This window comes from Caballeronia sp. LZ019, from assembly GCF_031450825.1.
Classification (GTDB): Bacteria; Pseudomonadota; Gammaproteobacteria; order Burkholderiales; family Burkholderiaceae; genus Caballeronia.
In genome coordinates, this window is the sequence record NZ_JARTVZ010000004.1 from 172,855 (window position 1) to 230,525 (window position 57,671).

Genomic DNA, 57,671 nt, shown 5'->3' on the forward strand with positions numbered 1-57,671 from the left:
AGATAAACGCAGAGCACGATCGCGAGGGTGATAAAGATAGCCCGCGGTAAGTTTTTGTCCGGTTCGGCAATCTCTTCGCCCGCAGCCGCGACCATATCGAAGCCGCCGAACGCGAGGAACGCGGTCAGGGCGCCCGTTAATATTCCCTGTAGACCATTCGGCGCCCATGGGGTTAGCCGTGCGAGCTGGATCGCATGAGTTCCTGCTTCGGCAAAACCGAGCAAGCCGGCGATCGCGAGACAAATGACCAACACCTGGACCCTGCCGGCGACTTCGACGCCGCGCACGTTGACCGCTACGCATACCAGTACGAGCGCGACCGCGCCGACTACAGGCGGAACGCCCGTCAACTCATGCAGGTATCCGCCGAACCCTAGCGTCACATAGCCGCTTACGAAGACGTAGGAGCCCCAGAACACCCATCCCATGAGGAAGCCCCATCTTCGTCCCAACACCTCGCGCACGAAGGCGTAACCGCCGCCCGCTTGCGGATACCGGCAAGCGAGCTCGGCGTACGGTAGAGCGATTACAAGTGAGGCGACGAAGGCAAGGGCAAACGACAGTAGTGCGGCAGGCCCTGCCTGCGCAGCCGTCTGGCCGACTAGCACGAAAATTCCGCCCCCGATCGTTCCGCCGACTCCGACGGCGACTGCTCCGTGCAAACCCAATGAGCGCCGCAATCGCGTCTGCGCGCTTCTACCGGTACCCGCACTCATGATTGCACCCCGGCGGCGGTCACGTAATGCGCAAGTTCTGGGATGCCGTCGTCACTATCTTGTGCAATGCGCACGAGTTGGTTCGGTGATAGGCGGCAGTGAGCTATGAGGCGAGCATGAGAGCGGCGAACGACACGATATTCGCGAGTGGGCACGGCCATGGTGACTTCCGATAATGATTCGAAAGCCCCATTGTTCGACTTGAAGCAATCCGCGTATTGGCGAAAATTGCAGCGCTGGACTGTTTAGTGATCGTGCCGGCGGACTGCGGCGGCCGCAAACTGCAACGGGGTAATGCCATAAGACCGCTTGAAGTGCCTGGTCAACGCGCTTTGGTCGTAAAACCCGGTCATGGCAGCCACATGCGCTATCGGCAGTCCCCTGGCAAGATGCTTTCGCGCATTCAAAAGCCGCACCTGCGTGAGATACATGTGAGGAGTCAAGCCAAGGCCCCGTTTGAACAACCCGATGAGCTGAAACGCTGTCAGGCCAACAGTGGCGCTTAGATCTTCGAGTAACAGCTCGTCGGCATACCGATCATGTACCAGGTCGGTTACGACGCGCAGCAGCGCACGGTCGTGAGGCGCTGGCTCGATGCGTCCGCCGCCGCAGCCATGCCGTTCGGAAAGCCGGCCAAAGGTGGCCAGAAGCAGCTCTCGCTCATGAAAGACGTCATTGCCCTCTTCAAGCGAAACATGCAATTCCAGAAAGCGAGCGATGAGATCCGAGTCATCGAAGACATTGCGCATGAAATAAGGCGGCGCTTCAATCCCAAGTCCATCGGCCACCGCGGCGATCGCGGATTCCCCGAAATAGAGCGACCGATACGTCCATCGTTCGCTCCGCCCCATCGATCCCGAGTGCGCTTCGGCCGGGTTGAAGACGAGTAGTGTCGAAGTTCTTGCCTCATCGGTCACGCCACGGCTTTTTATGACAGAACCACCCAATTCCGTGACCGCAATGACGAATCCTTCATGCGTGTGGGGAGCGTACTGTTGCGTGGTGAAGTCGGCCCGCATCATGCTGAGGCCGGGCGTATGCCGGTGCCACCAGAAAGAGGCGTGGTTTTTGGGATCAGTGCGAGCCATAGTGGAAAAACCGATGGGTCGGGCGCAAGGCGTCCATCAAGCCGACATTGTAACCGTCGCCAAGCAGTGCTTCCCCGCGCTGCCGTAGAACTCGATAAGTCGTGGGCCGCTTGTGGCCGGATTGAGGCTGTGCCCTCGGCTATTTGCTCGCCGCAAAGCAGCCATTGAGCGAGGCGAGACGAGAGCTTGGCTGATCAAACTGGATGTTGAGCTCGACCGGCGGCTCCTGGCCGGTTGCGGAAGCGCAGCGGTCGTGAAAGAGTTTGAACGATTTATGATTCAGCCGCCGGAATTTCGCTGGCGTCGAGAGTCTGACGCAGGCGGGTAGCGGTGCGATGGCTGGACAGACCCATAAGGTTGCTGACCTGCTCATTTGCTTTGCCGCCGACGATATGCCGACGCCCAAACGTATTTCTGAGCAGTCGGGGACTTTCGTCGGCCGCAGACAATCGCGCGCGTCGAAGCGCTGCTCGCACACATTTGAGCATGGTGTCCGGCTGCATCGGTTTGCCCCCTGCGGTGGCGATAAACCACCATTGCGTCGCGCATTGCATGCTTCGTCGCGCCCTGTGGTACTTACGCAAAACATCGACCGCGAACGCATCAATCGGCAACACGCCGCGCGATACGAGGCCTGTGCTTCTCAACGAAGACGGTAGGGCGCTCCCCATCCACATCGAGGTCGTCAACTCGCAACTGCCGGAGTTCGGCTGCCGTGACGCCCGACGCGAGGAACAGCGCCACGATCGCCGTGTTCCGCAGTTCCTTGAACGCGACGCCCTCGGTTGGAACACACACGGCTTGGAGCCGTGCGTCGTCATCTGACGACAGATAGATCGGTGTAGGTTCGTCTCCCGGCCAGGTCTCATTGGCAAGCATCTGCGCGGCCGGATTGTCGGCGCGCAAATCGAGGTCCACGAGGTGACGCGTGAATCGGTCAATCAGCTTGAGATAGCGCAGGCGCGTCGTTGTGCCGGGGGCGCAGTCTTGCGCGAGATCAGTGAAGAAGCCGTCGAGGTGGTCTGCTCCGTAGCTGGTCACGGTCGCACGGTGACCGACGAGATAGTCGTTGAAGCGCGAGAACACCGAGCGGTGCTGGACGATTGACTGGTCGGCGAACGCACGGCGATCAGCGCCGGTGGCCTCCTCGCGTTGCCATGCTGCGTAGGCGTCTTCTGGTGCAATAAGCCAAGGGTCGTCACGCATTGCATCGATATATTGAAGTTCGCTATACCCGAACCGTACAGCGAAGCTACCGCTTCGCCAACTCGAGCCACCAACGACGGGGGGGCTCCCGGCGATCTCTCTCTGGATAGATGGTGTGAACGCCGCCCTCTCTTCACGGAGATTTGAGGCTGCAGCAGGAGTGACATCGGAGATGTGGATTACTCACGCTGCGCAGTCGCTCGCCGTTGCCCAGCCTGCGCTCAGTACGCACATTGCCGCTCTCGAGAGCGAACTCGGCGTTCGACTTTTCGAACGACACTCCAAGGGAGTGGAACTCTCGGAAGCGGGGCATCGCCTGTATTCTCGAGCTGTCGAACTAATTTCAGGTTTCGACAATCTCAAGTGAGACGTCAATCAGGCCGAGGACTCGCCGGTCGGAAGGGTTCGTCTATGCATAGGAGGCGCTTGCTGGGATCGTCGCGCCGCCTTTGATTCGGACAATTGCGGACTCCCAGCCCGATTTGTGTCGCCGCACGCGCAGCCTTCGCCACGGGCAAGCGGGTCCATGACATTCGTCATTGCGACAACGCGATGCCCTAATTCGGTGCTGAGCGCGGTTGGGGTCACGTACTGCAAGACCATGGTGTCCGGGTCGAGAGCATCGGCAAGCTCCATTACCGTGCCGAAGAAGACCCGGCGGGATTCGACAAAGAACACCTGCCAATGCACGTGGTCGGCGGGTATGGAAGGGTCTGGGGCTCCATCCGCGCGCCGTTCAAGCCACGTCCGAACGGCCCGCGCATGCTCGTTGAACGCATTGGTCCCGGCGAGTCGTCCTACACACAATATGACCGGGATGTAACAGCACGCGCGGTCGAATGGCGTGCATCCCAACTCGCGCAATGTGATTCCGGGGCGCGTGAAGCTCACCGTCGATCTGCGCGCCGCCGACGATGCTACCTTACTCGCGATGGACCGCGCATTGCGCGCGGCATGCGCGCAAGCGGGCCTGCCCGTGACGGTAGACGAGGTGGTCTACTTCGCGCCGCAACCCTTCGCAGACACGCTGGTGACGTCGGTGCGGGACAGCGCGGATGCGCTCGGTTATACGTCGATAGATGTCGTCAGCGGCGCAGGACATAACGTCGTGTACCCCGCACGCGTCGCGCCGGCCGCGATGATCTTCGTGCCGTGCAAGGACGGCATCAGCAATAACGAAATCGAGGATGCACGCGCCGATCATCTCGAAGCGGGCTGCAACGTGTTTCTGAGCGTGATGCTGCGCGCGGCGAATGCTTCCAGTTGAGACGTCGCATGAAGATTCTCATCGCGCACATGAATCACGAGACCAACACGTTCTCGCCGGTAGCGACGCCGCTCGAAGCGTTCGGACGCGACGGTCCATGTCACGGCGACGATGCGTATTGCGAGAACGCGGGCATGCGCACCGCGATGTCCGCGTTCATCGATGCGGCGAAACGCGAAGGGGCCGAGATCGTCACGCCGATATCGGCATCGGCCAATCCGAGCGGGCGTGTCGCCGGCGCTGCTTATGACGCGATCTGCCAGGCGATCGTCGATGCAGCCGAAGTTTGCGACGCGGTGATGCTAGATCTGCATGGCGCGATGGTCGCGGAGATTCGGCCGATGGCGAAGGCGATCTGCTCGAACGCGTGCGGGGTGTGCTGCCGCACGCGCCCATCGCGGTACGCTCGATCTGCACGCGAACGTCACGCAGGAATCATCGACAACGCAGATATAGTCACGAGTTTCAAGACGCATCCGCACGTCGATATGTACGAGAGCGGCGATCACGCGGCGCGGCTATTGCTCGATCTCGTTCATGGAAAAACGAAACCGGTCATCGCATGAGCGCAACCGCCGTTGTTGACGCACACGCTCAGAAGCTCCACGTCCGATGGTGCGATGAAGCGCGCCGTCGATGCGGCGCGCCGCCGAGGGCGAGGACGGCGTGCTGGCCGTATCGGTACTATCGGGGTTCTCACTCCCCGATATTGCCGCGCCTTGCATCAGCGTCGTCCGTTGCGGATGGCGCGCGCGCGAAGGCACAGGACGTTGCGAACCGCATCGCGCGGCAGATCTGGAACGAGTGCGACGATTTCGTGTATCGCAGCGCGCCGCTCGCGCGCTCGATAGCCGAAGGCGCCGCACTCGCCCGCGAAACCGACAAGCCTGTGCTGTTGCTCGATCACGGCGACAATTGCATGTCGGGCGGAACTTGCGACACGACCGATGCGTTCGAAGAAGCGCTGAAACAAGACCTCGACAAGATCGTCGTCGGCCCGTTGTGCGATCCGGAAGCGGTGGCGACGCTTATTGAAGCAGGCGAGGGTGCGACGGTCACGCTCGGGATCGGCAACAAGCTGGCAAGCGTCGCATCGCGCGGCAAGCCGCCGCTGAAAGTGACGGGTACCGTGCGCGCGTTGACCGAAGGCGAGTACATCATCAGCGGGCCGACCTACACGGGACAACGTGCATACATGGGTCGATCCGCCGTGCTCGGAACGCCGGCGGCGCGCATCCTCGTTACGGAGCGCACGCACGAACCGTGGGATCTGGGCGTGTTCGAGAGCGTCGGCATCGATCCGCGTGACGCGAGGTTCCTGATACTCAAGTCGCGCATGTATTGCCGCCCCGTCTTCGTGCCGATTGCGGGCGGCCTCGTCGAATGCGATAGCCGCGGCGTCACGAGTTCCGACTATGCACTCTTTCCGTTCGAGAACCTCAGGCGGCCGGTGTATCCGCTGGACTGGGGAATCGAGCATTTAACCCGACTCCCGACGAGTGCATCGGGCCAGGCATCCGCCGAAGCTTCATTGCGCAAGTTCGGTGGCGTAGTCGCGATAAGCGTGCAAGGGACGGCCGAGAATGCCCACGAGACGCTCGACATCGCCGGCTTCGGGCACCATCCCGTCGCTGACATATCGCTCGGCCATCAGGCGCATCTCGTAAGCCATCCATTTCGGCATGAAGCCCACCAGGTTCTGCTCGAAACCGGTCGGATCGTCACCACCATAGGCAACCGGACGACCGAGGATATCGCCCCAGACGGCGGCCACTTCCGGACCGGTCAGCGTGTCCGGCCCGACCAGGTTGATGACCTCGACGGAGAGGTCGCCGGCACCCTCGTTGCGGCGGATCAGTTCAATAGCCGCGACCTCCGCAATGTCGCGGGTATCCACCATGGCGACGCCACTGGTTCCGATGGGCATCGGGTAGACGCCATGATCGACGATGACGTCCCTGATCATCGCTTCATTGTCCATGAAATACGCGGGACGCAGGATAGTGGCGCTGAAGCCCATCCCTTCGATCATCCGCTCGGCGCCGGACTTCACTGCGAAATGCGGCACGTTGACGAAGCGATCCGCATGCATGACGGACAGGTATACCACGCGCTCGACGCCGGCCTCGCGGGCGACGTTCAACGCGATCAGCGCCTGTGTGAATTCATCGCCTGAGACCGCATTGAGCAGAAACAGCGTGCGCACCCGGTCGAACGCGCGGCGCAGCGAGTCGATATCGAGCATCTCCCCCTGTACGACGCTCACTGCGGCAGGAAAATTGGCCTTCGATGGATCACGTATGAGCACGCGCACGTCGGCTCCGCGACGAACGAGTTGATCGACGACTTGACGGCCGACACGACCAGTGGCGCCGGTAACGAGGATAGTCATGGTGTCACTCCTTGAACGGGTTGGGATGGCTCAAAGGTACGTGATCCACGTCTGGTCCGGAAGATGATATAAAGAGACGAGGCGTCTCATAAATGGAACGACAGGCCGATGCAAATGGATCTTCTCGCGCTCGCTGATTTCAATCTCGTCGCTCGTCACGGGAGCTTCGGCGAAGCCGCCCGGGCGGCGGAGCGTCCGAAGGCGACACTGTCGCGAAGGGTAAGCGAACTCGAGAACGGCCTTCGCATCAGGCTTTTCGAGCGAGGTCCGCGCGGCGTCCGGCTGACTCAGGAAGGACATGCGCTTTACGAGCGCACAGGTGCGCTCCTCGCTGAACTGAGTGCAAGTGCCGCAGCGATCGCATCGGATAGCGAGCAGCCCCGCGGCCGTTTGCGCATCAGCGCGCCCGCGCTCTTCTCCCAAATCGCTATGGGGAAGCTGGTGGCGTCGTTCGCGCTCAAGTGGCCGCAGATTCGTATGGAGGTCACGACAGAGGATCGCCCCGTCGACATAATCGAGGAAGGATATGACCTCGTTATCCGGGTCAATCCGGCTCCCGACGAAAGTCTGATCGGACGGATTTTCCTTCGGGACCGGCTCGTCGTCGTGGCTAAGCCCGGCTTGCAGCGGCCCGCGGGCAGAACGCCGGTGGCGGCGGTCATTCGAGGAGCGTCCGATCAGGCGTCGTTCTGGGATGTTGCCGGCCCCAGGGGAAAAACGCGCATTTTCGTCAACCCGGTCGCTCGACTGTCGTCGCTGCTCATGGTGCGGGACACGGTCCGGCTAGGCGTGGGCGCGGCCTGTCTGCCGCTGTCGCTCGTGAGCCGCGACATTTCCAGTGGCACACTCGAACAGTGGGGCGAGGTGGACGGGCCCGAGATCGCGCTATGGGCGCTCTATCCTTCACGGCGCTATTTGAGCGCCCGTGTTTCCGCGTTTCTCGACCACCTCAAAACAGCGTTTCCCTCAGGCGTCTCCGAGGAACTGGCGGCTTTCATCGGAACGTAGACTCGCATGCTGTCGTGTTCGTTCGAACTACGCATATATGCGTACACAGCGATTCCGCGCCGTCGCGCAAGCACCTAAGCCCCTTCCAGCACCGCCATCTCGCGCACCACGACGAGCAGCATCGAAAGACTCGCGCCGCCGCTCGCCGCAGTTCCGCAAGCAGGCGCGTATAGCGGTCGAGCGCATCCTGCCGCTTCGCGCGCCAGCTTTCGACAATCGCTTCCGCCGCGTCGATGCCGCGCGATTCATCGAGCGCGCTCACCGTCAACGCGCGCTTGAGACGCGCGAATTCTTCGAGCGCCGCCGCACGCGCCAGCAGATCCCAGTGCGTCGAGATCGGCAGCGCCATCGCGCGTTCGGCGATGCCCCGATAGTCCAGCAGCGTGCCGATGCCGAAGTACACGCTCGCGACAAGTTCGAGACTGCGCTCGGAGCACGCCGCGACTTCCGCACTGTCGAGCACCGCCGTTGCGATCTCGCCGCTTGCAACGCGCGCCGCGATGCTGCTTTCGACGCCCGCATCCTCCAGTTCACGCCGAAGCCCGTACCAGGCGTCCAGTTGCGCGGCAGGCAGCAGCGCCGGCAGTTGCGGCATGAGCCGCTGCGCCGCCTCGCGGCAACGCGCGAGCAGGCCCCTCACTTCGTCCGCACTGGCGCCGTTGCGCTTGACTTGCCGCAGAAACCACAGCGACGTTTGATCGAGCAGGCGCACGACATCGACGAACATGCGGGCCTGCACTTCGTCCGCGACGATATTGTCCAGCGCGTCGATAGAGCGCCACAGGTCGTCGAGATCGAAGACATCGCGCGACAGCAGCGCGGCGCGCACGATATCGCTCGGGCGCGCATCGGTTTCCTCCATCAGCCGATGCACGAACGTGCAGCCCACGCGATTCACCAGCGCATTGGTCAAATGCGTCGCGAGAATCTCGCGCCTGAGCGGATGCCGCTGCATCGCTTCGCCGTAGCGCTGCTGCAGGGGCTTCGGGAAGTAATCGGGCAGCATGCCGGCGACGAGCGCATCTTCCGGCACATCGGATTCCAGCAGTTCGTCGTAGAGCCACATCTTTCCGTAGGCGAGCAGCACCGCGCGTTCCGGCGATGTCAGCCCGGACTTCGCCGCCGCGCGCTCAGCGATGTCATCGTCGTTCGGCAAGAACTCGATGCGCCGCTTGAGCCGCCCCGCGCGTTCCAGATAGCGCATCATGCGCGCTTCCGCATCGAGCGTTTCGGCGACATGGCGCTTCGCAATGGAAAGCGCCTGCGTCTGCGCGTAGTTGTCCTTCAGCACCAACAGTCCGACTTCATCGGTCATCTCGGCGAGCAATGCATTGCGTTGCTTCCCGGTCATCTCGCCGTCCGCGACCACGAGGCCGAGCAGAATCTTGATGTTGACCTCGTGATCCGAACAGTCGACGCCCGCCGAGTTATCGATCGCATCCGTGTTGATGCGCCCGCCGTGCTGCGCGAACTCGATGCGCCCCAGTTGAGTCAGGCCGAGATTGCCGCCTTCCGCGACGACCTTCACGCGCAGTTCCGCGCCGTTCACGCGCACGCCGTCATTCGTGCGGTCGCCGACCTGCTGATGCGTCTCCGCGCTCGACTTCACATAGGTGCCGACGCCGCCGTTATAAAGCAGGTCCGCTTGCGCGAGCAGGATCGCGCGGATCAACTCGTTCGGCGCGAGCACGGATGCGCTGATCCCGAGCGCCGTCTGTACCTGAATGAACGATTCGAGTTCGGAATTGCCATCGCCCGCTTCGGCATGGCCCTGGCCGATGCGCTCGATCTCGCCCTCGATCTCGCCCTCGTGCGCGCCCTTGCTCGAACGCCAGACACGAAACACCGGATGAATGGCCGAATACAGCGCGAGGCCGAGCCGGTTCAGTTCCATCGTCACCGGATCGACGAGAAAGGACATGTCGTCGTTGACGATCTCCACAACCGTGTGATCCGAATGCCAGCCGTGCTGTTCCAGATTCGGGTTATAGACGCGCAGCACTTCGCGCCCGCGCACGAATTTTCGCGCCGTCTGCCAGTGCGCCATCGCGGCGCCGTACAGATCGGCGACATCGACATGTTCGTAGCAGTAGCGCAGCAGCGGCTCGACGACTCGCAAGGCAGGCTCCCGCAACCGCCCGCGTGCAAATCAGGAGTTCGTTGATGAGGTGTTCGACTCGCGCTTCGTTTCTGACGAGCATGGTGTCCTCCCGAGGCGTGACGCTTCTTTGGACCTGCTTGCTTCGGGTGCATGCCGTTTATGCGCCGCGTGGCGCGTTCCGCGTTGCTGCGGCGATGTGCGCCTGAACAACGGAGAAGGGCGCGAAGCAGTCACCGACGTTTGCGCGGCATGCATCTGGCGTCCTTCAATCGACGAGTGGGTTCTCTCTGGATTGCTAGTCCGCCCCCATCCGCTGCCGCGCGCACATGAACGGACCGGTCGGCTGCCGTGCGGGTGCAAAGCGATCGAAGCCCACGGGGCCGGGCATGTCGATATACACCGCTTCCATTCCCTGCCGGCTATACCGTTTCGTGCCAGAAGCCCGCGCCGCCGCTGTCGCGCAGAAAATCGCGCCACCAGCGCGAATGCGGCTCGCTGCGAGTGAATGCTTCGAGGCTGTCGAGGTCGCGCCAGTATTGACGAATGCCGATGTGGTTCAGCGCAAAGAACGATTGCTGACTGGAGAGCAAGCCATCGGGCGGATTCGATTCGATCTGCCGCAGGCCTTTCCCGATGCCGAGCATCGCGCCGATTCTCCGCAGCCGGCGCACGCGAAAACCCAATAGCACGACGACGAGATTCGGGTGAGCACTGAGATCGACGGACGTTCGGATGACGCGCGTCTGCATGGCGGCTCCCTTGCTGTTGGCTATAAGCATAGTAGGAAAGAGTCGTGTCGCCGGTAAGTACGTCCGGAGGCACCGACTGTCGCATCGGTGGCGGAGCGCTCGCGTGTGTATCAGTTGAGGGCCGGCGACGTGGTATGCACGCGCTTGTTAAGTAATACGCGGAGGCAGCCGCTTAGGACGGGCAAGTACGCGTTAGGGATAGATATCGACGCAGGCGCGTCGTTCCCGAAGGGCTTTGAGCAGACCGGCCCCTGTCTGCCGGTGCGCGCAGGGGCCCGTTCGGCGCCATGGGACACGCCATCGACCATCTCTGTCTTCAAGGCTTCACCACGCGACTCCGTGCGGTCTTGACTTTTCTACTCGGCGACAGTGCCCTGGCTTTTCCAGACCAACGGGGCCGGCGAGCGTTTCCTCTCCACGCTCCCGGCCCGCATGTCGGCTTCCTGACAGTTACAACGCCTGGACCTGCACCGGCTTGCCCGGCTTGCCATCGACCTGAGGCGCAATGACGAGGTAGCGGCGCGTGCCTTTCGCCTCCGGGTCATTCACCGAGACGACCTGGCGAATTTGCCCGATCGCATTCACGATTGCCGATCCCGCCGGGTTCGTCATGAAACTGGCAAGGCCCTCGATTGCACCGCTGCCGTCGGGCTTTCCGGCGAGTCCGAGCACATAGGGCTGCTTGGGATTCAGACCGGTCACCGACGCTTGCAAGACCTGCAGCAGGCCCTGATCGAATAGCGACACGCTCGTCGGCGGATTGTGGTCGCCCTGCTTCCTGCCTACGGCGGACAGGGTCAGGTGCGTGGTGTTGCCGGCCACGCCCAGCGGTTGCAGATTGCTCATGCCGTCACCGTCGGGCACCGCATTCGGCACATACGTCACAGCCTGCGGCGCCTGCCCGATAGGCACCTGGCCGATGACTTTGTTCGTGATGGTGTCGATCGCTGCCATTGCATCGGCGTTCTCGAGGCCCACGTACACGCGGCTTCCGTCTCCGGATGGCCAGAGGCCGTGCGGCAACTTGCCGACGGGTATCGTCGCGACCTGCTCGTACGTGTCGGTCCGGAAGACCTTCACTTCGTTCAACCCGCCCACGGTGACATACGCAAACATCCCGTTTGCATTCCTGACGAGGTTCACGTGATTGGTGATCGGTCCCGTGTCGAGGGTCTTGAGCAAGGAGAAGGGCGGCTTTGCATCGAAGACCTGCGTCTTGCCGACATCCTTGAGCGTGAACCATACCTGCTTGCCGTCCGGGGTAGCCGCAATGTTCGGGCAGAACGGACTGTCCTGCTTCACCTTGCCCACGATCGTGTGATCTGCTACGGAGATAACATCGGTTTCCGGATTGAAGGACGAACAGACATATCCGTACTTTCCGTCAGGCGAGAAGATCTGCATGCCCGGCCCAGCGGGCACCGTGATCCGCGTCTTCTCCTCGTAGGTCGTGCCATCCAGCACGGACACGTAATTTTCGCCGCGCACGGTGACCCATACCTCTTTGCCGTCCGGCGTGAAGAAGGCTTCATGCGGCGAGCGCCCGACATAGGTGACGTGCTTGACTGCGTTGGTCGCCGTGTCGATGAAAGAGACGGAGTTCGATCCGATCGACACCACCGCGATCGTCTTGTGATCCGGCGAGAAGCCCATTCCGTGGACGAGCACCTGCCCTCGGTAGAGCGGGCTGAAGTTCATCGGTGACGGGTCGCCCAGACGAATGACGCCCAGCAGGCGATTGTCCGCCGGATCGGTCACGGAGACCGTATTCGAGAACTGTTCGGCCGCGTAGACCCGGTCATGGTGACTGACCGGGATATCCGGTGCGCTATCCGCATCGGGCGCCTGGCCCGCAACCGCGATGGACGCGGCAGCCAACGCAACCAGTCCCGTCATGAGTCTTCTCCGGAACATGAGTGGCTTCATTGAATTTCCTCGTGGGTGGGTGAATGCGTGCCCATATGGGTGTGCCCGGGCATCGGGTCCTGCTTCGCGGCGGGGGCGATCTGATCGGGCGACGCAGCGGACGGCGGCAAGGTCGTGCCGAGCGCAAGGTGCATCGCCGCGATCTCCTGCTGCTGCTCGACAATGATTTCCTGCGCTATCCGCCGCAACTGCTCGTTCTTGCCGTAGCGAAGCTCCGCCTGAGCCATGTCGATGGCCCCTTGGTGGTGCGGAATCATCATGCCGACGAAGTCCTCGTCGACGTCTCCCGATGCCGCGATATCCATGTTTGTCATCATCCTCGTCATCGCAGCGTTGTTCTGTTCGAGGAACTCGCTCTCTGCTGCCGGCGCAGTGGCATGCCCCGGTTCAGCGGAGTGCGAGACGCCTGCCCCGGCGCCGAGAAGCAGCGCGCACGCGAACGACAACAGGCCGCGAACGGTTCTTCGTGAACTCATCATCGGTTTCTCCGTGATTGCCTCTGGAATGGGAGAACAGCGCCTTGTGCGGTTTATTCCGGATGCCGTCGAATAAAGGCGTCGCGGTAGTCGCGCGGTGAGCGGTCGCAGACGAGCAGGACGCATCGCAACGCGTCACGGACGCTTCATGTTCCGACGTGAGTTCCCGCGGGAACGGGTGCGGACAGTAGCTCGATCATCAGAATCGAGGTATCGCCGATGGAAGTCACCGTAAGGCTGACTTCGTTCTCGATGGCTGCGCCGTCGCGCGGGGCCAGCTCCACATCGTTTGCACGGATGCGGCCCGTGGTTGTGACGAGATACGCCATCGCTGCGTCGGACATCGGTTGAACGAGCGATTGCCCTGCACGCAGCGTCGCGCCGATGAAGCGCGCCCGTGCATCGATGCTCAGTGCGCCGGCGGCGACTTCGTTCTCGTGGCCGCTTGCAAGCACGATGAAGCTGCCCTCGACGCCGTGCAGATTGACCCGCCGCGTCGCCCAGCGCGGCGGGGTGTTGCGCGAACGCGGCGTCAGCCAGATCTGGTAGAGCCGCGCCGGTTCGTTCTCTTCGTTGCGCTCCGAGTGCAGCACGCCTTCGCCGGCGCTCATCACCTGGACATCGCCCGCGGCGATGCGAGCCTTATTGCCGAAGCTGTCTTCGTGAGTGATGGCGCCCGAGCGGACGAACGTGATGATCTCGACGTTCTCGTGTGCATGCATGCCGAATCCGGCATGCGGGGCGAAGGTGTCGTCGTTCCAGATGTGCAGCGCGCCGAGGCGCGCGCGCTCGTCCGGGCCGATCTTTCCGTGACAAAAGTGGAGCTTTGCCTCGAGCCAGTTGCGGTCGATGCGGCCAAGCGTGCCGAACGGCCGTTGTCGAATCACGATGCACCTCCCGTTGAGAGAAAAGACAGCGCGTGAACGCTGCCTTCCCTGTTTGCCTCGTTCAGACCTGTGCCTGACCGCCGTCGACGAACAACTCCGCGCCGTTCACGAAGCTCGCGTCGTCCGATGCCAGGAACAGTGCAGCCGATGCGATCTCGTTGGGATCACCGACGCGGCCCATAGGGATGCGCGATGCAAGGAAGTCGAGCAAGCCTTGTTGCTGCGCGGCGTCCGGGCCCGCGAGATCGACGAGGCCGGGCGTCTTCGTCGCGCCGGGGCTGATCGTGTTGACGCGGATGCCGCGGTCTTTCAGATCGAGGATCCAGCTACGGGCAAAGTTGCGGATCGCCGCCTTCGATGCCGAATAGACGCTGAACGCCGCCGTGCCTTCGATGGTGGCGGTCGAACCGGCCAGGATCACCGATGCGCCTCGCGACAGCAGCGGGAGCGCCTTCTGAACCGTGAACAGCGTGCCCTTCACGTTACGGTCGAAGGTGTCGTGGTAGTGATCCTCCGTGATGTCGCCGAGCGGCACCATCGAACCGCCGCCTGCATTGGAGAACAGCACGTCGAGCCGGCCCTTTTCGCCGCGAATCTGCTCGTAGAGTGCGTCCAGTTGATCGAGCTTCGACGAGTCGACGCGAAGGCCGGTCGCGGTGCCGATCTCGCCGATGGCCGCGACGGCTGCATCCAGTTCCGGCTGACGGCGGCCGGTGATGTAGACGTGCGCGCCTTCCGCGGCGAACCGCTTTGCGGTGGCGAGGCCGATGCCGCTGGTGGCGCCGGTGACGAGTGCGATCTTGCTTTCGAGCTTGCGTGCCATGGTGTTTCTCCTTGTGGATTCGTTTCGATAAGTGGTGAAGCGATGTGGGGAGAATATCGACGCACGCGGCTTTTCGAAATAGAATCGCCTGCAAACCATCATTGCAAAAACGAAATGAGCAAGCTGCCCGATTTCGAGGGACTCGCGATGTTCGCCAAGGTCGCGTAAGAGGGGTCGTTTGCAGCGGCCGCGAGGGCGATGGGCGTCTCGGTGGCGACGGTCTCGCGCGGCGTCGCACGCCTGGAGGAACGGCTGGGCGCGCGGCTCCTCAACCGGACGTCTCGTCAACTGGCGCTCACCGAGTTCGGCGGGACGATCGCCGAGAAGGCGGGCGATCTCTATCGTCAGGCGGAGGAAGCGGAGAGCGCCGCACGCGAGATGTCCGTGCAGCCGCGTGGTCTCGTCCGGCTGGCGGTTTCGATGGCGTTCGGGCTGCGCTGGGTGGCGCCGCTGCTGCCGGGCTTTTTCCAGGCGTATCCGGAAGTATCCGTGGACCTTCATTTGTCGGACGCGACGGTAGATATCGTCGCGCAGGGCTTCGATGCAGCGTTGCGAATGGCCGCATTGCCCGATTCCTCGCTCGTCGCGAAGCGCCTGTGCCCGATCGCGCAACTGGTCGTGGCGTCGCCGGACTATCTGGCGCGGTGCGGCCGCCCGACGCATCCGCGCGAGCTGGCGGGCCGGCCGTGCCTCTCGTATGCCTATCGGGCGCGCAACGAGGTATGGCGGTTCGTCAACGATGCCGGCGAAGAGGAGCCCGTCACGCCGGTGGGTCCGCTGCGTGTAACCAACTCGGATGCGCTGCTGCCGATGCTGCTGCAGGGACTGGCCATCGCCGAGCTGCCGGAGTTCATTGCGGGCGAGTATCTTGCAAACGGCCGCCTCGAATCGATCCTGACGGATTGGCATCTCACGCGAGGCGGCTTGTATTTCGTGACGCCGTCGGCGCGGGCTCGGCCGGCAAAGGTCACGGCCCTGGCCGATTACTTCGCCGATCATCTTTCGGAGCCTGTCTGGCTTTGCCGCGCGTAATGCGCTTCGCGCGCCGGACTCAAGTCGCTGCGGTCGCAAGCGAAGACCTGTGCCGATTCGCGCCGTGCTATCGGCGACAAGGCCGCCCGCGTGACGTCGGGGCAAGAAGGTCTGTCGTCGGGAGCAGCAGAATCAGCGCGACTGCAGCTTGAACCCTTCGCCCCCGATACCCGCGCGATCCACCGCCGCAATACGGTTGCGCCCCTGCTCCTTGGCCTGATAAAGCTGCGCATCGGTCAGATTGATGAACGCGGTGATGTCGATGTTTGCGTTCGGCACGACGGTGCCGACGCCGAAGCTCGCGGTGACGCGCTGACCGTGCGGCGAGCGAAGGTGCGCGATGGCTTCATCGCCGATCAGCGTACGGCAACGCTCCGCGACGCGCACGGCGGCATCCGCCTCGGTTTCGGGAAGCACGAGCACGAACTCCTCGCCGCCGAAGCGGCCGAGGAACGCGTCCGGACCGGCGGCTTCGCCGAGCACGCGTGCGATGCGCTTCAGACATTCATCGCCCTGCAGATGACCGTAATAGTCGTTGTAGGACTTGAAGAAGTCGATGTCGATCATCACGAGGGAGAGCGCCTTGCCCGCTACCGCCGCGCTTGCCCACTCGCGGGCGATGACGGCATCGAACATGCGACGGTTACCGACGCCCGTCAGGCTGTCGGACAGCGACAGGCGTTCCAGTTCGCGCTGCATGTGAGCAAGCCGCTCCTCCATGCGCTTGCGTTCGCTGATGTCGAACATGAAACCGATCAGCGCCTCGACATCGCCATTCTGTTTGCGCGCGACATGGACCACATCGCGAATCCACACATAACCGCCATCGGCGGTCAGTGCGCGGTAGTCCGCTTCGTGGTCGGCGCCGGCCCGGGATTGCTCGACGCAGAAATTCACCACGGCCTCGCGGTCGTCCGGATGCATGCGCGCGGCCCAGTCCTCGACCGTCTTCCAGGTCGACGGCGCGTAGCCGAGCAGCGCTTCGATCTGCGGGCCGATGTAGGCGAACTGCATCGTCTCCCAGTCGATCTTCCAGGGGATCGCGCGGGTGGATTCCAGCAGCGTGCGATAAACAGGGTGATCGTCGTCGCCGGGCGAGCGGCCCGGGGGCGCAAGGCTGGCCTCGTGGCGGAGGAATTCGGCTTGGAGCGCGCTGCCGGCTGGGTCGTGTTCGTTGTGAGTCATCGTGATCGGTTGAATAACGCGTGAAAGCGTTATCGGCCGATCGGGGCGGCGTCTTGAACATGGCGCAGGCATGCTGCGGGCCCGCGCGAAGCGGGCCTCGGCCCATGGCGCCGTCTTCGCTTGCGCATCAGACGAGGCGAGCGCCGCCATCGACGTTGAGCGTCGCTCCGTTCATGAAGCCGTTTACCATGAGAAACACGACGCCCGCGCCCGCTTCGCTCGGGGTGCCAGGACGATGCAGCGGCAGCGTTTTCTCGAGATGCGCCACGACCGGATCGCGCGCATCGCCGAGAGCCTTGCGCAGAATCGGCGTGTCGATGGGACCGGGCGAGAGCGTGTTGACGCGCACCGGCGCAAGTTCGAGCGCGAGGCCGCGCGCGAGCGCTTCCATGGCGGCCGATGCCGCCGCCAGCACCGCTGTCCCGTAAGCGTTCGGGCGGTCGGCGAGACTTCCGGAGATAAAGGTAATCGACCCATCGGCGCTCAGGCGGTCTCCGAGCGCGCGAATGATATGCACGGCCGCCCAGATGCGTTCCTCGAAGGCCACACGCAGGTGTGACACCTCTGCCTCGCGAACCGTTCCCGAGACGAACGTGCCCGCCAGCAGGACCAGATGATCGACGCGCGGGATGTCGCGTATCGCCTGTTGCAATGCCTGCGCGTCGGTCACATCGGCCGCTCGCCAGCCTGCCAGCCGATGCTCGGTGGCGACTCGACGAGCCGTATCCGCTGATCGGCCGACGACGATCACGTCCGCGCCCGCCCGACGCGCCTGAATCGCGGCGTCCAGACCGATTCCGGAAGTGCCGCCGAAGATGAGCACCGTCTTTCCTGACAGCGCGGTGTGGGCGGTGTGTGCGTCCTGCATGTTCCCGGTCATTTCCTTCTCCTTTGACGACGCCGGCCTGGCGTCTCGATGAAAAGAAGGTTAATTCGCGAGTCCACGCTTGATAATCGGGCCATCGTTCGCTTTAATGATTCCACCATGGAACAAATCGCCATCGAAAGGCTGACCGGCCTGATCGCATTCGCACGCGCTGCGTCGCTCGGCAGCTACACGGCCGCTGCACGCTCGCTTTCCGTTTCGCCATCGGCCGTGAGCAAGAGTATTCAGCGGCTCGAGCAGAATTTCGGACTCCGGCTGTTCAGCCGGACCACGCGCTCGCTGACGCTCACTCCTGAAGGGCGGGATCTTCTGGAGCGTACGCAAAGGTTGCTGCGCGAGGCCGAAGGCATCGAGCAAGGCGTGGCCGCTGCACGCGCGGAACCGGCCGGTATGCTGAAGGTAACGGCGCCGTTGCCGGTCGGCGTGAACATCCTCGCGCCCGCTTTGCCCGCGTTTCGCCAACGCCATCCGAAAGTGAGCGTCGATGTCCGTCTGAGCGATCGCTACGTCGACCTGATCGAAGAGGGTGTGGATGTCGCGATTCGGGTCGGCGATCCCGGCGACACCCGGTTGATCGCACGCCGGCTTGCGCCGCATCGAATCTGCGCGTTCGCATCGCCTAACTATCTACGCGAGCGGGGCGTGCCGCAGCATCCGAACGATCTGCTGCAGCACGATTGCGTCAACTTCCGATATCAGTCGACGGGGCAGGAGGCCGTGTGGCCCTTCAACCTGGGCTCGAAGCTCATCGAGTCCACACCGCCGTCGGCCCTGATCATCGATACCAGCGACGCCGTCGTCGCCGCGCTGGCCGCGGGCGCCGGCATCGGAATCTCGGCGACCTATATCGCGGCGGCCTGCGTTGAACGGCGCGAACTCGTGCCCGTGCTGCACGAATTCGCCTATGACCGGTTTCATCTGCATGCCGTGTGGCCCGAGAGTCGCCGCGGCAATCCGGCGGTGAAAGCCTTTGTCGCGTTTCTTCAGGACGTTTTTCCCTCTCCCGCTCCATGGGACGTCCTGGTACAGACTCGTGCTCGCGAAGGCTGAAGGTCGCACCCGCCGCATCGTTCGGGCTGCGATCCCATGTTCGACATGCGGCTTTGCGTCGGACAGGTCTCCAGTCGAGTCACACGCGACATACCATTTGCAGAAGCCCGGCCTGTGGACTCGCAGGCCTGTCTTCGCGTCCCGCAGGCCGGCCCTGCTTTCCCCCAACACGTCACTACCGGGCGGACGCTCTCGGCGGCAAGCCGCCTCATATATCCGTATCTCAGAAAGAGACGTTGCTCTAGTATCGCTAAACCACTTAAGCTGGGAATGCATCTGATCACGCCGTTGGACTGAGTGGCACAGCACGACTTCTTCGTCACTTCGCTTCGTCAGGACAGCAATGATCGGGGGGCTGCGTGTCATCGACGGTCACCATCCCTCTGATCGAACTTCGAAAGCATGCTTTGCCGCGCTCGCGGCCCGTCAACAAGAAGAACGCGCTTCGCAGTCCTGGAACTTCAACCAAGGGGAATGCCGTGGCCAGATGCGATTGCAATAACGAGCTTTCTTTCAACGCAGGCCGCCGGCAGTTTCTCGGCTACACCGGGGCCGGCGTGCTCGCGGCGGTGCTGCCCGGCTGCGGCAATGGCGACAGTCATTCGACGCCTTACCCGCAGACCATTGCACTCGGCCAGCAATTGATCCAGCAGGCCGTCAGCGATCCATCCAAACCCGTCGCGGCGATCTCCGTTGCAATGGTCAAGGGCGACACCGTGGTCTGGAAGCAGGCGTTCGGGATCGCGTCCGTGCCCACGCAGACGAAGGCGACGCCCGAAACGCGCTTCAACATCGGCTCGGTCAGCAAGCTGTTTCCGGCTCTTGCGGCGATGATCCTCGTCGATCGAGGGCTGATCGCGCTCGACACACCCATCGTCCAATATTTGCCGACCTTCACGATGCTGTCGCCGGAGTACGCGCGCATCACCACCCGTCATCTGCTGTCGCATTCATCCGGTCTGCCGGGCACGAACGGGCGCAACCTCTTCACGTTCGAACCGGTCGCGGGCTATGCGGCCGACACGCAAGCGGAACTCGCGAACTCGCATCTGAAGCATCTGCCCGGCGAGCTGGCCGTCTATTGCAACGACGGCTTCACGCTCGTCGAACAGATCGTGCTGGCCGTGACGGGCCGGAGCTTCGCAGACTTCGTGCAGGCGGAGATACTCGCGCCGCTGCAGATGACCCGCTCCGGCTATCTGACAAGCGTGCCTTCCAGCGGATCGTTCTCGCTGCCGTTCGTCGGCGGGATCGAGCATCAGGAATTCGTCAACGCGTATGCGACCGGCGGACTGAGTTCCACGCCTGCCGACATGATGAATCTCGCGCAGATGCTCTATGGCGGCGGCGTGTTTCAGGGACGGCGCATCGTGTCGGCGGCGGGCATCGCGCAGATGGGCGCGGATCAGACGCAGAGCCTGACGATCAACCCGTCGCCGGAATGGCGCTGGGGGCTGGGCTGGGACAGTGTCGTACAGCCCGCGCTCAACGCCGCCGGAGTGCCCGGCTGGGAAAAAGATGGCGGCACCGCCTTCTATTCGACCGAGTTCTTCGTCGTGCCGAACTCCCGGTTTGCGCTGCTCGTGACCGGCAATGCAGGCTACGATGCCCGGACCATTGCCGAGACTCTGGTGCTGTCGGCGTTGCGCGAGGACGGCACGATCGCGGCGCTGCCGCCGAAAACTGCCACCACGGCGCCGCCTGCCGCATCCGGGCCGGGCGTTGCGAGCGGCGCGGGCATCTATGGCAACTCCGATGCGCCGTATCAGGTAATCGCAAGAGCGGACGGCAACTTGCAGATCAACCAGTGGCAAGCCGATACGCGCGGCTGGGCGCCCATCGGCACATACCGGTATCGCAGCGACGGCTGGTGGTGGAGCGATACCGACACGGCGTCGTATCGTTTCGCGGTCGTATCGGGGAAGGATAGCGAGGGCAATGCGTTCAGCTACCGTTATCTGATGAAGCGAGTGGTGCCGGGCGCGGGCTACGCCTATCTGACGCTGCCCGTCGGTCAGCAACTCGCACCGCTCGCAGCGCTCGACGGCACGTGGCAGCAACGCGTCGGCACGCAATGGACACTGACCAACGATTCGCCGAGCGCAGTGCCCATTGCCGTTCTCGGCAATCCGCCCGGCTTCTTCGCGACACTGAGCGAACTTCCCGGCTACGTGCTGTACGGCAACGAAGATCTTCGCTATCAGCTGATCGTGCCGGTGAGCGACACGCTCGGTGCCATGTCCGTCAAGGTGCCGGGCAATTTCGGGCGCGACCTGTACGACATTCGTTTCGATTCGCCTGCGGCGACGACATTGACCATCGGCAGTTCCATCTATGCGCGGATCTGAGGATGCGCGACGGGGCGTGCAGAAATAATCGGTATTACGAAGGATTTCTGCCGGCATTCGCCCTCGATCGGTGCACTGTCAGTGGGAGCGAGTGCACCAGCGATGGCTGATCCATGAACCCGCATGGCGCATGCTCCCACGGGCGCATCTCCATCCCGCTGACGCAAGTCTTTATTTCATAGAGGTAAGTGTGCGTTGGCACGGACAGTGCGTTATGAGTCTCAACTTGTATTCAAGATTGAACTCATGAAAGCGTCTGTCGCCGATGTACCGTTCACCGTCCGCTCGCTCGTCGAAGCCTATACGCGCGGCGACATCGATCCGTTGCAGGTGGTCGCATCGACGCTTGCGCGCATCGAAGCCAGCGATCGCCCGGAAGCGTGGACGCTCGTTGTGCCTGCATCGCAACTAGAAGCCAACGCGGCGGCACTCGCACGCGAACTCGCCGACACCGGCGCCGCGGTGTTCGAGCGCAAGCCGTTGTTCGGCGTACCGTTCGCGGTAAAGGACAACATCGATATCGCGGGATTGCCGACCACCGCCGGGTGCCCCGCGTTCGCCTATACCCCGAACGAGACCGCATTCGCGGTGCAGCGTCTGATCGATGCGGGCGCGATCCTCATCGGCAAGACGAACCTCGATCAGTTCGCAACCGGGCTCGTCGGCACGCGGTCGCCCTTCGGCGCCGTGCGGCAGGTCGATCACCCCGGCCGTGTGTCGGGCGGGTCCAGCTCGGGTTCGGCGGTGACGGTGGCGCAGGGCATTGTCGCGTTTTCACTCGGCACCGACACCGCCGGATCGGGCCGCGTGCCGGCGGGCTTCAACGGCATCGTCGGACTGAAACCGACGCTCGGACTCGTCAGCAAGCGCGGCGTCGTGCCCGCATGCAGGAGCCTCGACACGTTGTCGATCTTCGCGCACGACGTCGGCGATGCGTGGCGCGTGCTGCAACAGATGGCCGCCTTCGATGCGCTCGACGGCTACTCGCGCTGCGTCGCATCGCTCGGCTCGCTGAAAGACGCGCCGCGTGTCGCGATCCCCGACACGCTCGAATTCTTCGGCGACACGCATGCGGCCGATGCCTTCGCCGCCACGCTCGACCGGCTGCGGCTCCAGCCCGCGACGTTCTCCTTTGCGCCGATGCAGCGCACCGCCGCGCTGCTCTACGACGGCCCGTGGGTCGCGGAGCGCCGCGCGGCCCTGGGCGATTTCTTCATCTCGAATCACGGCGATATCGACCCGACGGTCGCAAAAGTGATCGGCAAGGCCGATGCGTTCTTGGCCGCCGATGCGTTCGACGGCCAGTACGAACTGATGCTGCTGAAGCGCGAAGCCGAAGCGCTCTTCGAAACGGCCGATGTGCTGATCGTTCCGACGACGCCCACGCATCCGTCCATCGCCGACGTGCAGGCCGCGCCAGTCGAAGCGAACAGCCGTCTCGGCGTCTACACGAACTTCGTCAATCTGCTCGACCTCTGTGCGCTGGCCGTGCCCGGCCTTGCCCGCGCCGACGGCTTGCCCGCCGGCATCACGCTGATCGGACCGGCCGGGGCCGATCAGCGGCTCGCCGTGCTCGGCGCACGCATAGAGGCGCTCCTGAAGGCCGCTGCGCACGACGCGGTGATCGATCCGTTGCCGCTCAACGAACCGGCCATCACGCTCGCGGTCGTCGGGGCGCATCTGCGCGGCATGCCGCTCGAATGGCAGATGAAACAGGCGGGCGCGCGGTTCATCGAGGAAAGCGTGACGTCGCCGGATTACATGCTCTTCGCGCTCGCCGATACCGATCCGCCCAAGCCGGGTCTCGTGCGCACGCACACGGGAGGCAGCGCCATTGCCATCGAGCTGTGGGAGATGCCGATGCGCAGCGTCGGCGCCTTCGTCGCGGCGATTCCCGCGCCGCTCGGTATCGGCACGATCACCACCGGCGATGGCCGCGACGTCAAAGGCTTCATCTGCGAGCCGGCCGCCGTCGCACCGGAAAGCGGCGCACGCGACATCACTTCGTTCGGCGGCTGGCGCGCTTATCGGCTGAGCCTCGCCTCGCAACATTAACGATTACCCACACAGGAAGCCACATCATGACCAATCGCCGCCAGTTCATCAAAGGCGCGGGCGCGCTTGCGCTCGGCAGCGCCTTGCCGTTCGATCTCGCTTTCGGCGCAAGCAATCTCACCGTCGGCGTGATCTACGTCGGCGCGAAGGGAGACTACGGCTACAACCAGGCGCAGGCGCAGGCAGCGGCGGTCATCAAGAAGATGCCGGGCGTGAAAGTGGTCGAAGAAGAGAACGTGCCCGAGACGGTCGCAGTGCAAAAAACGATGGAAGCGATGATCGAGCAGGACGGCGCGACGCTCATCTTCGCGACCTCGTTCGGCTACTTTGATCCGCACGTGCTCAAGATGGCCGCGAAGTATCCGAAGGTCCGCTTCGCTCACTGCGGCGGTCTCTGGAAGCAGGGCAACCCGCCGAACATCGCGAGCTACTTCGGCTATATCGACGAGTGCCAGTATCTCAACGGCGTGGTCGCCGGGCACGCGAGCAAGAGCAAGAAGCTCGGTTTCGTTGCCGCAAAGCCGATCCCGCAAGTGCTGCGCAACATCAACGCGTTCACGCTCGGCGCGCAATCGGTCGATCCGTCGATCACCACGCATGTGATCTTCACCGGCGACTGGTCGATGCCGGTCAAGGAAGCGGAAGCGGCCAACAGTCTCGTCGATCAGGGGTGCGATGTGCTGACTTGTCACGTCGATGGCCCGAAGGTCGTCATCGAAACGGCGGAGAAGCGCGGCGCAATGAGTTGCGGCTATCACGCGAGCCAGGCCGCGCTCGCGCCGAAGGGCTATCTGACGGGCGCGGAGTGGGACTGGCAGACGCCGTTCAGGGAAATCGTGGCCGACACGCAGGCCGGCAAGCCGCAACCGAACATCCTGCGCGGCGGCCTCAAGCAAGGCTTCGTGAAGATGTCGCCGTACGGCGCGAAGGTCACCCCCGACGCCCGGACCAATGCGGACGCGATCAAGTCGAAGATGGCCGCGGGGGACTACATGATCTTCAAAGGCCCGATGAAGGACAACAAGGGCGGCAACGCCATTGCGTCCGGCACGGCGTACGCGCAGACGGATATCAAGCTCGAAAGTATGAATTATCTGGTCTCTGGCGTCGTCGGGCAGATCTGATCCAGTACGCGGAGCCTGCATGCACTCCTCATCGCTGTTACGGCGCGCGGCCCTCGGCGTGTTCCCCGCACTGCCGACGCTGTGCGCGCTCATCGGCACGCTGACGCTGTTCTCGTTGTTCCTGCTCGTGCAGGGCCAACCCGCCGACGATGCGCTCCTCTTGATCGCGCAGGGTGCGTTCGGCTCGTCGTTCGCCTGGCAAAGCACGTTGTTGCGCGCCGCACCGTTGATGCTCACGGCGCTGTGCGTCGCGCTGCCCGCGCAAGTCGGGCTGATCGTCATCGGCGGGGAGGGGGCGCTCGCGTTCGGCGGACTGGCGTCGGCAGCCGTGGCGACGCTCGTGCCGGCCGCGATGCCCTGGTTCATCGCTGCGCCGCTGATGGCGATCGCGGGCATGCTCGCGGGCGGCGGGTGGATCGGCGCGGTCGGCGCGATGCGGCAGTGGCGCGGCGTCAACGAGACCATCAGCAGCCTGTTGATGTCGTATATCGCAATTGCGTTGTTCAAGCATCTGGTCGAAGGCCCGTTGCGCGATCCCGCGAGCCTCAACAAGCCCTCGACGCCGCCCGTTCCCGATGCGCTGGCGATCGGCTCGCTGCCCGGCCTCGACGTGCACTGGGGCTTGTTCTGGGGCGCGCTCGCGTGCCTTGCGGCATGGGTGTTCGTGCGTCACAGCACCAAGGGATTCGCGATGCGGGTCGCGGGCGGCAACAACCATGCGGCGAAGCTCGTCGGTCTGCCGGTTGACAGGCTCGCCATCGCTGCTTGCGCGATGGGCGGCGCGGCAGCGGGTCTCGCCGGCATGTTCGAAGTCGCGGCGGTGCAGGGCAGCGCGAACGCCTCGCTGCTCGCGGGCTACGGCTATGCGGGCCTTCTCGTCGCGTTCGCGGCGCGTCAGAATCCGCTCGCGATCGTTCTGTGCGCGGTTCTCGTCGGTGGCATCGAGGCGAGCGGCTCGCTGCTGCAACGCCGTCTCGGCCTGCCCGACGCCACCACGCACGTGCTGCAAGGGCTGCTGTTCGCCAACCTGCTCGCCTGGGAAGCGATGAGCGGCCGTCTCGCGGCATGGCGCATCCGCTTGCAGGCGATGCCGGCCGCGCACTCATCGGCCGCACTGGAGGGCACACATGTTTGACGCGCATTCCCCTGTCGCGGTGCTGTTGCTGTCGCTGTTCGCAGGCGCGATCCGCGTCAGCACGCCCTATCTCTTCGTGAGCATCGGCGAATGCCTGACGGAGAAGGGCGGCCGCGTCAATCTGGGCCTCGAAGGCATTCTCGTTTCGGGCGCGATGACCGGTTACGCCGCCGCCTGTCTCTCCGGTTCGCCGTGGCTGGGCGTGCTCGCCGCCGGATGCGCGGGGCTGCTGCTCGGCTGTCTGCACGGTCTCGTGTGCTCGCTGCCGCGCGTGTCGGACATTGCATTCGGCATCGCGTTGATGCTCGCCGGCACCGGCCTCGCGTTCTATCTCGGCAAGCCGTTCATCGAGCCGCAGGCGCCGATGCTGCCCTCCATCGATCTCGGCGCCTGGGCGTCTTCCCCGCAGCTGCACAACGCGCTGCATGTGAATCCGCTTTTTATCGTCGGCGTGCTGCTGGCCTTCGCGTTGCAATGGGGCCTGCGTCATACGCGCTGGGGTCTCGCGCTGCGTCTCGTCGGCGAGAATGCGGAAAGCGCTCGCGCAATGGGTTATCCAATCACGCGCGTGCGCATCCTCGCGACGACCGCCGGGGGATTTCTGGCGGGTGTCGGCGGCGCGTATCTCTCGCTGGTGTATCCCGGAAGCTGGAACGAAGGTCTGTCGAGCGGACAGGGCCTGATGGCCGTTGCGCTCGTCATCTTCGCGCGCTGGCAGCCGTTGCGCTGCCTGTGGGCCGCATTGATTTTCGGGGCGGCGGGCGCGCTCGGTCCTGCCCTGCAGGCGATAGGCGTCACGAGCGGGTATTACCTCTTCAACGCCGCGCCCTATGTGCTGACCCTCGCGATCATGATCGTCAACTGCCGTCCGGACCGTACGCTCGCCGGCGCGCCCGGCGAACTCAGTCTTACTCGCTGATCCATTCACGGAGCGAAACCATGACCCGCTTCATCGAAGCACGGCCCTATCCGTGGCCCTACGACGGCAACCTTCGCCCGGACAACACCGCGCTCGTCATCATCGACATGCAGACGGACTTCTGCGGCATCGGCGGCTATGTTGACAAGATGGGCTACGACCTCTCGATGACGCGCGCGCCCATCGAGCCGATCCGCAACGTCCTCACGCTGATGCGCGAGCAGGGCTTCACGATCATCCATACACGGGAAGGGCATCGGCCTGATCTCTCCGACCTGCCCGCCAACAAGCGATGGCGAAGCCGCCGCGCCGGAACGAACGGCGTGGGAATCGGCGACGATGGACCGTGCGGCAGGATTCTCGTGCGCGGCGAACCGGGCTGGGAGATCATCGACGAACTGAAGCCGGCCGCAGGCGAGATCGTCATCGACAAGCCGGGCAAAGGCTCGTTCTGCGCTACCGACCTCGAGATGGTGCTGCGCACGCGCGGCATCGTCAATCTGGTGCTGACGGGCATTACGACGGATGTCTGCGTCCACACGACGATGCGCGAAGCGAACGATCGCGGCTTCGAATGCACGATTCTCGCGGACTGCTGCGGCGCGACCGACCGGGGCAATCACGACGCCGCGCTCAACATGGTCCTGATGCAGGGCGGCGTGTTCGGCACGGTGTCGGATTCGAAGGCGCTGCTCGCCGCGCTGGGACGCTGATCATGAGCGCATCGATCCAGGCGATGGGCGTCGAAGTGCTGGGCGCGACCAAGCGCTTCGGCGCCTTCACCGCGCTCGACGGCGTGACGCTCAAGGTGCGCGCGGGCACCGTCCATGCGCTGCTCGGCGAGAACGGCGCGGGCAAGAGCACGCTCGTGAAGGGACTCGTCGGTTACGGCGTGCTCGACGACGGGGAGATCATCGCGGAGGCGCGGCAGGTGAAGATCGCGTCGCCGCGCGATGCGCAGGCGCTCGGCATCGGCATGGTCTATCAGCATTTCACGCTGGCTGCGGGTTTGTCGGTCGAAGAGAACCTGCTGCTCGCGCGCGGCCGCTTGCCGTGGAAGATCCACTGGGCGACTGAGCGCGCCGCGCTCGAGGCCTTCATGCGGTCGATGCCGTTTCGCCTGCCGCTCGATGCGCCCGTTTCCGGTCTCGCCGCAGGGGAAAAGCAGAAGCTCGAGATATTGAAGCAGCTCTATCTGCAGCAGCGTTTTCTGATTCTCGACGAACCGACGTCCGTGCTGACGCCGCAGGAAGCCGACGAAGTGCTCGGCCTGATGCGCGATCTCGCCACGCGCCGCGAACTGACGGTGCTGATGATCACGCACAAGTTCCGCGAAGTAATGGCCTACGCCGACGATGTCACCGTGCTGCGCAAGGGCAGGCTGGTCGGCACGAGCGCGGTGGCGGACACGAGCCGCGACAGGCTTGCGGCATGGATGATGGGCGGCGAAGCCGTGACGGACGATCCGGAACTGGCCGGCGCGCGGCGCGCGCGCCGGCCGTGTCCATCGGATGCGCCGGTGCGTCTCGCGCTGAAAGACCTGAGCGTGGTTGACGATCGCGGGCATACGGCCGTGCGCGAGGTCTCGCTCGCGGTGAGGTCGGGTGAAATACTCGGCATCGCAGGCGTATCGGGCAACGGACAAAAGGAGCTGATCGAGGCGCTGGTTGGGCAACGGCGCGTCGAGGCGGGTGAGATGCGCATGCACGGCGAGCCCTATAGGGCGACGCGCGAGGAGATGACGCGGCTGCGCGTGTTCGCATTGCCCGAGGAACCGTTGCGCAATGCGTGCGTCGCCAGCATGAGCATCGCGGATAACCTCGCGTTGCGGGATTTCGACCGCGCGCCGATGAAGCGCCACGGCTGGCGGCTCGATCGCCGCGCGATGCGCGAGCGGGCCGAACGGCTCATCGCCGAATTCAACGTGAAGCCGCAGGTGCCCGCGCGCGCTATCGGCACGCTGTCGGGCGGCAACGTGCAGCGCGCGGTGCTTGCACGCGAGCTCGGACAGGCGGTCGATGTGCTCATCGTCGCGAATCCGGTGTTCGGGCTCGACTTCGCATCGGTCGCGGACATCCATGCACGCATTCTCGCCGCACGCGACACGGGTGCTGCCGTGCTGCTCGTCAGCGAGGACCTCGACGAACTGCTGGAACTGGCGGACCGCATCGCGGTGATCGCGGAAGGGCGGCTGGTACACGAAACGGCTGCGAGCGGCGCGGATCGCGTCGCGTTGGGAAGACACATGGCGGGCCACGTCGAACACGCCGAACCCGGCGCGACGGAACCCGCAACCGTTCACGCATGAAGGAGCAAGCAAGATGAGTTCGAGTGGTCTCGGTGGGTTGAACAAGTCGCCGCACGGCGTCGTCGTGGGACTCGTGCAGTTGCAGAATCCGGAAGTGGCGACGCCCGGGCAGCTTGCCGCGCAAACACGGCGCATCGTCGACATGGTGAGCAAGGCGCGCCGCAACAATCCGGCGATGGATCTCGTCGTGTTCCCCGAATACATGCTGCACGGCCTGTCGATGCGCACCGACGATGCCATCATGTGCTCGCTCGACGGTCCCGAAGTGGCCGCGTTCAGGGCGGCGTGCATCGAGCATCGCATCTGGGGATGCTTTTCCATCATGGAGCGCAATCCGGGCGGCAATCCTTATAACAGCGGCATCGTCATCGACGATCAGGGCGAGATCAAGCTCTACTACCGCAAGCTGCATCCGTGGGTGCCGGTCGAGCCGTGGGAGCCGGGCAATGTCGGCGTGCCGGTGTGCATCGGGCCGAAAGGCGCGAAGCTCTCGCTCATCATCTGTCACGACGGCATGTTTCCGGAGATGGCGCGCGAAGCCGCGTACAAGGGCGCCGAGATCATCCTGCGCACGGCGGGCTACACCGCGCCCATCCGTCACGCATGGAAGATCACCAACCAGTCCAACGCGTTTCAGAATCTCGCCCAGACCGCGAGCGTGTGTCTGTGCGGCAGCGACGGCACGGTCGACTCGATGGGCGAAGGCATGTTCTGCGATTTCGACGGCGCGGTGATGGTGGAAGGCAGCCATCGTCCCGATGAAATCATCACCTGCGAGATGCGCCCCGATCTCGTGCGCGAAGCGCGCACGCACTGGGGCGTCGAGAACAACGTCTACCAGCTGGGGCATCGGGGCTATGTGGCCGTGAAGGGCGGGGCGCAGGACTGCCCGTACACGTTCATGCACGACATGGTGCGCGGCGAATATCGCCTGCCGTGGGAAGACGATGTCGTCGTGACGGACGGTACGCCGTGCGGGTATCCGGCGCCCGAACGCCGCTACGAGGGCTGACGCGATGCCGACCATCACGCGCGCACGGCCGTCGCCGTTTTCATTCGAGGCATCGCATACGGCGCTCGTCGTCATCGACATGCAGCGCGATTTCATCGAGCCTGGCGGCTTCGGTGAAGCGTTGCGCAACGACGTGTCGCTGCTTTCGTCGATCGTGCCGGCGGTCGCGCGCCTCATCGGTCATGCGCGCGAGCAGGGCTGGCTCGTGGTGCATACGCGCGAGTCGCATGCGCCGGATCTTTCGGATTGTCCCGATGCCAAGCGGCTGCGCGGCGCACCGCAGGCGCGCATCGGCGACATGGGTCCGATGGGCCGTATCCTCGTGCGTGGCGAACCGGGCAATGCCATCGTCGATGCCGTTGCGCCCGTCGCGGGCGAACTCGTCGTCGACAAGCCGGGCAAGGGCGCGTTCCATGCAACGCGGCTTGGCGAGGAACTGGCGCAACGCGGCATCACGCATCTCGTCTTCGCAGGCGTGACGACCGAGGTGTGCGTGCAGACGAGCATGCGGGAAGCGAACGATCGCGGCTACGAATGCGTGCTGATCGAAGACGCGACGGCCAGCTACATCCCCGCGTTCAAGACTGCGACCATCGAGATGATCCGCTCGCAAGGCGGGATCGTCGGATGGACGGCGATGCTCGCCGACCTGCAGGAGGCCAGACCCATGACGATGGAACTGAACCGTCCGGAAACGGTGGCGGAAGTCGAGCGCGCGTTCGTCGCGTATGAGCGGGCGCTCGTCGACAACGACGTCGCCACCATGAACGCGCTCTTCTGGCACGCGCCGCAGACGGTGCGCTACGGCATCGCCGAAGTCCAGCATGGCGGCGACGCCATCCGGCGATGGCGCGAAACCTGTGCGCCGGTGCCGCGTTCACGGCGCCTGCATCGCACGGTCGTGACGACGTTCGGCGCCGACTACGCTACCGTGAGCACCGAATTCACGAGCGACGCGACGCCGTTGCTGGGCCGTCAGATGCAGACATGGGCGCGACTTTCGGACAAGATGAACGCATTCGCGGGATGGATCATCGTCGCGGCGCATGTGAGCCTCATCGACGCGCCCTGAAAAAGCTCTTGCAGGAGACATCGAATCGACTCGCCCAAACTCGCGAAGAGCGGCACCGTGCGCGCCATTCAGGCAGCCAATCCGCTCGCCGAGCAGGTTTATCAGCAGTTGAAGCGGGACATCTTCAGCTTTCGCCTGTTTCCCGGCGACCGCTTCTCCGAAACCGACATCGCGCAATACTACGGCGTGTCGCGCACGCCGATGCGCGATGCGCTATTCCGCCTGTTGCGCGAAGGCTATCTGGACGTCGGTTTCAGGCGCGGCTGGAAGGTGTCGGAGATCGACTTCGCGCAACTCGACCAGCTCTACGACCTGCGCATCGTGCTCGAGACCGCTTCGCTCGACAAGCTCGCAGCGACCGCGCCGCCGCATCCGCACATCGATGCGCTGAAGGCCGTGTGGTGCGTGCCGTCCGAGGCGCGCGAAACCGACCCCGCCGCGATGTTCCGCATGGACGAGGAGTTTCATCGAGGACTCGTGCGCGCGAGCGGCAACGGCGAGATGCTGCGCGTGCACGACGAAGTGACGGAGCGCATCCGCATCGTGCGCCGCCTGGACTTCCTGAAACCGCATCGCACGAGCGCCACGTACGACGAGCACGCGAAGATGCTTCGCTTAATCGAGCGCGGCAAGTGCGGCGAGGCGGCCATGCTGCTGCGCGCCCACATTACCCAGAGCAAGCTGGAGGTGCGCAAGATCACGGTGTCGATGCTGACGGAGGCACGGGAGAAGAAGCTGCCTTTCGTCGGATGATGCATTTAGCGCGTCCTCTCCGAAATGGATAGCATGGAGGCCCACGGTTATCCTTCACTCAATGGAGCTCGAACATGATGAATCGCGACAATCCCGTCTGGCTGATCACCGGCTGTTCGACCGGCTTCGGCCGTGAACTGGCGAAGGCCGTGCTGGAACGCGGCTGGCGCGCCGTCGTGACGGCCCGCGATGTGTCGAAGGTGCAGGATATCGTCGAAGGGTGCGAGGATCGGGCTATCGCATTGCCGCTCGACGTGCAGAAGGCCGATCAGATTGCGAACGTCGTCGAAGAAACGAAGCAACGCTTTGGCCGTATCGACGCGCTCGTGAACAACGCGGGTTATGGCTATCTCGCCGCAATCGAAGAAGGCGAGGACGACGCCGTGCGCGACATGTTCGAGACCAACGTGTTCGGTCTAGTCGACATGACGAAGGCGGTGCTCCCGGTGATGCGGGCGCAAAAGAGCGGCATTGTCATCAACGTGTCGTCGATCGGCGGCCTGGCGAGCTTTGCCGCGACGGGTTACTACCACGGCACGAAGTACGCGGTGGAAGGCATATCGGAATCGCTCGCGGTGGAGGTCAAGCCGCTCGGCATTGACGTGCTGATCGTCGAGCCGGGACCGTTCCGCACCAACTGGGCGGGGCCGTCGATCAAGGCGTCGTCGATCGAGATCGCGGACTATGCAGCGACGGCCGGGGAGCGCCGCAAGCAGACCGCGGAGCGCAGCGGCAACCAGGTGGGCGATCCGGTGCGCGCGGCGCACGCGATCATCGAAGCAGCAACCGCCGACGACCCGCCGTTGCGTCTGCTGCTCGGCAGGACTGCGCTCGAACTGGCTCGCAAGAAGCTCGATACGCTCAAGCGCGACTTCGACGCGTGGGAGAAGACGACCGTGGGGGCGGACTTTCCCGGCGACGCGGATTGAGGGAATTGATTGCGAGGTGCGGCGGACCGTCCGTCGAGGGGAAGCGGCCGGTCCTTAGCAGCGACGTTGGGACTTGCGTCGATCGGTTGCATCCGCCGGGCCTTGCTGTGGCCTTGATGGTTTGTGCTTAACGTTCTCCTGCGCCAATAAGGTCGTGCTCGTCGCGGCTGGCGGCGGACCTGCCGTCGTCTGACTGTTCGCCCGACCTCCATCGTCACTCACTCCCGCACCTGCCACTGCAACACCGGATGCGACACCCCTGGCACGAACGTCCAGGTTGCTCCCGGCGCAAAGTTCCACGTCGGCGCAAAGCTCGACGCGCGGCTCATCTGCGCAGTCGTCAGGCCGTTGGCCGGGGGCATCATCGTGCCGGACGCCACGCCGTTGTCGAGTGTCGATACTTCCTTGTCCCAGTACACGTCGCTCGCGACATGCCCCGAGTTGCTGGATGCCACCGCGCCTACATAGCCCGGCGGCAGAGAGTTCGGCAGCGCCGCCGCCGCGAACGGTTCCCTGATCATGCCGCTGCCGGTTCCGGTCACATAGGATTGCTCAATGATTCCCTTCGCTCCGTTGTAGCTGACGAGTCCGCCCACGTCCGCATGCGTGCCGCCGCTGAACGCGATGTTCGCTGAAGATTGCACGATGCGGCCGTCGTTTGCGCCGGCGAGGCTCGTCATCGAGCCTTGCGCGTACATCGTCGCATCGGTGGTACGCGCGCAAGCGTCCCGGTGTTGTAGCCGACGACGGTCGCGGGCAGTGAAAGGCCGATGACGTCGCTGTTCCACTGCACCGACGTGCTGACGTTGACGAAAAGCCCCGCCGACTGCCCGGTCACCAGGCCCGCGGATCGTCAGCGCAAGACAAGTGCTGCTGAAAGATTCGGCAAGCAACGCGCAAGTGTTCGTTCAGGCCGGCAGACGAAAATGGTCTTGACCCAAGCGCGCCGCCTCGTCGAGCAGCGCGTTGACGACCTTGCGCGCCGTGGCCGCGCCGTTGTATTTCTAACATGCGCCGCACTTACGCCTAACCGGACATTGCTTTGCTGGCTGGGAGGCCTCCGTCGCTGCTGCAACCGGTCCCATCCGTGATCGCGGCAGTTTCACCGGTGAAATTCATATACTTTGACAACCAGCTTCCCCGGGGAAATCTTCAGACGCGGCCTGTCCGTATTTGGGAGTCCGACCCTTAATAGTTCGACGGGAAACGTCGTTACTGCGCTTGGAAGCAGAACATCATAAATAACTACCTACTTAACTACGATAACTTCTATTATGTCAAGTCCTCGCTGAGTCCGGTGCCTTGGCGCACCTGCACTAACTACCTGTCAATCTTTACTCGTCATTCGGCGCAAGCGCCGCCTCATAGTCTTGGCCGCCATAGAAGACGCCTACGATCGAGACAACCTCTGTCTTCAACGCATAGGCGATGATCGTGTGCTTGCGGAAATGAGTGATCCGAAGACCAGGCAGCAAGTCGTCGCGTGCGACGCCTCGCGCTGCAAATGTCTCAAGCTGCATGCAGAAATCGACGATTGAATCAACGTATCGTTCGGCCGTGATCGGAGCGCCCGCGTATGCGATGCGCTTCTCAAGTCTCCGCAGTTGATCGAGTGCTTCGGGCGCAAACTGAACGCGCCAAATCATTATCGGCGCGTGCGAGATTTTTTCAGCTCGGCACGTACCTGGTCGGCTGACAGTGCACGGCCTGGATCGTCTCGAAGCGCTTCCGCTGCAGGAACCGCCTCGTTTCGCAACCACGCCTCAACGGCACGGTCACGCTCGCGCAACGCGCGAAGTGCGTCTCTGAGCACTTCGCTGTCTGATGCGTAGTCGCCGTTTGCGACTTTTGTGCGGACGAATTCAGCCATCTCGTTGGGCAAGGTGATGCTCATCTGCTGCGTCGTTCTCATGGCAACCTCCAGGCAGTAGGATTTAATCCTACTCGCTTAAGCTTTCGCCTGCAACGGTCCCGTAGCCGAACGCGTCTCCTAGGCGCAACGCTGGCCAGGCTGGCCGGCCGCAGGCAGTGGCCTACAGTGTCGATAGGCCGTAGAAGAAGCATCCGTTGCTCGTGGCGAATCGACTGGCGAATGGATGACATATCCTGTCGAATATCGCCAGAACGTCAACGCACGAGGCACGGCTTCTTGTTGTCGAACTTCCAGTTCGGAATCAGATATTGCATCGCGATACCATCGTCGCGCGCGCCGAGGCCATGCTCGAGATAAAGCGCGTGCGCCTTCTCGATCTCGGCCATATCGAGTTCGACGCCGAGCCCCGGCGTCGCCGGCACCTTCACCTTGCCGCCGACGATCTGCAGCGGATTGCGCGTCAGGCGCTGGCCGTCCTGCCAGATCCAGTGCGTATCGATCGCGGTGATCTTGCCCGGCGCGGCTGCCGCGACATGCGTGAACATCGCGAGCGACACATCGAAGTGATTGTTCGAATGCGATCCCCACGTGAGGCCCCAGTCGTTGCACATCTGCGCGACGCGCACCGAGCCTTGCATCGTCCAGAAATGCGGATCGGCGAGCGGGATATCGACCGATTGCAACTGGATGGCGTGGCCCATCTGACGCCAGTCGGTCGCGATCATGTTTGTGGCGGTCGGCAGGCCGGTCGCGCGGCGGAATTCGGCCATCACTTCGCGGCCCGAATAGCCGTTCTCCGCGCCGCACGGATCTTCCGCGTAAGCCAGGACGTCGTGCTTGTCGCGGCACAGGCGAATCGCTTCCGCAAGCGACCATGCGCCGTTCGGATCGAGCGTCACGCGCGCGTCCGGGAAGCGCTCGGCCAGCGCCGTGACCGCTTCGATCTCAGCATCGCCCGCGAGCACGCCGCCCTTGAGCTTGAAGTCGTTGAAGCCGTAACGCGCTTGCGCGGCTTCCGCGAGGCGCACGACCGCTTCCGGCGTCAGCGCGACTTCGGTGCGCAGGCGTTCCCAGTCGTCGCGGCCATCGGCGCCGGACGCATACGGCAGTTCCGTCTTGTTGCGGTCGCCGATATAGAACAGATAGCCGAGCATTTCGACTTCCTCGCGCTGTTGCCCTTCGCCGAGCAGCGCCGCGACCGGCACGCCGAGATGCTTCCCGAGCAGGTCAAGCAATGCGGCTTCGAGCGCGGTCACGGCGTGGATGGTCGTGCGCAGGTCGAAAGTCTGCAGGCCGCGGCCGCCTGAATCGCGATCGGCAAACTGCGTGCGCACGCGGTTGAGCACCGCCTGCATGTTGCCGATGGATTGCCCGACGACGAACGCGCCCGCATCCTCGATCGTCTTGCGGATGTTCTCGCCGCCCGGCACTTCGCCGACGCCGGTGTTGCCCGCGCTGTCTTTCAGGATGACGATGTTGCGCGTGAAGAACGGCGCATGCGCACCCGAAAGGTTCATCAGCATGCTGTCACGCCCGGCAACGGGAATCACGCGCAATTCGGTAACGGTGGGCGTCGCGTTGACGCCGGTCATAGTCGTGGACATGAGGGAAATCCATCGGTTGATTGAACAATGCGCGTCGTGAAACTCAGACTGCGCCTTCTGCTTCTACATACAGGGCGTACAGCGAATGCGACCCGGCCATGTACAGCCGGTTGTTCTTCGGTCCACCGAACGTCAGGTTCGGGCAGCGTTCCGGCAAATGGATGAAGCCGATCGGCTTTCCCCTGGCGTTGAACACCTTGACGCCGTCGAGGTCCGCGGAGTTCACGCCGGCCCGTCCATCGGAACCCCAGCCGCACCAGAAGTTGCCGTCCTTGTCGATCTTGAAGCCATCGAGCGCACCCGCGCCGTTGGCGTCGAACACCTTCGTCTTGTTGCCGAGCGTCACGCCGTCGGGGCCGACGTCGTAGCTCCACATGATGCGGCTCGGGCTCGCGCGGCTCTCGATCACATACAGCTTCGATTCGTCCGGCGAGAACGCGAGCCCGTTGGGTCCGGCGAGATCGGTGATGATCGCCTGCAACTGACCGTCCGGCGAAATGCGATAGACCGTTTGCGGCAGTTCGGGCGTCGCCTTGTCGCCCTCCCAGTTGCCGCCGATGCCGAACGGCGGGTCCGTGAACCACAGCGAGCCGTCCGACTTGCACACGATGTCGTTCGGCGAGTTCAGACGCTTGCCCTGATAGCTGTCCGCGAGCACGGTGATCTTGCCGGTGTGCTCGGTGCGCGTGACGCGCCGCGTCAGGTGCTCGCACGTGACGAGCCGCCCTTGCAGATCGCGGGTATTGCCGTTCGAGTGGTTCGACGGCTGACGAAACACGCCCCAGTTTCCGGTGACTTCGTCGTAGCGCATCATGCGGTTATTCGGGATGTCGCTGACGACGAGGTAACGCGCAGCCGGAAAGTACACCGGACCTTCCGCCCAGCGCATGCCCGAGCCGAGCTGTTCGACGGAACTGCTGTAGAGACGGTATTTAGCGAAACTCGGATCGAGTATCTCCACCGATACATCGGGATAGCGCGTTGACGGCTTGAAGTCCACCATGTTCGCACTGGACGAGCCGGTAAGCGTCTGCGCGCCCGCGAGACCGGCCGCCGTGGCTAGTCCGCCTGCTGCCGCAGCCTTGATGAAGCCGCGCCGTTTCTGCAATCCGTCGAGTGTGCTCAAACCCTTCTCCTTATTGTTGTGAATCGATCCGCGCATGCTGTGCCGGCGCCATTCATTCGGCCAACTGGAACCGCTCGATTTTGCCGACGACGAACACGTAGCAGACGATCGCGATCAGCGCATTGGCGCTCACGAAGACGAGGGCCGCGGCGAACGAGCCGGTTCCCTGCACGAGATAGCCGATGACGATCGGCGTCGTGATGCCCGCCGTGTTGCCGAAGGTGTTGAAGAGCGCCGCGCACAGGCCGCTTGCCTGCTTCGGCGCCGTGTCCGACACCACCGCCCAGCCCAGCGCACCGATGCCCTTGCCGAAGAATGCCGCCGCCATGATGCCGATAACGAGCCACTGGTTATCGACGTAATTGCACGCGATCATGCAGGTCGAGAGCAGCAAGCCGACAACAATCGGCACCTTGCGCGCGGTGCTCGTCGAGAAGCCATGTTTCATCAGGCGGTCCGACACCACGCCGCCGAGCACCCCGCCGAGAAAGCCCGCGATGGCCGGAATCGATGCAACGAAGCCCGCTTTCAGGATCGACATGTGCCGTTCCTGAACGAGGTAAATGGGAAACCAAGTCAAGAAGAAGTAGGTGAGCGTCGTGATGCAGTACTGGGCGACGAATATGCCGAGCATCATGCGGCTCTTCAGCAGTTGCGCGATTGCATGACGACCGTGCGTGCGTGCGTTCTTCGTATTCGTCTGTGCGGCACGGCGTTCTTTCGCGAGTTGCTGATCTTCCAGGTTGACCATCGCACCGTTATCGGCAATGTAGCGGACCTCCGCCTCGTTCGCGAGCGGATGCTGACGCGGGGCATAGATGGTCTTCAGCCACAAGCCGGCAATGAGGATGCCGAGCGCGCCCATCGCGTAGAAAACATGCGGCCAGCCATAGGTATGGGTGATCCAACCCATGATCGGCGAGAACAGCACCGTGGCGAAATACTGAGCCGAATTGAAGATCGCCGATGCGGTGCCACGCTCTGCGGTCGGGAACCAAGTGGCGGTCAGACGTGCGTTGCCCGGGAACGCAGGCGCCTCCGCCGCACCGACGAGGAAGCGCATCAAGAAAAGCGTCGCAAAGGCTACGCCGACGGGCAAGGCAGCAACAAAGCCTTGGACTGCAGTCAGCAACGACCAGAAGAAGATGCTGAACGCGTAGACGCGCTTGGATCCAAAGCGATCGAGCAGCCAGCCACTAGGAATCTGAGCGATCACATAGGCCCACGCGAACGACGAAAAGATGTAGCCCATCTCGACCGGCGAGATATGCAACGCCTTCTGAATTGAGGAACCGGTGATCGATATGGTGGCCCGGTCTGCGTAGTTGATCGTCGTGACGATGAACAACATCAGCACGATGAGGAACCGCGCTTTGCTGCGGCCAGCGTCGCCGTCTACATGGCCGGCGTTTGCCGCAATAACGCTCGCGTCCTCCGGGGCATTTGAAGAGGTTGTCCGTTGCATGCGCTTTTCCATTACCGTCTCCCGGAAGTCGTGAGATGTCTCACCACCGCGAGAATATGTTAGCGCAAACACCGCGAAAATCCGGGTTTTCCCGGCGAGGATGAGGTAGGACGTCGTACGCCAATTGATGCCATCTACCGCTTTACCGGTGTCTATACAATGGAGTGTGACAACGGAGTCGAAATGGAAGAAAGCTACACAGCTGAAACTGGCCGACCACCTGAGCCGAATGACAGCGTGACGTTGGAAGATGTCGCCCGTTTGGCCGGCGTTACTGCGATGACGGTGTCACGCACCCTAAAACGCCCAGAACTCGTGCGCGAGGAGACGCGGCAGCGAGTGCTGGACGCGATCCGCGCCACTGGCTACGTGCCAAACTTGCTCGCGGGGGCGCTGGCTACGAATAAGAGCCATCTGATCGCCTTGCTGCTGCCGACGATCGCGACGTCCATCTTCACTGACATGGTGCAAACCATGATGTTGACGCTTGCCGCAGCGGGCTATCAGACGTTGCTGGGCTTAACCGACTATTCACCCGAGCGCGAAGAGCAGCTCGTTGGGACATTGCTCGGGCGACGCCCGGACGCGATTGTCTTGACCGGTACCGACCATTCAGCGCTGACGCGAGAAAGACTGCGCAGGACCAAGGTGCCAATCGTCGAGATATGGGATCTTAACGACGACCCGATCGACATGCTGATTGGTTTTTCACATGAGGCAGTCGGCATTGCCGTCGCCCGTCATCTACTGCGAAAGGACTACCGGCGGTTCGCAGTTTTATCAGCCGACGACCCCCGTGGATTGCGGCGGAGCTTGAGCGTGATCGACGAGCTGAAACGCCAGGGCGTGGACGAGGTACCGATCGAGGTGCTGGCCGCTCCCGCAACGCTGCAGACCGGGCGAGAAGGTTTTGTCCGCCTGCTCAAAAGAGGCTTGCCCGACGTCATCGTGTGCAGCACAGATACGCTCGCGCAGGGGATTCTCGCCGAGGCGGCCAAGCGTGGCATGGCGATACCTCAAGATGTGGCCGTCATGGGGTTCGGCGACCTGAGCACCGCGGCGCACGTCCACCCTTCCCTATCGACGGTGCGGATCGACGGCGCATCGATCGGAAGACTTGCCGCCGAAGCGCTTCTGCGCAGGCTAGACGCCAAGCAGCCGTCCCTGCCAGCACTTCGAGTTCGACACGGGGTTCGCGATCGTTGACCGCGAGAGCGCATGAGTAACGGCATCGGGCGTGTTGGTGAGTGGTGACTTGGCAGGCTTCAACCTTTCGCGCAGATGGCGGTCGATTTGCGACCAGGTGGGCGCAGGAATGGCTTGCGACACGCTACGGTTAATGCATCCGGCCATTTAAGCTTTGATGCCCTGGGAACGTGTCCGCGGTCTATGCAACGATAAATCATTGCATCCGCGCATCGTTGGGTGGTTCTCTCAGATGAGAGGGCTGCGCCCATCGTGGCCAACGAATATTGATGCATCGACGGCGAGGTGGCGTTAGAAATCGGAATTCCAAGAAACCGTACCGCCCATTAATGCCCCTCCGCGCAAAGCTGGCATTTGCTAAGGCGGTGCACGATGTCTTCGCTGACTCGCGAGAAAACAGACGTCGGCGCTGCGCGCACGAACATCTCCGCCGTTGCTCAAAGCGCGACCTCTTCGATCAAGGCCGATTACAGCGCGCGAATTCTCCGATCGACAGAATAGCCGCCGCCTTCCGTGTAGCGCAGATAGAAGTGCCCGCACGACGCGCATTCCCACACGCCGCAGCGGTTGTAGGGGGAATAGCGAGGGGCGATCGGGGCATCGGCCGACCAGTACTTCAGCTTGCCCGGAAATATTCGGCGAACGTCGGCTCGGGATCGTCTTTCGGCATAAGCGTGCCGATTTCGCGGAGCCGGGTTTCGTCGAGGGAAAGCGGCTGCGATTGCCAGCCGTCGAGCGGCGTTTTCGTGCACACGCACGCACCGGGCGCGCGTTCTTCGGCGCGGCGCGCGAGGTCCAGCAGCGTTGCTGCGTTCAAATGATTGGTCATGTCCGGTGGAAGCGAAGATGCGAACGCGCCATCATGCGCGCGCTCGCGACGACTCGGCAAGCCATCAGCCGTTCATCATGCGTTCGAGCTGCACCGCGACCCACGAGCGGTCGAAACGTCCTTCCGCGATCGATTGCAACGCCGCCGCCTCCTTCGCCGCAGTGTTGCGCGCGCCTACGATGACCGCTTCGACATCCGCTGGCGCGATGGCGAGCACGCCGTCTTCATCGCCGACGACGATATCCCCCGGATGCACCACCATGCCCCCGACCGTCACCGGCACGTTGATCTCGCCCGGGCCGTTCTTGTAAGGTCCGCGATGCGTGGCACAGCGTGCGTACACCGGAAAGTCGCGCTGGCCGAGCGCGCCGACATCGCGGATCGCGCCGTCGATCACGAGGCCCTGCACGCCGATGCTTTGCGCGTAGCTCGCCATGATGTCGCCCATCAGCGCTTGCGTGAGTTCGCCGGCGCCATCGATCACGAGCACGTCGCCCGGACGACAGAAGTCGAACGCGCGATGAATTGCGAGGTTGTCGCCGCCGCGCGTGCGTACCGTGACCGCGGTTCCGGCCATTGGCTTCGGCCGATGAAATGCACGCAGGCCCGTCGTGCCGCTCGCGCGCGCCATGTTGTCGCTCAAGAGCGAGACCGCGAGCTCGCGCAGCGCGGCAAGCGTCGCGGGGCTCGCCTGCGCCGCCGATTCGTATTCACGCCATCCGACCGGATTCATGTCGCCGCTCCTTCAGTGGATCGTTGCCGTTCAAGCTGCGCGGAAAGACGGCCGTAGACCGCGCGCGCATTGCCCTCGAAAATGAGTTCGCGCTCAGCGTCGCTCAGCCAGTCGATGGCGTCGATATAGCGGCGCGTGTCGTCGAAGTAGTGCCCTGTCTCGGGATCGATACCCTGCACTGCGCCGATCGTCTCGGACGCGAACAGGATATTCTTCGCCGGAATCACTTTGGCAAGCAGTTCCGCGCCCGGCTGGTGATAGACGCAGGTATCGAAGAAGACGTTGTCGAGCAGATACTCGCTCAGCAGCGGCCGCTTCATGTCCTGCGCGAGTCCGCGATAACGGCCCCAGTGATACGGCACCGCGCCGCCGCCGTGCGGAATAATGAACTTGAGCGTCGGGAAATCGGCGAACAGGTCGCCTTGCAGCAGTTGCATGAACGCCGACGTATCGCCGTTGATGTAGTGCGCGCCCGTCGCATGGAAGTTCGGATTGCAGGACGACGACACATGGATCATCGCGGGCACGTCGAGCTCGACCATCGCCTCATAGAGCGGATACCACGAGCGATCGGTCAGCGGCAGTCCGGACCAGTGACCGCCCGACGGATCGGGATTCAGATTGCAGCCTATGAAGCCAAGTTCGTTCACGCAGCGCCGCAACTCGGCGATGCAGTTGTCCGGCGCCACGCCCGGCGCCTGCGGCAATTGGCAGACGCCCACGAAGTTGCGCGGAAACATCGCGACGACGCGATGCACGAGGTCGTTGCATGCCTCGGACCAGACCGCGTTTGCCTGCGCGGTCGCCAGATGATGGCCCATGCCGGCAGCGCGCGGCGAGAAAATCGTGAGATTCGTGCCGCGCTCACGCTGGATGCGCAACTGCCCGCCTTCGATGCTTGCGCGGATTTCATCGTCGGAAATGGCGGGGCGCGGCGGCGGCGGCACGCCGTCCCTGAGCGCGGCGATCTGCTGCGTGCGCCATGCTTCGTGCTGAGGCGGCGAGGTCGTGTAGTGACCGTGACAATCGATGATCATGCGTGCATTCCGTATCGTTCGTATGCGATTTTGTGCGACGTTCAGCTGCGCGCAGCCGGGTTCGCCGATGGCAGAGAGGCGTTGTCATCGTCGGCGGGCCGGACGCGCATCACGAGCGCGATCACGGTGGCGACGACGAGGAACGCGGCGATGGTCAGCAGCGCGAGCTTGAAATTGCCGGTCGCGTTGCGCACGAGGCCGATGCTCCACGGCCCGACGAGCCCGCCGAACTGCGCAATCGTGTTGATGAGCGCGATGGTGGCTGCGCCTGCCGCGCCGGTCCTGAACGAAGAAGCAAGACTCCAGAACAGCGGATTGCCCGCATAGATGAAAAGGCCGGTCACGCACAGCAGCGCATACGCGATGACCGGATTCGGCGCGTATGCGCTGCCCGCGATCGCGATGGCGCTCATGCCGTACACGAAGGCCAGATGCTTCTTGCGATCGCCGGTGCGGTCCGAGCTTCGGCTGATGATGAAGGTGCCGAGCACGCCGAGCAGCGGCGGCGCAGCAGAGAGGAAGCCGACTTCGATGTTGCTCAGATGACCGAGACTCTTGACGATCTGCGGCAGCCACAGAAAGAGCCCATAGATGCCGACCAGCGCGCAGCCGAACAGGCACGCGAGGCTCCACACGCGGATATCGCCCGCCACACGCAGAAGCGGAAAATGCGCATTGCCGCCGACGGCTTCGCGTTCGGCCGCGAGCGTCGTTTCGAGCCACTGCTTTTCGTCGTCGGCGAGCCAGTCGGCGTCCGCCGGGCGCTCGGTCATGATGCGCAGCGTGAGCAGGCCGAGCAGCATCGCCGGCACGCCTTCGAGGATGAACATCCATTGCCATCCCTGCAGACCTAGCATGCCGTTGGCGTAGGTCATCAGCGCCGTCGAAATCGGGCCGCCGAGCACGGCCGAAAACGATCCCGCGATGATGTAGCCGCCGACCGCGCGCGCCCTGTATCGCTCGGGAAACCACTTCGTTAGATAGACCGCGACGCCCGGCAGGAAACCCGCTTCCATCACTCCGAGCAGAAAGCGCAACACGTAGAAGCTCTTGTCGTCGAAAACGAAGGCAGTCACGGCCGCGACCGCGCCCCACGTGAGCAGGATGCGCGCGATCCAGCGGCGTGCGCCCACGCGATGCAGGAGCAGGTTGCTCGGCACTTCGAGCACCATGTAGCCCACGAAGAAGATGCTGCCCGCGAAGCCGAAGACGGCGGGCGAAAAGCCCAGCGCCTTGTTCATGTCGAGCGCCGCAAAGCCGATGTTGATGCGGTCGAGGTAATTGAAGAACATCATCGCGAAAAGCAGGGGCATCAGCCGCCCGTACACCTTTCGCATGGTTGCCGCTTCGTTGAATGGTGTCATGCCGTCTCCAGATACTTTTTATCGGATCGCGAGAGCTCTGCGGCTCTGCACTATCAGCGGCCCTGGCCGTTCGCCTACTTGCATCGCTTGCATTGCTTGCAGCGCTTACATAGGCTTGCAGCGTGCCGGATGGGACCAGGAAAGCCGATGATAAAAAGCGCGGAGGCGTGCGTCCAAGACGCGTTCCTTATGGTTGTATAAGGCGATGCTTATACTCGTCGCCGATCAGCGGCGTAGGCAGGCAACTCAGGAAAGCGCGAAGATGCGCCGAGTCGTCGTCGGTGCGGAAGGTCGCGGCGAGCGTTGACCATTGCGATGCGCCCGGGCCGGTGAGCGGGCGGAACACGACATCGGTGCGTCCGTGCCGCGCGACGGATTCGCCGACGAACGTCACGCCGAGACCCGCCGCGACCAGCGCGATGGCCGTCTGAATCTCATAGGCCTGATGCGCAACGAACGGCGTCACGCCTGCATCGCGATAAAGCGACTGCACGGTGCGCTTGAACTGTGCGTTCTGATGCTTCGGATAGAGGATGACCGGGGTGTCTTCGAGTTCGGCGATGCGGACTTTCTTTTTGGCCGCCAGCGGATGATCCGGCGCGAGCACGGCGACGATATGTTCGCGCAGCAGCGGATACGAGGTGCAGCCGGGAATATCCAGCGGCTGCCGTCCGATGCCGACGTGAATGCGCATGTCGCGCAGCGCGTCGGTCTGCTCCTCAGTGAGCATTTCGAAGAGCTTCAGCTCGACTTGCGGGTATGCGCGATGAAACGCCTTGAGCGCGGGCGGCAGAATGCTGTACATCGCGGATCGCGTAAAGCCGATCGAAAGCCAGCCGCGCCGCCCGACGCCGATCTCCAGCGCGCCGAGGCTCGCCTGTTCCCATGAGCCGAGAATCTGGCGCGCCTCGGTGCGGAGATAGTGTCCCGCTTCCGTGAGGCGCAGCGGCCGCCGCGCGCGATCCACGAGTTGCGTGCCGAGGCGCTCTTCGAGCAGCCGAATCTGCTGGCTGAGCGCCGGCTGCGCGATATGCAGGCGCTCGGCCGCGCGACTGAAGTTCAGTTCCTCAGCAAGAATGACGAAGCACTGCAGCGATCTGAAGTTCATGTTGACGTTCCTGGAAGACGGTGGCCTGCCGTGCGGGTACTGTGATTTTGGGAGGTTGTTGTCGGGCGCCTGCGAGGTAATGATGTCATACGCGTGGGCGCGTTTGACTCGCTAGATGGTTGACGGCCGGTTGGTGAGGTGATGCTGAGGTTCGAACGCCCGCGGTCCATGAATCGAACGCGGTAAGCCCCAGCGGCTGCCCTGCAAGACGCCACCCGCCATGCTCCACTGACTTTTACCGCCCGCGTTGCTGGTATAGCTCGAACCCTGATCGACGATGCCGAATAGCGTCACCGCGCTCTGCGCATGCACGGCGCTCGCTGCCAGACCAAGCACGCGAATGGGAATCAAACGGGTATATCGCACGCTTCTTCTCCATGATTCATCGCGGCCTCTTCGAACGATGCGTCCGAGGCCGCTGAGGTGATTGCGGCTCGTGTCGGCCGCGTCGGGATACGCGCCATCGGATGCAGGCATCGATGGTAGCGTTGCATTTCGGGATAAAAAGACACGGGAACTCGTTCCGCGGTGACGGGCAGGCAGGCAAATTCGCGCGTGGAGCGTCCGCTTCGCGCGTGACGCGAAGAATTTTCGCGGTCGTTGAAAGCAGCGCTGCCCTTGTTTGCTCGCCAATGGCGCTCAGTTCGCGCTTTCGAGCTCCGGCGCGCTGACCGCCCTGCTCCGCGGTCCTTTGATGCAGAAGTGCTGCGCCAGCGCTTCCGCGGTTCTTCGCCATTGCGCGGCGGGTCTCCTCCGTTCCCGAGCCGATATGCGGCGTCAGCACCAGTCGGCGATCGCCGATCAACGCCTCGGGAATGGCGGGTTCGTGCTCGAACACATCGAGGGCCGCGCCCGCGAGCTTGTCGGCGGCGAGCGCCGCGACAAGCGCCTGTTCATCGATCACCGGACTGCGTGCGATGTTCACGATGAACCCGTCGGGCCCGAGTGCGTTGACGACGCGCTTATCTATCAGATGATGCGTCGCGGCCATTAACGGGCACGCGAGAATTAGCATGTCGCAGTCGCGCGCGAGCCGGGCGACGTCATCGTACTAAGGAATATCGACGGCCTTGCGGCTCGGTCCGGAATACGCGAGCGTCGAGCCGAACGCCCTCAGGCGCTTCGCGATGGCCGAGCCGATGCCCGACGATGACGACCTTCATGCGCGAGACAGAGCGGCCAACGAACAAGCTGCGCCGATGACAGCCCCAAGCTGAAAGATGCCCGCCGCGCGCAGATCGACTTCCAGCGCGATATCGAACATCATCGACTTTCGGCTGTTCAAGGGGCGCAATTTCCTTGTTGGCACAATCTCGGTTTCGGTGGCCGGACCCGAGTCTGTCGCCTGCCAACAGGCTACTTCGTTTGTGGTGAACGCAGCGCGCTTGGATCGATGACCGGCTCGCCATTCGACACCGAGCGTGCCCTGAACTTCAGCGTTCTCGCGAACGTTCGCCCGATGATCGGGGTCAAGCCGCTGGAGCAGGCAGCAAACGCGTACCAGCGCATGCGCTCGGGCGACGTCAAGTTTCGCATGGTCCTGACGATGCAGCGCCCGGACATCTGAAGCCTACTACTGCCGCAAGTTTTGAGGTTGAAACTTAGTGGCGGCAAACAGCACACAAACCGCCACCGCCATCGGCACAAAGGTCAGGCGCAGCACCGAATCCCATCCGTATGCCGTCAAAAGACTGCCCGACAGGAAGGAGCCGACCGCCATCGTGCCGAAAACCAGGAAATCGTTGAACGACTGAACCTTGGCCTTCTCTTCGGGGCGATGGCATTCGAGAACAAGCGCAGAAGCACCAATGAAGCCGAAATTCCAGCCGACGCCGAGAAGAATGAGCGTCAGCCAGAAGTGAGGTATGTCGATTCCGTGCAAGCCCACTCCGGCGGACACGGCGATCAGCGCGAGCCCGGCCATGACAACGTTACGTGCGCCAAATCGCGAGATAAGTCGGCCAGTAATGAAGCCTGGTGCATACATCGCGATGACATGCCATTGAATGCCAAGGTTAGATGAAGTCTGCGGCAATCCACATAGTTGCATGGCAAGCGGCGCTGCCGTCATGAGAAAGTTCATGAGCAGGTAGGACACGACCGCGCAAAGGACCGCGACCAGAAACGAACGTTGACGCGCGATATCCTTTAGCGGCCGTCCCTTGGCGACGTCAACCGCCGATGGCATCGGAATGTGTACGCCCATCAGCACTAGGCCAGCGATTGCGGCAACCACGGCCTGCGCAAGAAACGTAGCAACAAACGTATGAGGCGGCCACACGTTCATTGTAAGCGTCACAAGTTGTGGTCCGATCACACCGGCAAAGACGCCGCCCGCCATGACGAAGGATAGCGCGCGCGCTTTCTTCTCGGCCGGAACGCAATCCGCCGCGGCGAACCGGAAAGAGAGCACGACAGCCGCATAGGCGCCGCCGAAAAACATTGCAGTGCAAAAGAGCCAAAATGAGCTAATCGCGATTGCGGCTGCAGCCAACAATCCCACCAGCACACCACACACTGTTCCAAGCAGGAACGCCGTTCGCCGCCCATGTCTCTGCGCAATTGCTCCCGCCGGCAGCGACAATGCCGCCATGCCGACCACAAATATGGTGATCGGAAGCGTTGCGAGCTCACGGTTCGGTGCGAGCATGTTGCCGATAATCGCGCCGGTCGCATAAACGACCGTCGAGTTCGCGCCTGCCAACGCCTGTGCAATAGTCAACCGGGCTACATTGCTCCGTGCGCTACCCGAGATCGACGCGGCGATATCCAAATCCGGACGCGCGGTATTCATGTCTGTCACTTCCTTGTTGTTCTCCTGATAGCTTCATAGATAACGCCGTTCGCTCCAGCGCAGCTTTAATTGACAACCTTACGACCCGTGGGCACGCCGAGTTCCTGCGCCAGTTCAAGGAAACCAGCGATATAGGCTATGTCCTCTTCCCCCTTTCGAACGCCAACGTGAATGCACTTGCGGATGCCTTCCGGGCCGAGCCTGACGGTTTGAACAGGCAGTCCCTCGCCCTCCTCAGCGACGAGCCAGTCCGGAAGAACAGCGACACCCCTGCCCGCCGCCACGAGTTGGAGCATAAGTTCTGTCTGTTCGGCGGTGCGGTGGTATCTTGGCTTGCAGTGCGCGGGAACGAGAAAACGCGTGAAAATGTCCAGTCTTTCTTTGCTGACCGGCACGGTGATGAGTTCCTCGCTCATCAGATCCTGCGGCATCACACGTTCAAGACTGGCGATCCGGTGCGAGCGGGGTACGACCAGCACTAGCTCGTAGTCGATGACCGGAGCGAATGTAATGTCCGCAACATCGATCGGATCGGGTGTGATGAGGAGGTCTATCTCGAATGCGAGGAGCGCTGCAACGCCATCGAAGCGAAATGCCGTACGCACATCGAAGTCCACGTCGGGCCATGCGGCGAGGTAGTGAGGCGTCAAGCGCGTGAGCCACTTCTGGCAAGGATGGCATTCCATGCCGATACGAAGCCCCCCGCGGCGACCTTCCGCGAAATTGGTGAGCGTTCGTTCTGCATGTTCCATCTGAGGGATCACCCGTTCCGCAAGGCCGAGCAGATATTCTCCGGCATGCGTGAATCGCAACCCGCGGCCGTTCTTCGTCCAGAGCTTGACGCCATGTCGTTCCTCGAACTTACGAACCATGTGCGACAGCGCCGACTGCGTCACGTTCAGTCGTTCAGCTGCTGCAGTGACACTGCCGAGCCGGTCGACTTCCATGACAATCGAAAGGTACTGGAGGTCTAGCATCTTGTTATCTCCTCAGCCCTCAAGGCCGGTCATTGCTCTTCGAGCGGGCCGGCATTAATCGTTCGTGTCCCTTCGCACCGAGCGTCCGCCCTTCTGACGCGTCAATGCGAAAGCCAGTAGCCCGAGTACCGGCCCGGGAACGAGAAGCCACGATGCATCAAGACCGATGCGCTCGAAAAGCGCGGTCGTCGCCGCAATTGAAACGACGGTCACCGCAAATCCAATCGAATTCTGAATGGCAAGCGCACTCCCCACCAGAATGGGTGGACACGCCCGGGCCGCGAGTGCAGAGAACTGCGGCGAATCCGCGACCACCGATGCACCCCAGACCGCCAAAAGAGCGACAAGCGCTTCGGGCGAAAGATAACGCCAGCCGAGCGCGAAGATAAGACAACAAAGACCCGATATGGCCAGCGCGCCCATCGCGACCTTCGCACTTCCCAATCGTCGGGAAAGAAGGCCGCCGATAAGCGATCCAATCGCCCCCATGCCGATTACCGCAAACGACATGGCTGGAACACCGAGCCCGGGGAAACGCGCCGTAATTGTAGAGTGCGAGATTAGAATCGGAACGACGGTCCAGAAGGTATAAAGTTCCCACATGTGACCAAAATACCCGAATGTCGCGGCCCGAAATCCACGAAGGCGGAAGGCGTCGAAAACCGTGGGTCGTAACTCGGTCTCCAACATGCGCGTGTTGTTCGATCGTGCACGCGCCGACGCATGTGGACCGTCTCCGAGCGCCCGAATCACGACCGCGCCGGCGACGGCAAGGATTGAGGAAGCAGAGATGATTAACTGCCACGGAAACGCCGCTCCCATCACGCGCATGGCATGCGGTAGGGCCGTACCCAGAACGAGCATTGCGACAAGTTGCGCCAGCGCCTGCCCCGTCCGATCGGGAGCCCAGCCGACGATCAGCTTCATCCCCATCGGATAAATTCCTGCAAGGCAGATCCCGACGCCGAAGCGAAACGCTGCGCCACTTACAAGGCTCGTCGAAAGCCACGCAAAGCCAAGATTGAATGCGGCGCCAGCGAGCGCGCTGCAGACAAATATCTTGCTGGCGTTAAAGCGGTCCGCCGCACCGCTCATCGAGATGACAAGGGTTCCAAGAATGAATCCAATCTGGACTGCGTTCGTTAGCCAGCCAATATCGGCGGCACTTGCTTGCCAGATTCGCATCAAGTCCGCAGCCGTACTGTTCGCGCTGAACCACAGTGCCGTGCCGAACAACTGTGCGATCGAGATCGATGCCACGGGTCCAATGCCATCGACCAGCAATCGCCGGAAAACTGTTGCCTTGATTGTTACGCTGGAATTCATTTCGTTTTCACGGCCACGGGCTCAGATACTGTAATGGACCACCGAATGCCTCAGCCGAAATCAGGCTGTCCCGCATCGCGCCGCGCATGCCAAACGACTTGATCAAGTGATTGCATTGCGTTCGTTCGCGCAACCCATGTTGCAAGATTGCGCGCATTTTGAGGCGGCCGCCAGAGGAGGTCGTCACTGTGGTGCAAGGTCAGCCGAAGAAAGCTCGTTGAGCCAAAGCAAGTCTCGGCGAGACGGACGACGATGCAAGCGCTTGTTGACAAGGTCGTGAGCCTTCCTTGAATCTCCGCTGCGCATCAGCGCAACCAGAAGCGTATCCTCGACAATCTCCCGCTGTGCGCCGCTCCCGCCGATACGCACGACCTCGCATGCTACCGGTTCGAGGATTTTTGCTGCAAGGCCGTACTGCTCTTCTGCAAAGGCAAGCGCGGCCCGACAGATTGCCGGCACCACCGGACCCGCAGGCAACTTGCCTTCCTCGATAAGCTGGTTCAGCGCATCGACTCGCTCCTCTACCGCGTCCTTATTGGACGTTGCTGCAGCAACGAGCGCCATATGAAAATCGGCGAAGGGGAAACCCGCATCCTTGAAGTACCCAGACGCGTATTGCGCCGCGTCGTCCCACATGCCTGCGGGGACCACATGACCATATGCCTGCATGCGCCACAGGAACGAGGACGTGTCGCTCACAATGTTGATGGGCGTGCCAAGGGACGACGACGGGGCGACGTGTTCATTGTAGATGCCGAGTGCGCGTTCCGTGTCGCCGCGCTCGAGGGCGATGAGCGCCCCGTGCCATGCGATGTGGCCATGCAGCACGCCATTCTTCGGGTATTCTGGCAGCCATCCGGAGATCACCGTCTGTGCCTCGTCATTCGCGCCGGACTCGTGCAGGACGTGGGCGACGGCATGCACCGCATTCACGTTGTGTCGGCGTAACTCAAGGGAGCGCTGGGTGAGCGCACGTCCTAGCTTCACATCGCCGTTCTCGCCGTGCGCCCATCCGCGGTACGTGAGGAACCACCAATCGTCCGCATCGAAATGCCGAGCATGACGCTCGCACAAGTTGAACGCGAGCTTGATTGTGATCGGCCATTCCTGAAAACGCCAGGAGGCCAAAGGCTCCAAGCGGCATTGAGAGAATGAGGATGTCGCGCGGCCACTTGTCGGCGTGCGCGAGCGCGCTGGCAAGCGCCTTCTGACCCTGACCATGGATAGCGTATGAAAGCGTCTGTACGTGACTACGCTCACGCTCGGTTCCATTGGAAGCGACCAACTCCGCCGCCTTCGAAATCTTGGTGCGCGCTTCGGCGAGCTGGGCGCTGACGGCATGCAACCTCGCCCGGGCAGCGTGAGCAAGAGCGAAGTTCGGATCGGCGGCGATCGCTTCATCCAATGCTTCGCCGGCGCCGGGCCACAGCGACAGAAGAAGGTTGAACGCCCGCGCGGTAGCGTTCGGCGGCAAACTGGGAGTCTGTCGAAAGCGGAAGGTCGTATCGGTCGGAACAGGTCATGCGCGGAAAACTCCAAAAATCCTAAGCGATCAATTCCAGCTGCGTTAGTGCTGAAGTACTGAAAGCCCAGTAAGGAAAACAAAAGATTGAATCGATTAACTGCGAGTGCAAGGTCTTGGAGGCCAACCGGACGAAGATGGGTACATTGGCCGCGTGACGCATGTGGTTGTCGTCCAACGTCGTCGGTTCGTACTCGCTTCCGACGTCGCACCTTGCCCGAGCTGGTCTCGCCTGTCAGCGCCGTGATGCCCCCGCTCACATAGTTAAGCGTCTTGATCAGCTCAAGCTGGCTCTTCTCGAATCCCATGTCCTTTGGCATCCCCTTGCGCAAAACGAGCCGATCGCGAAGCTCTGTGAGGCGCTTCACGCAGATCCCGCCGCCTCACAAGAGCCATCCGACTAAACGCTGCAGAACAGCGAGGAAGGCGATTCACCACGCTGGTCGGAGCGAGCCGCCCATCCGTCCAACGAGTTGCACGAGTCGGAGGGGCTTTAGGCCAACTGGTCCTTAACCTCACCAAGTTCGCCGTTCGCGCTTGTTTCAGACGCATCGTTACGAACGTAGAACCGGTAGGCGACATACACTACGGCCACCCAGACCGCAGACACAACGAGCGACATACGCATGTCCGGCAGGATGGCGATACCCACTAGGACCGCCCCAACGAAAAGCAGCGCGATGTAGTTGCTGTATGGATAAAACGGCATCTTGTACGAAAGCTTATCCACCTCTCCGTTGCGAATCTTCAACTTACGGAAACGCAGATGGCTGATTAGGATCGATCCCCATGCGCAGACCAGTGCGAACACCGTCACCGACGAGAAAAGTTCGAACGCCTGTTCAGGCATGAGATAGTTCAGCAGCACGCCGGCAAACATCGTCCCGAAAACCATCAAAATCGCCCGATGCGGCACCTTGCGTGAGTTCGTCACACCAAGAAAAGCGGGTGCGTTCTTCTGCAGCGAGAGGTTATAGAACGTGCGGCTGTTGGTGAACACGCTTGCATTCACGGCGGATAACACGGCCATGATCACCACCAAATTCATGATGCTCGCAGCTGCCGGGATACCAATCTTTGTGAACACCTGAACGAACGGGCTGCCCTTGGTCGTCAACGAAGTCCACGGGAACACCATCAGGAGCACTGCCATTGCGCCGACGTAGAAAATGAGCAAGCGCCAGAACGTCGCGTTGATAGCCTTGGGCATGACCGTCTTGACGTCCTTGGTCTCGCCTGCTGCCAGCCCGAGATTCTCGACGCCGCCAAAGGAGAAGGCGACCATGACGATTGCCAGAAACGTTCCCCCTGCGCCCTTCGCAAAGAAGCCGCCGTGGTCTACGAGATTGTGATAACCGATCGGCACGCCGTTGTTACCAATGCCAAACACAATCATCCCGGCGCCGAACGCGATCATCGCGACAATGGCAACCACCTTCACCAAAGCGAACCAGAACTCCGCCTCGCCGTAAATCTTGACGCCAATGACGTTGACGCAAAACATCACAGATACCGCGGCGCCGGCCGTGACCCAAATCGGTATGTGTGGGAACCAGAAATGAACGTAGTTTCCTAAAGCGTTCAGGTCCGCCGCGCTGGTTGCAAGCAGGAATATAAATGCATTCCAACCATTCAAGAAACCTACAAAACGGTGAATGTAGCGATTTGAATACGAAATGTAGGAACCCGATACCGGCTCCTCGACCGCCATCTCACCAAGCGCTCGCATGATGAAGTAGATAGCAATCGACGCCAGCAGAAAGACGAGAAGAATGGCTGGCCCGGCTGTCTTGATTGCCCACGAAGATCCGTAAAAAAGACCTGTCCCGATGGCGCCTCCGATAGCGATCATCTGGATGTGCCGATTCTTGAGGTCTCTTTTTAGATCCTCCTGCTCATATGTTTGCGTCTGAATGTTACTGCTCATGTCGCCTCCATTTATGGATTGATTTTGTTCTTTTAGGGTTAGGAAATCGATTAGTCCGACGCACGTAGCCGGGAACCCGCAGCGTGACGTCGCACCACTATTAGGTCCGTTCTGCCGCTCCTGGGCACAGATGTTTCTTGCTCACCGTGCGCCGCTATTTCGGGAACAGCAGTGTCGTCTTCAGCTCTTTGCTGCGCCGAATAAAAAACAAACAGCGTTTCTCGATGGGACGGCATATCCGTCACGCTTGCGTGTTTCTGAGATTAGGGCCTGCCTGCGCGACGGGGCAGTGAAGGCCGCAGCGTGCGCCGAGGAGACGGCCGCGCACCAGCGGCGCCAGTCCGATTTAGAGTTCGGCGAGAGCGTTGGTTAGACGGCGGATGGCCTCATCGATCGTGGCACGCGGGCACCCGAGATTTGCACGCATGTAACCGTGACCTTCCAGCCCGAACTTTTGCCCCTTGTCCAGCCACAAGCGGGCCTTGGTCAGCAAAAACGTGTTCAGTGCATCCGGGTCCATTCCAAGCCCGCGACAGTCCATCCAGGACAGGTAAAGAGAATCAGCCGGAAGCACTTCAACTCGGGAAGTCATGCTGTGAACCGCACTGCGAAAGTGAGCATGATTATCGCGAAGGTAAGGCAGGAGTTCCTCCAGCCACGGCTCGCCGTGTGCGTACGCCGCCTCCGCCGCCACCATCCCGAGCGTGTTCACTGACTGGTACATGTTCCTGTCGAATTGCCGGCGCAGTTCGTCGCGCAGGCGACGGTTCGGAACGAAGAGGTTCGCGCTTTGCAACCCAGGCAAATTAAAGGTCTTGCTTGGCGCAGTGCACGTGATGCTATTCTCAGCAAACTTGTTGCTAAGCGAAGCGAACGGCACGTGCTTCTTGTACGGGTTGATGATGAGGTCCTGGTGAATCTCGTCCGAAATAACCAATATGCCATGCCGCAAGCAGATTTCGCCCATCGCCTGCAGTTCGGCCTCGGTCCACACATTTCCTGTCGGGTTATGCGGATTGCTCAGAATGAAGAGCTTCGTGTTCGGCTTGATGGCTGCCTCGAACGACTTCTCGTTGAATCGATAGGCCATCCCGGCGCGCTCCAGAGGCGCCAGCGCCAACTGTCTCCCGTTCAGCAGCACGTCGTCATGGAAGTGCGCATAAACGGGAGGTTGAATCAGGACCGAGTCGCCTGGGGCCGAGAAAGCCTGGATAGCGTTCTTGAGCGCAGTAATGATGCCGCTGGACTGGAGCACCCATTCCGCGGACACGTCCCAGCCGAATCGCTTTGCTTGCCAACCGGTCACCGCCGCAACATAGCTATCCGTGGCGCCCCGCGAATATCCAAAAACGCCGAACTCGACTGCTTCATGAAGCGCGTCGACTACGGGTTGGGGTGTGCGGAAGTCCATGTCTGCGACCCACATGGGCAGCGGGTTTGCCGCAAACTCTTCTTGACTCAACAGCCGTTCCCCGAACGCCCACTTCAACGAGTTGGATTTCTTTCTGTCGGGCGCGTCATCGAAGATTGACTTGGCCTTCGCAGCGCAGGCGCCGTTGCCCGTCATTTCACGGTGAACTTTCACGATAGCTTCCATCTGCAATAGAACGGCACGCGAACGGCGTGACCTCGTATGCAACTAGACTAGCAGCGCGAAAATCAGACGAACAATGGTATGTTCTCACGGGGCAATGAGCGTAGCTCATGGATGCCGAAGCCCCGCCGGCCGGGAGTTTCCCCGAGAAATCGGACGGACAACGCGACTAGAAAGCGTGAGGCCATGTTGTACGGTGCGATGGTTGCGACCGCTGCCGTCTCGGTTCACGCCGTTTCAGGCTTTGACGAACGTCGCCTGAGCAAAGAAAGTGCAATTCAAACGTCCCGGTTCTGCGCCCAGCAGATTTGCAGCGCTAGGCGACTGCATGCGCGTGCGTGTGCACTCAAATTAGCGCTTACGGATCTTCTGCAAGAGCGCGCGGTGGACCGCATGTACATGCCGACGCTTGTTGAGTGGGATACGCGGTCAGCCCCGTCCTACCACGGCTTGAATCCGATGCCTCGAACGCCAACGAGCCGCTCCCATCAGTGGATGTGCGAACGAGCTCGGATCGGTCAATATGTGGCCCGGCCGCCGGTCAAGTCGAAGGTGAAACCGGTCGTGAAACTGCATTCGGGACCCGCAATCCAAGAGACCATCGCCGCCACCTCCTCAATCGTCACAAACCTTCCCATCGGGATCTTCGCCTTGATTGTGGAGATGAACTCGGGCGTCATCTGCTTCAGAAGCTCCGTGTCCGCCATCGTAGGCGCGATGCAATTCGCGAGCACACCCGAGCCCGCCAGTTCCTTTGCAATGGACTTTGTGTACGCGATAACGCCGCCTTTGGCGGCCGCATAAGCGCTGCCGCCGGGATTGCCTTCCTTGCCCGCGATGGAAGCAACGTTGACGATGCGTCCATACCCGCTCTCGCGCATCTGCGGTATAACTGTGCTGCAGCAGTAGAAGACCGACATCAAGTCGATCTCCAAGACTCGCTTCCACGCGTCCGAAGGGTACTCCCACGTCGGATGGATCGGTCCATTGATGCCCGCGTTATTGACAAGGATTTGAATGTGACCGGCCGCTTCCTTTGCCTGCGCGAAAGCCGTTTGCACGGAGCCTAAATCAGCCACATCAACCTGTTGTATTAAGAACGGCTCGAAACCGGCGTTCGCTGAGTCGAACCCGCGAAAGTCGAGATCCCAGAGGATCACCTTCTTGCCTTCCGCCGCCAGCCGTTTGGCGATGCCTAAGCCCAACCCGCGGGCGCCTCCAGTGACGATCGCCGTTTGACTCTTTTCAAATGCTTTGTCGCTCATGATGTTTCAGTTCGATAGCTAGCGTATTGAATGATGCGCCGGTGCGTCGACCGCTTAGTTGTTGAAAACTACCGGTAGACGCCCCAGTAGAAGTGTCAACAGCCATTCGGCCGTTTCGACGATAGCCTAGTCGCGGAACTTGACCCAGCGATACGACCAGATGCTTGTGAGACCACCGACAAGACAGAGACCGCCGAGCAACAGGGCGATAGGCATATACGAGCCTTGAGCGCGATTCACAAGCGCGGTGGCGATTAACGGCATGAAACCACCCGCAGCGCCGGCGAGAGCATAGCCGAAGCCCGCACCGCTATAACGTACTTTGGTATCAAACAGTCCGGCAAACCACACCGGCTGGACCGCAGTTGACATGTTGTGGCAAACATTGATGATGATGAAGAAGCCGACTGTGATCATCGGGATCGAACCCGTTTGCAGCGCGTGGAAAAAAGGTATCGCGCCTGCGGCTCCCGCAATGGACCCAATCAGATAAAACCAACGAATGCCGAAGCGGTCCGCGAGCTTCGCGAAGGTGGGAAGCGTTACCATCGCCAGCGCCATCGAAATCATCGACGCAATCATCACGTTGCCCGGAGGCGTTTTCGTGTAATTGGTGACATACGCGAGGGAGAAGGTGAACGAGAGGTAATAGGTGCTTTGGTCGAGCAATCGCATACCGATCACAGCGAGAATTTGTAGCGGATTCTTTCGCAGAACGATTCCGAGCGGCGCGCCTGCTTCAGCGTGTTGCTCTTGCACCTCTTGTTGGAATTCTGACGATTCCGGCACTGTTCGGCGAATCCAAAGCGCAATAGCGGCCAGGAAGATGCTGATGAGAAAAGGGATTCGCCAGCCCCATGCCATGAACTGATCGTGCGTCGTCAGCCTTTGGCAAGTGAAGAAAACGATGGTCCCAAGTAGCAGCCCAACGAACGAGCCTGTCTGCACGCCGGCCGAAAAGAAATTGCGACTCTTCTTGGGTGCACTTTCGACAGCCATCAACGCTGCGCCTCCCCATTCGCCGCCAACTGCGAAACCCTGAACTGCGCGGAGTGCGACAAGGAGAATAGGCGCCCATACACCAGCGGTAGCATAGGTGGGAAGCGCGCCGATGAGCGTACTTGCCAAACCCATGATGAGAACAGTCAGCACCAGCATATTGCGACGACCGATTTTGTCGCCAAAGTGACCGAAGACCGCACCGCCTACCGGGCGAAACAAGAAGCCGACCGCGAAGGTGCTGAATGCGATGAGCAGGCCGGTCGCTGGCTCGTTGGCGGGGAAAAACAGAGGGCTAAATACCGTCGCTGCCGCCGTTCCGTAAAGAAAGAAGTCATACCAATCGATAACGGCGCCGACGGAACTTGCAAGCGCTGCGCGCCGCGCACCTCCTGTGCTAGCCCGTTGTGTTGCTCTGTCGGCAGGTGAGAGGTTCGAAGACCTCTGCGCATCAAGGTTAATTGTCATCCTCAGT

Annotated in this window: 47 protein-coding genes and 9 pseudogenes (1 of these 56 running past the window's edge); 22 read left to right on the forward strand and 34 right to left on the reverse strand. The window is 62.3% G+C overall.

What is annotated here, in order from left to right:
* The 3 genes from P9255_RS12580 to P9255_RS12590 form a co-directional block, all read right to left on the reverse strand.
* Positions 1-716, reverse strand: partial view of an amino acid permease gene (locus P9255_RS12580; protein ID WP_309789655.1) — the 5' portion only. The gene continues 586 nt to the left of window position 1, outside the view; only the first 716 of its 1,302 coding nucleotides appear in the window; it begins with the start codon at positions 714-716; its stop codon lies beyond the left edge, outside the window.
* A 245-nt stretch (positions 717-961) separates the two neighbouring features.
* Positions 962-1,804 (reverse strand): AraC family transcriptional regulator, encoded by an 843-nt coding sequence (locus P9255_RS12585; RefSeq protein ID WP_309789656.1) that lies wholly within the window; start codon positions 1,802-1,804, stop codon positions 962-964.
* Positions 1,805-2,407: 603 nt separating this feature from the next.
* Entirely contained in the window at positions 2,408-3,010 is a 603-nt protein-coding gene (locus P9255_RS12590) for a hypothetical protein (protein ID WP_309789657.1), read from the reverse strand.
* A gap of 172 nt (positions 3,011-3,182) precedes the next feature.
* Here P9255_RS12590 and P9255_RS27305 point away from each other — a divergent pair, with 172 nt between their 5' ends.
* The 4 genes and pseudogenes from P9255_RS27305 to P9255_RS12605 form a co-directional block, all read left to right on the forward strand.
* A complete protein-coding gene (locus tag P9255_RS27305) occupies positions 3,183-3,377 on the forward strand; it encodes a LysR family transcriptional regulator (RefSeq protein ID WP_404980327.1) in 195 nt (64 codons plus the stop codon).
* A gap of 477 nt (positions 3,378-3,854) precedes the next feature.
* A pseudogene (locus tag P9255_RS12595) lies at positions 3,855-4,277 on the forward strand (M20/M25/M40 family metallo-hydrolase); the annotation flags it as partial.
* An 8-nt stretch (positions 4,278-4,285) separates the two neighbouring features.
* Positions 4,286-4,843: a M81 family metallopeptidase gene (locus tag P9255_RS12600; protein ID WP_309789658.1), complete on the forward strand. Its 558-nt coding sequence runs from the start codon at positions 4,286-4,288 to the stop codon at positions 4,841-4,843.
* 353 nt (positions 4,844-5,196) lie between these two features.
* Positions 5,197-5,655 (forward strand): annotated as a pseudogene (locus tag P9255_RS12605) (MlrC C-terminal domain-containing protein); the annotation flags it as partial.
* A 150-nt stretch (positions 5,656-5,805) separates the two neighbouring features.
* Here P9255_RS12605 and P9255_RS12610 read toward each other — a convergent pair.
* The gene (locus P9255_RS12610; RefSeq protein ID WP_309789659.1) at positions 5,806-6,669 is read right to left on the reverse strand and encodes an NmrA family NAD(P)-binding protein; all 864 of its coding nucleotides are present in this window, start codon (positions 6,667-6,669) and stop codon (positions 5,806-5,808) included.
* 114 nt (positions 6,670-6,783) lie between these two features.
* Between P9255_RS12610 and P9255_RS12615 the strand changes: the two genes are divergently transcribed.
* On the forward strand, positions 6,784-7,677 hold the full coding sequence (locus tag P9255_RS12615; RefSeq protein ID WP_309789789.1) for a LysR family transcriptional regulator: 894 nt from the start codon (positions 6,784-6,786) through the stop codon (positions 7,675-7,677).
* Between the two features lie 74 nt (positions 7,678-7,751).
* On the opposite strand, the pseudogene P9255_RS12620 reads toward P9255_RS12615, so the two are convergent.
* The 7 genes and pseudogenes from P9255_RS12620 to P9255_RS12645 form a co-directional block, all read right to left on the reverse strand.
* Positions 7,752-9,397 (reverse strand): annotated as a pseudogene (locus tag P9255_RS12620) (NAD-glutamate dehydrogenase domain-containing protein); the annotation flags it as partial.
* A 54-nt stretch (positions 9,398-9,451) separates the two neighbouring features.
* Positions 9,452-9,724, reverse strand: a pseudogene (locus P9255_RS27310) (hypothetical protein); the annotation flags it as partial.
* A gap of 473 nt (positions 9,725-10,197) precedes the next feature.
* Positions 10,198-10,527: a monooxygenase family protein gene (locus P9255_RS12625; protein ID WP_309789660.1), complete on the reverse strand. Its 330-nt coding sequence runs from the start codon at positions 10,525-10,527 to the stop codon at positions 10,198-10,200.
* A gap of 450 nt (positions 10,528-10,977) precedes the next feature.
* Positions 10,978-12,423 (reverse strand): YncE family protein, encoded by a 1,446-nt coding sequence (locus P9255_RS12630; RefSeq protein ID WP_309789661.1) that lies wholly within the window; start codon positions 12,421-12,423, stop codon positions 10,978-10,980.
* A 26-nt stretch (positions 12,424-12,449) separates the two neighbouring features.
* A complete protein-coding gene (locus P9255_RS12635) occupies positions 12,450-12,929 on the reverse strand; it encodes a DUF305 domain-containing protein (RefSeq protein WP_404980332.1) in 480 nt (159 codons plus the stop codon).
* A 146-nt stretch (positions 12,930-13,075) separates the two neighbouring features.
* Positions 13,076-13,816: a pirin family protein gene (locus P9255_RS12640; RefSeq protein WP_309789663.1), complete on the reverse strand. Its 741-nt coding sequence runs from the start codon at positions 13,814-13,816 to the stop codon at positions 13,076-13,078.
* A 61-nt stretch (positions 13,817-13,877) separates the two neighbouring features.
* Positions 13,878-14,639 carry an SDR family oxidoreductase gene (locus tag P9255_RS12645; RefSeq protein ID WP_309789664.1) on the reverse strand — a complete coding sequence of 254 codons (762 nt, stop codon included), beginning with the start codon at positions 14,637-14,639 and terminating at the stop codon, positions 13,878-13,880.
* A gap of 198 nt (positions 14,640-14,837) precedes the next feature.
* Between P9255_RS12645 and P9255_RS12650 the strand changes: the two genes are divergently transcribed.
* The gene (locus tag P9255_RS12650; RefSeq protein ID WP_309789665.1) at positions 14,838-15,671 is read left to right on the forward strand and encodes a LysR family transcriptional regulator; all 834 of its coding nucleotides are present in this window, start codon (positions 14,838-14,840) and stop codon (positions 15,669-15,671) included.
* A gap of 132 nt (positions 15,672-15,803) precedes the next feature.
* On the opposite strand, the gene P9255_RS12655 is transcribed toward P9255_RS12650, so the two are convergent.
* Together P9255_RS12655 and P9255_RS12660 are read right to left on the reverse strand one after the other, a co-directional pair.
* On the reverse strand, positions 15,804-16,856 hold the full coding sequence (locus tag P9255_RS12655; RefSeq protein ID WP_309789667.1) for a sensor domain-containing diguanylate cyclase: 1,053 nt from the start codon (positions 16,854-16,856) through the stop codon (positions 15,804-15,806).
* Between the two features lie 127 nt (positions 16,857-16,983).
* On the reverse strand, positions 16,984-17,736 hold the full coding sequence (locus P9255_RS12660; protein ID WP_309789668.1) for an SDR family oxidoreductase: 753 nt from the start codon (positions 17,734-17,736) through the stop codon (positions 16,984-16,986).
* 105 nt (positions 17,737-17,841) lie between these two features.
* Between P9255_RS12660 and P9255_RS12665 the strand changes: the two are divergent.
* From P9255_RS12665 to P9255_RS12730, 14 genes and pseudogenes are all read left to right on the forward strand, one after another.
* Positions 17,842-18,033 (forward strand): annotated as a pseudogene (locus P9255_RS12665) (LysR family transcriptional regulator); the annotation flags it as partial.
* Positions 18,034-18,069: 36 nt separating this feature from the next.
* Positions 18,070-18,792: a substrate binding domain-containing protein gene (locus P9255_RS12670; RefSeq protein WP_309789790.1), complete on the forward strand. Its 723-nt coding sequence runs from the start codon at positions 18,070-18,072 to the stop codon at positions 18,790-18,792.
* Positions 18,793-19,271: 479 nt separating this feature from the next.
* Positions 19,272-21,140: a serine hydrolase domain-containing protein gene (locus P9255_RS12675; protein ID WP_309789669.1), complete on the forward strand. Its 1,869-nt coding sequence runs from the start codon at positions 19,272-19,274 to the stop codon at positions 21,138-21,140.
* Between the two features lie 246 nt (positions 21,141-21,386).
* Entirely contained in the window at positions 21,387-23,195 is a 1,809-nt protein-coding gene (gene atzF / locus P9255_RS12680; RefSeq protein WP_309789670.1) for an allophanate hydrolase, read from the forward strand.
* Between the two features lie 26 nt (positions 23,196-23,221).
* Complete coding sequence (locus P9255_RS12685) at positions 23,222-24,319, forward strand: BMP family ABC transporter substrate-binding protein (protein WP_309789671.1); 1,098 nt, start codon at positions 23,222-23,224, stop codon at positions 24,317-24,319.
* A 19-nt stretch (positions 24,320-24,338) separates the two neighbouring features.
* Complete coding sequence (locus tag P9255_RS12690; RefSeq protein WP_309789672.1) at positions 24,339-25,454, forward strand: ABC transporter permease; 1,116 nt, start codon at positions 24,339-24,341, stop codon at positions 25,452-25,454.
* Entirely contained in the window at positions 25,447-26,373 is a 927-nt protein-coding gene (locus tag P9255_RS12695) for an ABC transporter permease (RefSeq protein ID WP_309789673.1), read from the forward strand. Before P9255_RS12690 ends, P9255_RS12695 begins: the two co-directional genes overlap by 8 nt.
* Positions 26,374-26,393: 20 nt before the next feature.
* The gene (locus tag P9255_RS12700) at positions 26,394-27,086 is read left to right on the forward strand and encodes an isochorismatase family cysteine hydrolase (protein WP_309789674.1); all 693 of its coding nucleotides are present in this window, start codon (positions 26,394-26,396) and stop codon (positions 27,084-27,086) included.
* A gap of 2 nt (positions 27,087-27,088) precedes the next feature.
* Positions 27,089-28,681 carry an ABC transporter ATP-binding protein gene (locus tag P9255_RS12705; RefSeq protein ID WP_309789675.1) on the forward strand — a complete coding sequence of 531 codons (1,593 nt, stop codon included), beginning with the start codon at positions 27,089-27,091 and terminating at the stop codon, positions 28,679-28,681.
* Positions 28,682-28,694: 13 nt separating this feature from the next.
* On the forward strand, positions 28,695-29,693 hold the full coding sequence (locus tag P9255_RS12710; RefSeq protein ID WP_309789676.1) for a formamidase: 999 nt from the start codon (positions 28,695-28,697) through the stop codon (positions 29,691-29,693).
* A gap of 4 nt (positions 29,694-29,697) precedes the next feature.
* Positions 29,698-30,345 (forward strand): annotated as a pseudogene (locus P9255_RS12715) (cysteine hydrolase family protein); the annotation flags it as partial.
* Between the two features lie 21 nt (positions 30,346-30,366).
* On the forward strand, positions 30,367-30,765 hold the full coding sequence (hpxZ, locus tag P9255_RS12720; protein WP_309789791.1) for an oxalurate catabolism protein HpxZ: 399 nt from the start codon (positions 30,367-30,369) through the stop codon (positions 30,763-30,765).
* Positions 30,766-30,822: 57 nt separating this feature from the next.
* The gene (locus tag P9255_RS12725) at positions 30,823-31,518 is read left to right on the forward strand and encodes a GntR family transcriptional regulator (protein ID WP_309789677.1); all 696 of its coding nucleotides are present in this window, start codon (positions 30,823-30,825) and stop codon (positions 31,516-31,518) included.
* A 74-nt stretch (positions 31,519-31,592) separates the two neighbouring features.
* Positions 31,593-32,447, forward strand: a complete 855-nt coding sequence (locus P9255_RS12730; RefSeq protein WP_309789678.1) for an oxidoreductase — start codon at positions 31,593-31,595, stop codon at positions 32,445-32,447.
* A gap of 218 nt (positions 32,448-32,665) precedes the next feature.
* Here the strand turns inward: P9255_RS12730 and P9255_RS12735 are convergent, their stop codons facing one another.
* The 6 genes from P9255_RS12735 to P9255_RS12760 form a co-directional block, all read right to left on the reverse strand.
* Positions 32,666-33,145, reverse strand: a complete 480-nt coding sequence (locus tag P9255_RS12735; protein WP_309789680.1) for a GLUG motif-containing protein — start codon at positions 33,143-33,145, stop codon at positions 32,666-32,668.
* A 636-nt stretch (positions 33,146-33,781) separates the two neighbouring features.
* Complete coding sequence (locus P9255_RS12740) at positions 33,782-34,093, reverse strand: type II toxin-antitoxin system RelE/ParE family toxin (RefSeq protein WP_309789681.1); 312 nt, start codon at positions 34,091-34,093, stop codon at positions 33,782-33,784.
* Positions 34,093-34,359: a type II toxin-antitoxin system ParD family antitoxin gene (locus P9255_RS12745; RefSeq protein WP_309789682.1), complete on the reverse strand. Its 267-nt coding sequence runs from the start codon at positions 34,357-34,359 to the stop codon at positions 34,093-34,095. Before P9255_RS12745 ends, P9255_RS12740 begins: the two co-directional genes overlap by 1 nt.
* 215 nt (positions 34,360-34,574) lie before the next feature.
* The gene (gene gudD / locus P9255_RS12750) at positions 34,575-35,924 is read right to left on the reverse strand and encodes a glucarate dehydratase (RefSeq protein ID WP_309789683.1); all 1,350 of its coding nucleotides are present in this window, start codon (positions 35,922-35,924) and stop codon (positions 34,575-34,577) included.
* 43 nt (positions 35,925-35,967) lie between these two features.
* Positions 35,968-37,050 carry an SMP-30/gluconolactonase/LRE family protein gene (locus P9255_RS12755; RefSeq protein WP_309789684.1) on the reverse strand — a complete coding sequence of 361 codons (1,083 nt, stop codon included), beginning with the start codon at positions 37,048-37,050 and terminating at the stop codon, positions 35,968-35,970.
* Between the two features lie 52 nt (positions 37,051-37,102).
* On the reverse strand, positions 37,103-38,515 hold the full coding sequence (locus P9255_RS12760; RefSeq protein WP_404980328.1) for an MFS transporter: 1,413 nt from the start codon (positions 38,513-38,515) through the stop codon (positions 37,103-37,105).
* A 183-nt stretch (positions 38,516-38,698) separates the two neighbouring features.
* Here P9255_RS12760 and P9255_RS12765 point away from each other — a divergent pair, with 183 nt between their 5' ends.
* Positions 38,699-39,721 carry a LacI family DNA-binding transcriptional regulator gene (locus P9255_RS12765; RefSeq protein ID WP_309789685.1) on the forward strand — a complete coding sequence of 341 codons (1,023 nt, stop codon included), beginning with the start codon at positions 38,699-38,701 and terminating at the stop codon, positions 39,719-39,721.
* A gap of 467 nt (positions 39,722-40,188) precedes the next feature.
* Here P9255_RS12765 and P9255_RS12770 read toward each other — a convergent pair.
* The 7 genes and pseudogenes from P9255_RS12770 to P9255_RS12800 all read right to left on the reverse strand — a co-directional run bounded on the left by P9255_RS12770 (position 40,189) and on the right by P9255_RS12800 (position 45,783).
* A pseudogene (locus tag P9255_RS12770) lies at positions 40,189-40,550 on the reverse strand (hypothetical protein).
* 64 nt (positions 40,551-40,614) lie between these two features.
* Positions 40,615-41,283, reverse strand: a complete 669-nt coding sequence (locus tag P9255_RS12775; RefSeq protein WP_309789686.1) for an RraA family protein — start codon at positions 41,281-41,283, stop codon at positions 40,615-40,617.
* Complete coding sequence (locus P9255_RS12780; protein WP_309789687.1) at positions 41,280-42,320, reverse strand: amidohydrolase family protein; 1,041 nt, start codon at positions 42,318-42,320, stop codon at positions 41,280-41,282. Before P9255_RS12780 ends, P9255_RS12775 begins: the two co-directional genes overlap by 4 nt.
* A 41-nt stretch (positions 42,321-42,361) precedes the next feature.
* A complete protein-coding gene (locus P9255_RS12785) occupies positions 42,362-43,684 on the reverse strand; it encodes an MFS transporter (RefSeq protein ID WP_309789688.1) in 1,323 nt (440 codons plus the stop codon).
* Between the two features lie 187 nt (positions 43,685-43,871).
* Positions 43,872-44,792 (reverse strand): LysR family transcriptional regulator, encoded by a 921-nt coding sequence (locus P9255_RS12790; protein ID WP_309789689.1) that lies wholly within the window; start codon positions 44,790-44,792, stop codon positions 43,872-43,874.
* A 111-nt stretch (positions 44,793-44,903) separates the two neighbouring features.
* On the reverse strand, positions 44,904-45,158 hold the full coding sequence (locus tag P9255_RS12795; protein WP_309789690.1) for a porin: 255 nt from the start codon (positions 45,156-45,158) through the stop codon (positions 44,904-44,906).
* A 16-nt stretch (positions 45,159-45,174) separates the two neighbouring features.
* Positions 45,175-45,783, reverse strand: a complete 609-nt coding sequence (locus P9255_RS12800; RefSeq protein ID WP_309789691.1) for an NAD(P)-dependent oxidoreductase — start codon at positions 45,781-45,783, stop codon at positions 45,175-45,177.
* 363 nt (positions 45,784-46,146) lie between these two features.
* Here P9255_RS12800 and P9255_RS12805 point away from each other — a divergent pair.
* Positions 46,147-46,359: pseudogene (locus P9255_RS12805) on the forward strand (alcohol dehydrogenase); the annotation flags it as partial.
* 6 nt (positions 46,360-46,365) lie between these two features.
* Here the strand turns inward: P9255_RS12805 and P9255_RS12810 are convergent.
* The 8 genes and pseudogenes from P9255_RS12810 to P9255_RS12845 all read right to left on the reverse strand — a co-directional run bounded on the left by P9255_RS12810 (position 46,366) and on the right by P9255_RS12845 (position 57,664).
* Complete coding sequence (locus P9255_RS12810; protein WP_309789692.1) at positions 46,366-47,586, reverse strand: MFS transporter; 1,221 nt, start codon at positions 47,584-47,586, stop codon at positions 46,366-46,368.
* 65 nt (positions 47,587-47,651) lie between these two features.
* Complete coding sequence (locus P9255_RS12815) at positions 47,652-48,563, reverse strand: LysR family transcriptional regulator (RefSeq protein WP_309789693.1); 912 nt, start codon at positions 48,561-48,563, stop codon at positions 47,652-47,654.
* A gap of 54 nt (positions 48,564-48,617) precedes the next feature.
* On the reverse strand, positions 48,618-49,889 hold the full coding sequence (locus P9255_RS12820; RefSeq protein ID WP_309789694.1) for an MFS transporter: 1,272 nt from the start codon (positions 49,887-49,889) through the stop codon (positions 48,618-48,620).
* Positions 49,890-50,072: 183 nt separating this feature from the next.
* A pseudogene (locus tag P9255_RS12825) lies at positions 50,073-51,412 on the reverse strand (tetratricopeptide repeat protein).
* A 492-nt stretch (positions 51,413-51,904) separates the two neighbouring features.
* Complete coding sequence (locus P9255_RS12830) at positions 51,905-53,338, reverse strand: amino acid permease (protein ID WP_309789695.1); 1,434 nt, start codon at positions 53,336-53,338, stop codon at positions 51,905-51,907.
* 346 nt (positions 53,339-53,684) lie between these two features.
* The gene (locus tag P9255_RS12835) at positions 53,685-54,935 is read right to left on the reverse strand and encodes a MalY/PatB family protein (RefSeq protein ID WP_309789696.1); all 1,251 of its coding nucleotides are present in this window, start codon (positions 54,933-54,935) and stop codon (positions 53,685-53,687) included.
* 515 nt (positions 54,936-55,450) lie between these two features.
* A complete protein-coding gene (locus P9255_RS12840) occupies positions 55,451-56,197 on the reverse strand; it encodes an SDR family NAD(P)-dependent oxidoreductase (RefSeq protein WP_309789697.1) in 747 nt (248 codons plus the stop codon).
* Between the two features lie 126 nt (positions 56,198-56,323).
* Positions 56,324-57,664 (reverse strand): MFS transporter, encoded by a 1,341-nt coding sequence (locus tag P9255_RS12845; protein WP_309789698.1) that lies wholly within the window; start codon positions 57,662-57,664, stop codon positions 56,324-56,326.
* Between the last annotated feature and the right edge of the window lie 7 nt (positions 57,665-57,671).

What these genes read in the sequence shown, in the direction of transcription:
- P9255_RS12585 (WP_309789656.1), bottom strand. Translation starts at nt 1,804, where the DNA reads ATGGCTCGCACTGATCCCAAAAACCACGCCTCTTTCTGGTGGCACCGG.
- P9255_RS12590 (WP_309789657.1), bottom strand. Translation starts at nt 3,010, where the DNA reads ATGCGTGACGACCCTTGGCTTATTGCACCAGAAGACGCCTACGCAGCA.
- P9255_RS27305 (WP_404980327.1), top strand. Translation starts at nt 3,183, where the DNA reads ATGTGGATTACTCACGCTGCGCAGTCGCTCGCCGTTGCCCAGCCTGCG.
- P9255_RS12600 (WP_309789658.1), top strand. Translation starts at nt 4,286, where the DNA reads ATGAAGATTCTCATCGCGCACATGAATCACGAGACCAACACGTTCTCG.
- P9255_RS12610 (WP_309789659.1), bottom strand. Translation starts at nt 6,669, where the DNA reads ATGACTATCCTCGTTACCGGCGCCACTGGTCGTGTCGGCCGTCAAGTC.
- P9255_RS12615 (WP_309789789.1), top strand. Translation starts at nt 6,784, where the DNA reads ATGGATCTTCTCGCGCTCGCTGATTTCAATCTCGTCGCTCGTCACGGG.
- P9255_RS12625 (WP_309789660.1), bottom strand. Translation starts at nt 10,527, where the DNA reads ATGCAGACGCGCGTCATCCGAACGTCCGTCGATCTCAGTGCTCACCCG.
- P9255_RS12630 (WP_309789661.1), bottom strand. Translation starts at nt 12,423, where the DNA reads ATGACGGGACTGGTTGCGTTGGCTGCCGCGTCCATCGCGGTTGCGGGC.
- P9255_RS12635 (WP_404980332.1), bottom strand. Translation starts at nt 12,929, where the DNA reads ATGAGTTCACGAAGAACCGTTCGCGGCCTGTTGTCGTTCGCGTGCGCG.
- P9255_RS12645 (WP_309789664.1), bottom strand. Translation starts at nt 14,639, where the DNA reads ATGGCACGCAAGCTCGAAAGCAAGATCGCACTCGTCACCGGCGCCACC.
- P9255_RS12650 (WP_309789665.1), top strand. Translation starts at nt 14,838, where the DNA reads ATGGGCGTCTCGGTGGCGACGGTCTCGCGCGGCGTCGCACGCCTGGAG.
- P9255_RS12655 (WP_309789667.1), bottom strand. Translation starts at nt 16,856, where the DNA reads ATGACTCACAACGAACACGACCCAGCCGGCAGCGCGCTCCAAGCCGAA.
- P9255_RS12660 (WP_309789668.1), bottom strand. Translation starts at nt 17,736, where the DNA reads ATGACCGGGAACATGCAGGACGCACACACCGCCCACACCGCGCTGTCA.
- atzF (WP_309789670.1), top strand. Translation starts at nt 21,387, where the DNA reads ATGAAAGCGTCTGTCGCCGATGTACCGTTCACCGTCCGCTCGCTCGTC.
- P9255_RS12685 (WP_309789671.1), top strand. Translation starts at nt 23,222, where the DNA reads ATGACCAATCGCCGCCAGTTCATCAAAGGCGCGGGCGCGCTTGCGCTC.
- P9255_RS12690 (WP_309789672.1), top strand. Translation starts at nt 24,339, where the DNA reads ATGCACTCCTCATCGCTGTTACGGCGCGCGGCCCTCGGCGTGTTCCCC.
- P9255_RS12695 (WP_309789673.1), top strand. Translation starts at nt 25,447, where the DNA reads ATGTTTGACGCGCATTCCCCTGTCGCGGTGCTGTTGCTGTCGCTGTTC.
- P9255_RS12700 (WP_309789674.1), top strand. Translation starts at nt 26,394, where the DNA reads ATGACCCGCTTCATCGAAGCACGGCCCTATCCGTGGCCCTACGACGGC.
- P9255_RS12705 (WP_309789675.1), top strand. Translation starts at nt 27,089, where the DNA reads ATGAGCGCATCGATCCAGGCGATGGGCGTCGAAGTGCTGGGCGCGACC.
- P9255_RS12710 (WP_309789676.1), top strand. Translation starts at nt 28,695, where the DNA reads ATGAGTTCGAGTGGTCTCGGTGGGTTGAACAAGTCGCCGCACGGCGTC.
- hpxZ (WP_309789791.1), top strand. Translation starts at nt 30,367, where the DNA reads ATGGAACTGAACCGTCCGGAAACGGTGGCGGAAGTCGAGCGCGCGTTC.
- P9255_RS12730 (WP_309789678.1), top strand. Translation starts at nt 31,593, where the DNA reads ATGATGAATCGCGACAATCCCGTCTGGCTGATCACCGGCTGTTCGACC.
- P9255_RS12735 (WP_309789680.1), bottom strand. Translation starts at nt 33,145, where the DNA reads ATGTACGCGCAAGGCTCGATGACGAGCCTCGCCGGCGCAAACGACGGC.
- P9255_RS12740 (WP_309789681.1), bottom strand. Translation starts at nt 34,093, where the DNA reads ATGATTTGGCGCGTTCAGTTTGCGCCCGAAGCACTCGATCAACTGCGG.
- P9255_RS12745 (WP_309789682.1), bottom strand. Translation starts at nt 34,359, where the DNA reads ATGAGAACGACGCAGCAGATGAGCATCACCTTGCCCAACGAGATGGCT.
- gudD (WP_309789683.1), bottom strand. Translation starts at nt 35,924, where the DNA reads ATGTCCACGACTATGACCGGCGTCAACGCGACGCCCACCGTTACCGAA.
- P9255_RS12760 (WP_404980328.1), bottom strand. Translation starts at nt 38,515, where the DNA reads ATGCAACGGACAACCTCTTCAAATGCCCCGGAGGACGCGAGCGTTATT.
- P9255_RS12765 (WP_309789685.1), top strand. Translation starts at nt 38,699, where the DNA reads ATGGAAGAAAGCTACACAGCTGAAACTGGCCGACCACCTGAGCCGAAT.
- P9255_RS12775 (WP_309789686.1), bottom strand. Translation starts at nt 41,283, where the DNA reads ATGAATCCGGTCGGATGGCGTGAATACGAATCGGCGGCGCAGGCGAGC.
- P9255_RS12780 (WP_309789687.1), bottom strand. Translation starts at nt 42,320, where the DNA reads ATGATCATCGATTGTCACGGTCACTACACGACCTCGCCGCCTCAGCAC.
- P9255_RS12785 (WP_309789688.1), bottom strand. Translation starts at nt 43,684, where the DNA reads ATGACACCATTCAACGAAGCGGCAACCATGCGAAAGGTGTACGGGCGG.
- P9255_RS12790 (WP_309789689.1), bottom strand. Translation starts at nt 44,792, where the DNA reads ATGAACTTCAGATCGCTGCAGTGCTTCGTCATTCTTGCTGAGGAACTG.
- P9255_RS12800 (WP_309789691.1), bottom strand. Translation starts at nt 45,783, where the DNA reads ATGGCCGCGACGCATCATCTGATAGATAAGCGCGTCGTCAACGCACTC.
- P9255_RS12810 (WP_309789692.1), bottom strand. Translation starts at nt 47,586, where the DNA reads ATGAATACCGCGCGTCCGGATTTGGATATCGCCGCGTCGATCTCGGGT.
- P9255_RS12815 (WP_309789693.1), bottom strand. Translation starts at nt 48,563, where the DNA reads ATGCTAGACCTCCAGTACCTTTCGATTGTCATGGAAGTCGACCGGCTC.
- P9255_RS12820 (WP_309789694.1), bottom strand. Translation starts at nt 49,889, where the DNA reads ATGAATTCCAGCGTAACAATCAAGGCAACAGTTTTCCGGCGATTGCTG.
- P9255_RS12830 (WP_309789695.1), bottom strand. Translation starts at nt 53,338, where the DNA reads ATGAGCAGTAACATTCAGACGCAAACATATGAGCAGGAGGATCTAAAA.
- P9255_RS12835 (WP_309789696.1), bottom strand. Translation starts at nt 54,935, where the DNA reads ATGGAAGCTATCGTGAAAGTTCACCGTGAAATGACGGGCAACGGCGCC.
- P9255_RS12840 (WP_309789697.1), bottom strand. Translation starts at nt 56,197, where the DNA reads ATGAGCGACAAAGCATTTGAAAAGAGTCAAACGGCGATCGTCACTGGA.
- P9255_RS12845 (WP_309789698.1), bottom strand. Translation starts at nt 57,664, where the DNA reads ATGACAATTAACCTTGATGCGCAGAGGTCTTCGAACCTCTCACCTGCC.